Below are 57,671 nucleotides of genomic sequence, written 5' to 3'. Positions count from 1 at the left end.
ATAATTATGATGGCTGGGCTGGCAAGCCCGGCAGCGATAGCCGCCTGTCCCAGAACAATACCTGCTACCACTCCTACTGTCTGTCCCATAGGAGCTGGCAATCTCAATCCAGTTTCAATAACCAGCTGAATTATAATCTCCTGGATTATAACCTCAAGCACTACTGGAAAAGGCACTTTATCCCTTCCCTGGGCCAGGCTGATGAGCAGCTGCACCGGTACCAGTTCAGGATTAAAGCTTAAAAGGGCAATATACAAAGCCGGCAGGGATACAGCCAGAAAAAAAGCCAAATAACGATACGAGCGGTGATAAAAGCTTATAACCGGCCTTTCTACATAATCTTCCGATGCCTGCAAAAAGCTGGCAAACAGGCTGGGAATGATAAGGGCATCAGGTGAGCCATCAGCCAGGACTATTATTTTGCCTTCCAAAAGCTCCATAACGGCCTTGTCTGGCCTTTCCGTAGTCTTAAACTGTGGGAAAGGGGTATAGTGATGGTCTTCAATAAGCTGTTCAATATAGGAAGTTCCCAAAATCCCATCCATGTCAATTTTGTTTATCTTTTCACTCACATTTCTGACTATTTCCGGATCAGCAATATCTTCTACATAAAGCAAAGAGACATCGGTACGCGTTCTTTTTCCTGCCGTAAATTTTTTTACTACCAGTTTAGGGTCTTTAAGCCGCCTTCTTATAAGGGCAGTATTGACTACAATATTTTCCACAAAACCTTCTTTCGAACCGCGCAGAGCCCTTTCCAGAACAGGTTCTTCCACATTCCTCCTGTCAACTTTGCGGATATCAATACTTAAAGCCTCCATTATCCCATCAAAAAACAAAACTACAAAACCATCAAATACAGCCCTTATAAGGTCAGAAAAATTGTCTATTTTCTGAATCCGGGTCACTGTAAGGCAGTTTTTATATATATGGTCAATTACATATTCCAGGCCTTTTTCCCTTAAATCTTCTCCCCGTGCATAAAACATGAGGCTTCGCAAGATATCCTGCGAAAGGCTAATATTATCTACAACACCTTCCAGATGCACTATATAGGCCTTAAGTTCCCGCTCTCCTTTAAGAAAGAAAGGCCTGCCCACCATATCATCATTTTTGGTTATGTAAGGCTTCAGCAAATTTACCTTTTCATCCAGCCGGCAGGGTAATTTAACCTGGTCCTGTTTGTCATTCCGGTTTACAGGTTCTTTTTCTTCTTCTCGCCTGCGCTTTCTTGTGAACGGGAACATATAATCCTCCTTAAAAGGTATAAAAATCCCTGCTTTATATAGATTTACCTGTTTATGATTTTATATGTACAAAAAGCTGCTATTCTGCACCTCAACAGTACAAAAAGCAGAAACTAAAAAAGAGGGTGTCAATACACCCTCTTTATAACTATGTCAACAAAACTTTCAGGCCTTATTTCTTCTTGCAGCTTTTTTTGCCGCCTTTAGCTGCCGGCTTTTTTTCTTCCACTACCGCAACGGCATCTTTCAAGGCTTTTCCCGGTTTGAATGCAGGAACTTTGGTAGCCGGAACCACAATTTCTTCTCCAGTAGCAGGGCTTATAACCTTTCTTTCCTTGCGCTCGCGAACCTCAAAGCTTCCAAATCCAATAAGCTGTACCTTGTCTCCAGCAGCTAAAGCCTGCTGAATAACTTCGAGCATAGCATCCAGAGCTTTACCTGCATCTTTTTGAGTCATTTCTGCCTTTTCCGCCAAAGCCTTCACAAGTTCCGTTTTGTTCACGCTTAATCCTCCCTTTAATTTTATTAACCATTATTTAGATTCCTCAAAAAAAGCTTAATTCCTGCATAAAAACCATTTTTTTTAAAGAATTTTATAAAAAATTTTGTAGACAACCAGGTTAATAACATTCTGCCATATAAATAATACTTTTATACATAAAAATGCCTGTTTTCTGGGATTTTTGTTCCCTATCAGTCAATTACTTCGATAATACTTATATTAGGCTCTTCAGCCAGATTTATAAATTCATTTTCGCCCACCATCACAATAGGGCGGGTGGGATTGCACCGGTCCACATAAATAACTACTCCCCGCTTGTTGTTGGAAAGAACTACTTCATTGCCTACATAAAAATTGGTGATGCGGTCATAAAAGACCTTGGCAATCCTGGGATCCAGCTTGCCAAAAGACTCCTGCCACAGGATATCAGCAGCAGTATAGGGAGAAAGCTTGCTCGCATAGGCGCGATTGGAAGTCAAGGCATCATAAACATCAGCCACCGCCACTACTGCGGCATAAAAATTAATCTTACCTTTAGTACCCATAGGGTAGCCAGAGCCATCCAGCCGTTCATGATGCATCAAAACAGCTTTGGCGATGTTTTCATTCAGGTCTTCATTCTGGCTTACCAGATTGTAACCCAATATAGTGTGTTTTTTTACTTCCTCAAACTCTTCGGGAGTCAATTTGCCTGGCTTGTTTAAAACATCACTGCTTATATAAATTTTGCCTATATCATGCAGCATCCCTGCCATACCCAAAAGGCGGATTTCTTCTTCGGAGCATTTAAGCCACCTGCCTATAAGTATAGAAAGGAGAGCCACATTAATCGAATGGGTAAAAAGATAGTCATCTTTCTCTTTCATAAGCCGCATGTGGCGAAAAATGTCAGTTATGCTGAAAACCTGCTGCAGCAGGGTTTCCACCGAATTTTCGATCTCTCCGTAGTCAGGATTTTGCCCCAGTTTGGCTTCCAGCATAAAAGATTTCACAACATCCAGCGAATCATCAAAAGCTTCTTCAAAACTCTTGGTGGCTTTAAGCTGGGGGGTGCTCTCCATGATATATATTTCCCTTATATTGCGGGAAGCAAAGCTTCTTAAATGTTCTTCGGAAATAACGGTGCCTTTAGTTAACAGCAGCTTGCCGTCATAAGTGAATATGTCTTTTCCCAGCTTCATGCCGGGTTTCAGGCTGTCCACCCGTATTTTCAGCATATATTTTTCCCCTTTTGTGTGAAATATGGCATTTTTTATTTTTTATTCTATAAAAATTGGCTATATTCCTCTTTGTTTTTTAAAAAACTAAATATTCCAAAAAAGTTTTTCATTTTTAAGAAAAATATATTCAATTTCCAGCCCCTGCTCTCTGCTCTCTTTTATAAGCAGGTTCACTACATAAGGCAGCACTATCTCTTCAGTTTCCTGATGTCCGGCATCAATCACCGCCAGTCCCCGGCTCAAGGCTTCTTTGGCTTCATGATACTTTACATCTCCGGTTATAAGAAGGTCAATATCAAAAGGCAGTCTGGAAACAAGGCTCATACCGGCTCCCCCTACTACTGCCACCTTTTTTATCCTCTTGTCAGGGCTTCCGGCTATTTTTAACCATTTTAATTCCAGCCTGTTTTTTAGCTCCCTGGCATAATCCGCAAGGGCAGACTCTTCAGCAAGAAATCCCTGCCTTCCTATGCTGTAAATCTTTCCCTGGTTCTCAAGCCGGTACACATCATAAGCTACCTCTTCATAAGGATGTGCTTCCAGCATAGCTGCGATTACACAGGAAAGCAAACTCTCAGGCACTACCGTTTCCAGCCGGTACTCCTCTACCTCCTCCACCCTCCCTTTTTCTCCAATAAAAGGATTGGTTCCTTCACCCGGCTTAAAGGTTCCGATTCCCGGGGTGCGAAAGCTGCAGTCCGAATAATTTCCTATATATCCGGCACCAGCGCCATTTATTGCCCTTCTTACTTCTTCCACATGGCTGTGAGGCACAAAAACTGCCAGCTTATAAAGCTTTTCGCTTACTTCTGCAAAAAGGGGTTTTATATCGGAAAGGCCAAGAATTTCGGCCAGTATCTGATTTACTCCATTTTCGGCAGCATCCAGGTTGGTATGAGCTGAATAAACGCATATATCATGCTGCACCAGCTTTTTTATAAGCTGTCCCTGTGGGTTGCTGTAATCAATCCTCTTAAATTCCCGAAAAAATAAAGGATGATGGGTAATTACCAGATCTGGTCCATAAGCAATCACTTTCTCTATGTTCTCTCCATCTAAATCCAGGCACAGCAAAACCTTTTTGACTTCTTTATCCAGCGTCCCCAGCATCAGGCCGCAGTTATCCCATTTTTGCGCCAAATGCAGGGGAAAATGTTTTTCCATTATTTTTACAACATCCCTAACCCTGGCCATTTAAAACCTCCTCCAATTCTTTTACTTTTTTCTCATACTCTAGGAGCAAACCGCTTTCATATGCCTCTTTTGATTTGCTTAATTCCCTTTCTATTAGCCGGTATTTGTTAAGATAATATCGCAAAAACATAGTATACACTTTAGATCTTAAAATAACTGGCCCTATTTCCTCCTCCAGAGGAGAAAGAAAATAAGGCTTGTTATCCGGCTTGCTGCTTATTATTACAAAAAACCTGCCATTTTCCATGACTACCTTTTCATCCAGTATAGGCCAGCCTTTTTTAGCAAGCACATGCCTTAAAGCTTCCGGCTTGCTCATGGGCTGGAAAACAAAACAGGCAAAACTCTCTGCCTTTTCCCAATCATCCTCTAAAATAGAAGCTATCGTTTCTCCTCCCATACCGGCAATAACCACATTATAAACTTCCCCTTTTTCTATTACCCTAAGCCCATTTCCCTTTCTCACCTCTATCCTGTCCATAAGGCCTTCCTTTTCAATTTCCCTTACTGCCCTCAAATAAGGCCCCTGTGCCACATCTGTAGCAATAGCCCGGGGCACCATCCCGTTCTTTACCAGGTAAACCGGGAGATAGGCATGATCAGTCCCTATATCAGCCAGAGGCTGGCCTTTTACGATCATCTGGCTTATGGCAAGCAGTCTTTTATCGAACACAACTATTTTAACCCTTTCGCATATATTTATTGGTATAATATAACCCAAGAGAGATTAGTCATACAAGCCTTTATATTCATAATAATCACAAAATGAGGTGCGAAAATGCAGGAATGTCATGTGGTAACCTGTTTTTTGGAATATGAAAACAAAGTTCTTATACTAAAAAGAAGCAGCAAAGTAAGCTCCTATCAATACAAGTGGGCAGGCATAAGCGGCTATATCGAAGAAGGCAATTCTCCATCCGAGCAGGCCCGGATAGAACTGGAAGAAGAAACAGGCCTTAAAGCAGAAGACTACGAACTGGTTAAAGCCGGGGAACCCCTTAAGGTAACAGACGAAAAAATGCAGCGCATATGGGTAGTCTATCCATTTCACTTTCGCTTGACTAAACTTAAAAAACTTAAGCTGGATTGGGAACATACCGAATTCAGGTGGGTGCTTCCGGAAAAAATAAAAGACCTTCCCACGGTTCCCGGACTTTACGAAGCCTGGGAGAGGGTTAAATGAAAAACATAAGGCAGAAAATAATAGATCTGCAAAATGACCAAACCCACGGAGCCAGCTACCTGGCTCTGCAGGCTATTAACATCCTGAAAAAAGCTGCCCTGGATATAGATGCTGCCGACAGGATTTCTTTTCTCCAATCTATGAACAGCCTGGCTGAAGAACTTAAAAACATCCGCCCCAGCATGGTTTCCATCCATAATCTGGTTTCTGATTATATAGAAGAGTTAAACCAGAAAGAAAATATTGCCCTTTCTTTTTCAGATCTGAGAAAAAAAGCTGCCTGCATAGCAGACAATATCATCTGCCAGGCAATGATTAAACAAAAACAAACTATACAAAAAGGTTCCAGGCTCATAAAGGACAAATCTATCGTGGCCACCTGCAGCTACAGCTCTACGATAGCAGAAACTATCAAAGCCGCATACAGGGAAGGCAAAAAATTCGACATAATAATCGCCCGCTCCTCTCCTCCTGGCAGTTCTTATGCCTACGGGGAAATATTGGCAGAGAAACTAGGGGTGCCTTTAAACATACACATAATCCCTGATGAGAATATTCCTTCCTTCCTGCCTGAAGCTGACTATGTCTTGCTGGGAGCTGATACCGTCCTTGCTGATAAAAGGGTGATAAACGGCTATCCATCCTTCATCACAGCAGAAACAGCCTTTAAAAGCAAAAAGCCGCTCTATGTAGTTTGCGAACCGCATAAAATAGCAAGGGCAGAATTTACCCCCCACCTGGAAGACGGTTTTGAACTGATTCCTGCTCACTTTATAACCGAAATCGTTGCTGGATAACAAAAAGGGCAGCACCCTCTGTAAAGGCTGCTGCCCTTTTTATATTACCTGTACTCTTCCGGTACTTGCGGCAGATCTTTAAGGCTCTCCCTCAGCTCTTCATCCGAAAATTCTATATCTTCGGTTTCTCCGGAAAGGTACATATCATAGGAATACAAATCCAGATAACCATGTCCGCTCAAATTAAATACAATACACTTAGAAACCCCTTCTTCTTTAGCCTTTAAAGCTTCATCAATCGCTACCCTCACTGCGTGGGCAGATTCAGGAGCCGGCACAATACCCTCATGCTGGGCAAAAAGGAGGGCTGCTTCAAAAGTAGGATTCTGTTTTACAGCTACCGCTTCCAAAAGGCCGTCATGATAAAGCTGGCTTACCAGCGGTGATTCTCCATGATACCTTAACCCTCCTGCGTGAATGCCGGAAGGAGTAAAATTATGGCCCAGGGTATACATCTTGGTAACCGGTACCAGTCCAGCTGAATCACCATAATCATAGGCAAAAACGCCTTTGGTTAAGGTAGGACAGGCAGCCGGTTCTACCGCTACCAGCCGCACTTTTTTGCCTGCCAGTTTGTCAGGTATAAAAGGAAACGCAATGCCGGCAAAATTGCTTCCCCCACCGCAGCAGCCTATAACTACATCAGGATATTCATCTACCATTTCGAGCTGCATTTTGACTTCCTGCCCTATTACCGTCTGGTGCAAACATACATGATTCAATACACTGCCCAGGGAATAGTTGGTGTCATCCCTCTTTAAAGCTTCTTCTACCGCTTCACTTATAGCAATAGCCAGAGTACCAGGGCTGTCAGGATTTTTAGCCAGTACATCCCTTCCGCTCTGGGTAAGTTCACTTGGGCTCGGTACGCACCTGCCGCCATAAAGTTCCATAATAGAGCGGCGATAAGGTTTCTGATAATAGCTTACCTTTACCATATATATCATGGCTTCCAGCCCGAAAAGCCTGCAGGCCAGAGCCAGAGCAGTTCCCCACTGGCCAGCTCCCGTTTCGGTAGTTATCCTTTTAATGCCCTGCTTTTTATTGTAATAAACCTGAGCTAAAGCAGAATTAAGCTTATGGCTCCCTACCGGGCTTACCCCTTCATATTTGTAATAAATGCGGGCAGGAGTATCCAGCGCTTTTTCCAAACCCCTTGCCCTGTATAAAGGGGAAGGACGGTATTTCTTATAGTGTTCCCTTACCTCTTCCGGAATTTCAATATATCTTTCCGTAGAAACCTCCTGCATTATAAGCTCGCGGGCAAAAATAGGTTCCAAATCAGCAGGAGCAAGAGGCTTTAAAGTCTTTGGATTTAACCCGGGAGCTAAAGGATTGGGCATGTCAGCCTGTACATTGTACCAGAACTTGGGGAGCTTCTCCTCAGGCAGGATAATCTTGGTGAGCTCTTCTCTACTCATCTTACCTACTCTCCTCTCAGCAGATTAATCAAATAAGAGATAAATTAAGTTTAGCATATAAATATACAGCCTTACAATACCGCGCAAATTTTTATTGACTTTATTTTTAATAAGAGATACAATTATCCCCAAACTTAATAATAAGGGGAGCTGGACCTTTCCGGCTGAGAGTGGGTGAAATGGAGCCCTGACCCTGGAACCTGATCTGGGTAATGCCAGCGTAGGGAAAATGGCTATACAGGCTGCTTATTACCCTTTTTAGCTGGTATAAGCAGCTTACTTATTTTCAAAAGGAGGTTGTCTAAAATGGCAGAAGCCCATTTAAGCCTTAAAATTCTGCCGGTAGTCGAAGAAAGCCGCATATATGAAATGGTAGACAAGGTAATACAGCTCATAATAAACTCAGGTTTAAATTATGTAGTCGGCCCTTCCGAGACTACTGTGGAAGGGGATCTCGACACCCTGCTGGAACTGGTCAAAAAAGCCAACCAGGTATGTATAGAAAACGGGGTTCCCCGGGTAGTATCAGTAATAACTATCGACTATAAGCCAGACGGAGTGACTATTGATGAAAAAATCAGCAAATACCGCCCATAGGCTGGCTCCATTGATAACTATTGCCCTGCTGCTTTTTTTCTGGGAAACAGCCGTAAGATTATGCGATATTAAACCCTGGATCCTTCCTGGACCGCTGGCTGTCATAAATGCACTCGCAAAAGAAAAGGAACTTCTCCTCATGCATACGGCAGCCACGCTGGGAGAAGCCTTGAGCGGTTTTTTAATCTCCATACTGCTGGCATTAGTGATAGGCATCATACTCAATCACAGTAAATTTTTAAACCGTGCCGTATATCCCCTGCTTATCATATCCCAGACTATCCCTCTTATAGTCCTGGCAGTCCTTTTTACCATATGGTTTGGCTGGGGAATAACGCCCAAAATAATAATAGTAGTGCTGGTATGCTTTTTCCCTATCACCATCAATTTCATGGAAGGCATAAGCTCGGTAGACCCGGATCAGATAAACCTTTTCCGCTCCATGGGGGCAAGCGATTTCGCCATTTTCCGCATGGTAAAGTTCCCTTCAGCCCTTCCCGCTTTCTTTTCCGGCTTGCGAATCGCCGCTACTTACAGCGTAATGGCAGCCGTAATCGGGGAATGGCTGGGAGCCCAGAAAGGATTAGGGTATTTTATGACCTTGAAGCAGAAAAGCTTTGCTATCGATGAAGTGCTGGCTGCTGTAGTTATTATCTGCTTTTTAAGCTTTCTCCTGGTAAAAATAATCGACTTTATGGAATATATACTGCTCCCCTGGACTCAGATAGAAGAAATATTCTAGATCTAGAGGAGGGATAAAATGCGCTCCAAAACCGCAATGTTTTTAATTTTTCTTCTGATAGTCAGTCTGCTGCCCGGCTGCGGAAAAAAAGCAGAAGAAAATGACCTTACCCAGGTTACCGTCATACTGGACTGGTTTCCCAACACCAATCATACCGGCCTTTATGTAGCCAAAGAAAAAGGATTTTATGCAGAGGAAGGACTAGATGTAAAAATAGTAAATCCGGGCGAAGGAGGGACTGCCCAGCTTATAGCCGCAAATAAGGGGGATTTCGGCATAAGCTATCAGGAAGAAGTAACCTATGCCCGTTCCCAAAATATCCCGGTAGTAGCGCTGGCAGCTGTTATACAGCATAATACTTCCGGCTTTGCGTCGCCAGCAGACAGAAACATCAAAACCCCCAGAGACTTTGAAAACAAAACTTATGGGGGCTGGGGCTCTCCCATGGAAAGTGCCATGATAAAAGCCCTGATGGATAAATATGGGGCAGATTTCAGCAAAGTTAACATGATAAATATAGGCTCAGCCGACTTTTTTACCAGCATAGAAAAAGACATTGATTTTGCCTGGATATACTACGGATGGACAGGAATAGAAGCCGAGCTAAAGAATATCCCTCTTAATTTCATAAAACTGCGCGATGAACATGAAGCGCTTGATTTCTATACTCCGGTCATTATAACCAGTGAGGATAAAATTAAAAACCACCCGGAACTGGTAAAAAAGTTTATGCGGGCAACTTCCCGCGGTTATAAATTTGCCATAGAAAATCCACAGGAAGCAGCTGACATACTTCTTAAAGCAGCTCCCGAACTTAATCCCGAGCTGGTAAAGAAAAGCCAGCAGTATCTTGCCCGCGAATACCAGGCTGATGCTCCCCGCTGGGGAGAAATGAAACTGGAGGTATGGAAAAAATATGCCGATTTTATGTATCAAAATAAACTTATAAAGAAAAACATCAAGCCATCTGAAGCTTTCACCAATGAATTTTTGCCATAAAAGAGGAGTTTTTAACATGGCCAAACTGGAAGCTGTGAACATCTGCAAAACCCTGGATGGGCTTTATACTCTGGATAATATATCAATACACCTTGAAGAACAGGAACTGGCAGTTATTTTAGGCCCCAGCGGATGCGGCAAAAGCACCCTTTTTCACATCATATCCGGGCTCATAAGTCCGGATAAAGGCAAAATAATTATTGACGGATGTGACTTTACCGGCAAAACCGGGCGGGTAGGCTACATGCAGCAGAAAGACCTTCTGCTCCCTTTCCGCACTGTTCTTGACAATATTGCCATCCCTCTGGTGTTAAAAGGAGCAAGCTGGAAAGAAGCCAGAACGCAGGCAAAACCTTATCTATCCCAGTTTGGGCTCAAGGAATTTGAAAACTACTACCCGCGCCAGCTTTCCGGCGGTATGAAGCAGAGGGCTGCCCTGCTCAGAACTTATCTTTTTGCCAGTGATATACTGCTTCTGGATGAGCCTTTTGCCGCCCTGGATGCCATAACCAGGCACAAAATGCAAAAGTGGCTTTTAGATTTGCGAAGCCAGTATAGGCCCAGCATCCTTTTCATAACCCACGACATCGAAGAAGCCTTGCTCCTGGCTGACCGCATCTATGTATTTTCTCCCCTGCCCGCCAGGGTAGTCGGGGAGTTTGTGACAAAAAACCGATCTGATGAAGAAAAAAATAAATTCAGAAAAGTGATACTAAACATCCTTGGCATGTAAAAAGCGGGGGATTTCCCCGCTTCTACACAACTTTCAGGTTTTCCCGGTACCGCTTGTTAAGCGAATTTTCCCATTTTCGGCAGCGGTCCCCCCAGTAAGCCAGAGGGATATCATCCCTTTTTATGCATACCACTTCACAAAGATTGGGGCACCCGCTGCATTCAAAACTTTTAGAAATAAAATCTCCGCTCAAGATAAAATCATCGCCCTTAAAAAGAGTTTTCACCCCATAGCCTTCTATATATTCCCTGGCCAGTATAGCTGCCCCTATGGCCCCCATGACATTATAATGTTCAGGCACCATTACCCGGCATCCCAAAAATTTCTCAAAAGCTTTCCTTAAGCCTATATTGGCAGCAACCCCTCCCTGAAAAACGACAGGCTCTGCTATCTTTTTCCCTTTGGCTACATTGTTCATGTAGTTTCTGACCAGGGCTTCACACAGGCCCATCAAAATATCTTCTACCGGATATCCCATCTGCTGTTTGTGAATCATGTCTGATTCGGCAAATACTCCACACCGTCCAGCTATCCGCACCGGCTGGGTAGAAGCAATCGCCTTCATTCCAAATTCTTCTATAGGTATATTGAGCCTGGCTGCCTGCTGGTCAAGAAAAGAGCCAGTCCCGGCTGCACATACCGTATTCATGGCAAAATCAACAACAATACCATTTTCCAGTATAATTATCTTGGAATCCTGCCCTCCGATTTCTATTATCGTCCTCACATCAGGGTAAAGATAAGAAGAAGCTACTGCATGAGCTGTAATCTCATTTTTTACTACATCTGCCCCCAGCAGTATACTGGCCAAATACCTGCCGCTGCCAGTAGTCCCTACTCCCCTTATATCGATTCTGGCATCCAGCCCTTCCTTCACTTTTAAATACCCTTCCCTTACTGCTCTGACTGGATTCCCCTGCGTACGAAGATAAACTTTTTTCCTAACCTTGCCGTTCTGGTCTATCAGGACAAAATTGCTGCTCACTGAACCTATATCGACACCTAAATAGCAGAGCAAAATACCGCACTCCTTTACCGTTATTTTTAAACTACCTGCTTAACGCCGCTCTTCTTTCACCTATTTTCTTGCGCCTTTTCAGCATATCAACAAAAGCTTCCAGTCTGGTAGCGATGCCAGCGGTAGCCGCGTGTTCATCAAAATACAAAGTCATACATGGAATATTCTCCCTGTCTTTCACCTCACCTAAAATCGACTGGGCTACAATTTCCGGCATACAGGTAAGAGGGCCTATCTGAATCACCCCATCATAGCCCCGGCGGGCAAAATCCACAGCTGAACCTACTGATTCCAGGCCATGTCCTCCTACCCAGTATTTAAGGTAAGGATGGGCACATTCAACAATATGTTTATGATCAGATTTTAAAAGGATACCTCCCAAAAGATGGTCATTAACCCAGCTGCTTGCATATATATTGCGGGTAACTTCAACATTCAGCCTTCCCAGATGATTTATAATATTATAATTAGAAGCCGGCTCCAGAACTGTATATATTTCCCCCAAAAGCCCAACCCTCAATATTTCTTCGCCGTGCATCTCACATCTTTCCAGTTCTTCGACATGCTCTTTTAAAGCCTCATCAACTTCTTCCCTGCTATCTGCCCTGTCTATAGCTTCCAAACAGTTTTCGTAAATTATTTCTGCCCGGTCTTTTTCTCTGGTCCGGGGCAAAAAATATTCCATCTTTCTTTCCATAACCTCTACCGCTCTCAATTTATGCCAGGCAAACTTTATAGCCCGGATTGCTTCCATAAAAGAGACATTTTCCGCCAGAGACCTGAGCTGGGAAAAAAGCTCTGATAACTTGAAATCGGGAGCTTCCAGGATGACCATCCTGAAATCATAACCCAAATCCCTCAATATCTCCCTTTCCACCTGAGCATAATAACCAAAACGGCAGGGTCCCCATCCCCCTGCCATCACAATAGTATCTGCCCCCCTGGCCATAGCTTCCAGAAAATTGCCCACATTTATTTTAAGCGGCATACAGGCAAACTCTGGTGAATACTTAACCCCCAGCTCAATAGTATTTTTGGTAATTGGAGGAGGCGGCACCACCTCCAGCTTAAGCCCTTTTAAAAGCGCTTTTATGGCAATACCTGTATTACCCATAGCAGGGTAGGTTACCTTCATCCCATTTCTTCCTCCTTGCCAGCATATCGCAAAATGCTTCCAAACGCGTAACTACTCCGCCTTCTCCGGTATGTTCATCAACGGTAAGCAGCATAAAAGGCTTCCTTACCCGGCGTTCAATAATTTCCCCAACAAGCGAATCCGGACCGCATCCAAAACACGCTACATATATAATCCCGTCAATATCCGGGGATTTGTCCATATGTAGAGCACTGCCCACCATTTTACGCCCCAGAGTCCAGAAAACCCGTTTAGGGAGGCTGGCGGCCTCTTTTTCTATCTCTTCCGTTTTTATATGTTCAGACAGCCAAACTTTTACCCCCATGTCCCTCAACTTTTTTACAACCGCCATACTTATAAAATCATCATACAAAGAGTAGCCATGTCCCAAAACCCCTACATTAAGGCTATCATGCGAAGGCAGAGAAACATCCTGTCCCTCCCACACCTTTATGGCTTCAGCACGGGTATAGCCTTGCCTAAGCAAAATACGGTATGAGTAATATTCTCCAAGGGCATAATCATAGGCCTGCCTGATAGATTTTCCGTTAATATTTAAAATCTTGCCCCATCTGGAAAGTTCTGACTTAAAGCTTTTGTCATTGCGGCTTAAATCAATTGTTATGTCAATAATCGGCGGCAAATCCTTTATACCTGCCCTTATCATGTCAGGAATGCCCATAAATTTTGGGCATATGTAGCTCCTGGGCTCTATACTCACCAGACGGGGCAAAAATATATAATCTACCCCTTTATCCTTAAGCTCATTCACATGCCCGTAATAAACCTTAATGGGAAAACAGGCTTCATCGACGGCCAGAGTAACCCCCTTATCTACTGTCTTTTTGCTGGTGGGAGATGAACTTATCACTGTAAATCCCAAAAAGCTGAAAAAAGCCTTCCAGAGAGGATAATAATAGTAGTAAAACAGCCCCTGTGGAATACCTACTTTTTTCATAATCTACTTCCTCCTCTTAAAAGCCACTTCAGGCTGCCTTCTTATATCCCTGGTTTTCAAAGCCTCCGGCCTTATATCCTGCACCGAAATAGGGGAACGTATCAATATGCTCTTTAATGCCCGGTAATTAAAAGGAATTAAAGGCCATAAATACGGAACATTAAAAGATTTGGTCAAAACCAGAAGCAAAAACACCAATCCCGCTGTGACTAAAAGTCCTGGCAGTTTTAAAAACCCTACCCCCAGCAGCATAAACAAGCGAGCCAGGCGATTGGCCTGCGCCAGTTCGTAGCTGGGAGTGGAAAAGGTGCCGACAGCTACAATAGCGGTATATATAATCACTTCCGGCACCAGAAGCCCAATCTGTACCGCAATATCACCTATAAGCAGAGCCGCTATTACACCCAGAGCAGTCGCCAGAGGGGAAGGGGTATGGATAGCTGCCATACGCATGAGATCCAGAGCTACTTCCCCAATAAGAAATTGTATAAAAATAGGCACCTCCCCCACCTTCTTGGGCCCTATGAAATCAAGCGCCTCAGGCAAAAGTTCAGGGGAAAGCGCAAAAAGAAGCCATAAAGGAGTAACAACAACTGAGGCAATAATAGCCAGAAACCTTACCAGCCTCACATAAACGCCTATCGCCGGATTCTGCCGGTATTCCTCCACATGCTGTATATGGTGGAAAAAAGTAGCCGGTAAAATCATGACACTGGGTGAAGTATCTACCAGCACCAGGATATGCCCTTCAAAAAGGTGGGCCGCTGCCACATCCGGTCTTTCTGTATATCTTACCCGGGGGAACGGATTCCATACACTTCCCGGGACAATAAGCTCTTCCAGTGATTTTTCAGCCATAGGGATGGCGTCTATTTCAATCTCTTCGATTCTTTTTATAACTTCTGCCACCAGTTCGGGATTAGCCACATCCTCCAGATAGGATATGCATATATCCGTCTTCGACCTGCGTCCCACATTTACCAGCCGGTTTCTAAGCTTGGGATCCCTTACCCGTCTTCTTATAAGGGCCGTATTAAAAACAATCGTTTCCGTAAAACCATCACGGGAGCCGCGCACTACCCTTTCAATATCCGGCTCTTCCGGACTCCTTGCCGGATAGGTTCTGGCATCTATAACCAGGGCTTCTGCAAGCCCATCAATGAGAAGGATAATCGTTCCGGAGAGGAGCATCAAAAGGAGATTATCGACCTTATTCTCCTTATTCATTTCGATATACGGAATATAGGTTTCCAGCTTACTTAAAAAGTCATCCTGCCACATTTCTTCTTCGTATTCCAGAATAGACAGGCTCTGCATTATCTCAGTCAAAATATCATCTTTGACAAACCCGTCAATTGCGATAAAGGCTCCCCGGCGGTCAGCTATTTTAAAAAGGCGGACAATTACATCAAAACTTTCTTCCGCTCCCAGCTCTTTTTTGAAAAATTCCAGGTTTTTATCCAGATTTTTGTCTATATAAAGGTGTTGTTCTCTCTTAAACACTCTTCTAACTTCCTTTCTTCCCCTTTTATCCTTTAGGATTAAATATAACCGCAGCAATATAGCCAAAAATAACTGCTGCTGTTATACCGGCAGCTGCCGCTTCTATCCCCCCGCTGAAAGCCCCCAAAAGCCCCTTTTGTTCTACAGCTTTTAAAGTCCCCTGGGTTAAAAGATGTCCAAAACCGGAAAGAGGTATAGTTGCCCCGGCGCCCCCCATTTCTACCAGGGGCTGGTAAAGGCCTAAACCGCTCAAAATAGCTCCTGAAGTTATGTAGCCTACTAAAATATGTCCCGGCGTAATCTGCGCTTTGGTCAAATCCATAATAAGCTGGCCAATGACACATAAAATTCCGCCCACTATAAAAGCCATATACCAGGGTACCATTCTATAATTACCTCCTCCTAATTCATCTCAATAGCTACCGCATGAGCCACACAGGGAATACTTTCCCCCTGAAACATGGATGTGGGGCTCATTAAAGCGCCTGTCGCCACCAAAAGCAGTTTTTTTATACTTCCTTCCTGCATCTTTCTTAAGAAAGGCCCGCAGAGCATACAGGCAGCACATCCGCATCCGCTTCCCCCTGCATTGACATCCTGCTTTTCATCATAGAGCAGCACCCCGCAGTCGCTGTAAGAAGGTTTAGGGGTTATCCCTTTTGCCACAAAAAGCTCTTCCGCAATAGCTTTCCCTATCTTCCCCAAATCCCCGGTAACCACAAGGTCATAATAATCAGGACTCCTTTGCAGGTCATCAAAATGTGCCTTAATCGTATCTACAGCAGCAGGTGCCATCGCGCTCCCCATATTCGTCATATCCTTCTGCCCCATATCAACAACCCTGCCTACTGTAGCTGCTGTTACACGGGGTCCTGTCCCATCAGCCTTTAAAACTACAGCTCCCGCTGCTGTAGCTGTCCACTGCGAAGTAACCGTAGGCTGAACCCCCTGCTCGGTAGGGAAGCGGAACTGCCTTTCCGCTGTATGATGATGGCTGGAAGTAGCAGCAACTACCTTATTAAAAAACCCGCCGTCAATCAGCATAGCTCCCAAAAGCAGCGATTCTGCCATAGTCGAACAGGCTCCATAAAGGCCCAGTAAAGGCAGGTTCAAATCACGGGCTGCATAATTGGCGGAAATAGTTTGGTTTAACAAATCCCCAGCCAGTATAACTTCTATGTCATCTTCCCTCAAATTGGCCTTGTTTACTGCCATTTTAACAGCTTCCTTGAGCATCTTGCTCTCCGCTTTTTCCCAGGTCTTTTCCCCAAACATATAGTCAGGAAGCACCTGGTCAAAATAGCTGGCAAAAGGGCCTTTTCCCTCATCAGGCCCTACTATGCTGGCAAATGACGCAATAACCGGCGGATTTCCGAAGACTACCGTCTGCTTGCCTCTTTTTTTGCTCTGCATAAACTTTACCCCTTTTTCATCAGCTGTTCATAAAAACCTTGAGCAGCCCTATAAAAAGAGCCACTGCAAAACCAAAAACCAGAGTAGGCCCTGCTACACTGAAAATCCTGGCTCCTACCCCAAAGATATAACCTTCCCTCTTAAATTCCATGGCTGAAGCTACTATTGCATTGGCAAAGCCGGTAATCGGGACTATAGAACCAGCTCCTGCCCTTTTTCCCAGTTCATCATACACCCCAATCCCCGTAGCCAGAGCAGCCAGAAAAATCATGACTATCGATGTAAAGCTTGATGCATCCTGACGGCTCATGCCGATGCCCATAAAATAATTCTGGATGAGCTGTCCCAGCGTACATATAAGCCCTCCCACCACAAAAGCCCAGATGCAGTTTTTCAAAACCGGAGGTTTTGGCTTTATTCTGTTAACCAAATCCTCATATTCCTGTTCCTCTATCTTTTTCAGCTTCTGATTCTGCCCATCCATAATCTATCCATCCTCCTTACCTGAATATTATGGACACTAACAAAGGCTATTATTCTTTCCCGCCTATAAAAAATGAAACGCGTGAAACGCGGGGACGGTTCTCTGTTTCAAAATGAAACAGAGAACCGTCCCCGCGTTTCACAAACACAAAAACTTTTATAATATTAACATAAATACAGGCACCAGGAAGACAGCTGGAAGCATATTGGCCACCTTAATCCTTTTCAGCCCTACCAGATTTATTCCCAGCCCCATGATAAGCACCCCGCCAGTAGCCGTAATATTATTTATCATAGGGTCAGTAAGCAAAGGTTTTAATAGGCCAGCTGCCAGGCTTATGCTTCCCTGATACAAAAATACCGGAATAGCGGAGAACAAAACCCCTATCCCCATACTGGCAGCAAAAAGGAGAGAAAATATGCCATCCAGCATGGATTTTACAAGCAATATCTGATAATTGCCGGTAAGCCCGTCTTCCAGAGCCCCTATAATAGCCATAGCCCCCACACAAAACAAAAGGGTAGCTGATACAAAGCCTTTTACAAACCCGCTTTCCTCTTCTTTGCTGAACCTTTTTTCCAGCTTTTTTCCCAGGCCTTCCAATTTTTCTTCCCACCTGCGCCATTCACCAATTACAGCACCTGAAGCCAGGCTTACCCCAATCAGCGCATAATCTTCTCCTTTCAGGGCACACTGGATGCCGATAAGAATCACCAGTATCCCCAGGGCATCCTGCATGCTGTCTCTCATATTGTCCGGTATGCCTCTTTTCAGCAGCAATCCTGCAAATCCTGCAGCAATAATTGCTCCCGCATTAATAAAAGTCCCTGTCAACACCAGCACCTGCTTTCAATTAATTACTCCATCCCCAAAATCCTCAAAAACTCTTCTTCATTTACTACCGGAACCCCCAGTTCCAGTGCCTTTTGATATTTGCTGCCCGGATTTTCCCCTACCACCACCATATCGGTTTTGCGGCTTACACTCCCGGCAGCTTTGCCGCCTGCTCTTTCCACCAGCTCCTCGGCTTCCTTGCGGCTAAACCTGCTCAAAGTACCGGTTATAACCACCGTTTTTCCCTGTAAAACGCCGCCCGTACTTCTTTCTTCCTCTTCCCTGGTATTTACCCCCAGTTCTTTCAGACTATCAATCATGGCAATATTTTGGGGCTGGCTGAAAAAATGGATTATGCTTTCCGCCATCTTCTCCCCTACCTCAGGAATCTTGAGCAGCTCTTCTTTCGTAACCGCCGTAAACCCTTCAATATCCCTTATATAACCGGTCAAGGTTTTGGCCGTCCTGGCCCCTATATGTCTTATACCCAGAGCAGTTATCAAACGGTGCAGAGGCCTTTTTTTGCTCTCCTCAATGGCTGCTATCAGGTTGGACGCCGATTTTTTGCCCATTCTTTCCAAAGCGGCTATATCTTCAGCCTTCAGGCGGTATATATCATCTATGCTCTTTACCAATCCCCTGTCTACCAGCTGTTCAACTACTGCCGGCCCCATTCCTTCTATATCCATGGCATCCCGGGAAGCAAAAAAGATAAGGCTTTCCTTCAAACGCGCCGGACAGTTTATATTTTCACAGCGCACAGCCACTTCTTCATCTCTTTTCACTGCTTTGCTTCCACACACCGGGCAGTATTCCGGAATTTCTATTTCCTTTTCCCTGCCGGTTCTCTTTTCCTTGACCGGAGCGATGATTTCCGGAATTATATCCCCTGCCTTGTGGACAATCACCGTATCCCCAATGCGGATATCCTTTTCCCTGACCAGGTCGAAGTTGTGGAGGCTGGCCCGGCTTACCACCGTTCCCGCCAGGCTGACCGGCTCCAAAATGGCTGTTGGGGCAATAATCCCGGTTCTCCCCACATTTATCTCCACATCTTTTACCACTGTTTCCTTCTGTTCGGGAGGAAACTTAAAAGCTACTGCCCAGCGGGGGCTTTTGGCCGTAAAACCCAAAACTTCCCGGGGCGGGAAGGGATTAAGCTTTATCACCACCCCGTCTATCTCATAAGGCAGTTCATGCCTTTTTTCCTGATAAGCAAGGCAATATTCATATACCTCATCTATATCCCTGCACAGACGGCAGCAAGGATTGACCGGAAACCCCTGTTCTTTGAGAAAAGCCAGGGCTTCATCCTGAGATTTTATCTCTTTTCCTTCGATATAAAGGATGTCATAAACAAAAACAGATAAATTTCTCTTTTCCGTAATTCTGGGATCAAGCTGGCGCAAGGAACCTGCTGCCGCATTGCGGGGGTTGGCAAAAATCTTTTCCCCTTTTTCTTCTTTTTCCTGGTTAAGCCTCGCGAAAGCTTCTTTGGGCATATATATTTCCCCGCGCACTTCCAGGTTCAGCTTATCCTTGAGTTTAAGGGGAACCGCCTTTATCGTACGCACATTGGCCGTAACTTCTTCGCCGGTAAAGCCATCCCCCCGGGTGGCAGCCGCTGTCAGCAGCCCTTCTTTATAAACCAGGGCAATTGACACACCGTCAATCTTGAGTTCCGCCATATAGGAAGGATTATCTTCCACTTTCCTTACCCGGCGGTCAAACTCCCTTAAATCCTCCATGGAAAAGGCATTATCCAGACTCAAAAGGGGAATGCGATGCTGATAGGTGCCAAACTTGTCCAGAACTTCCCCACCCACCCGCTGGGTAGGGGAATCCGGGGTTACCAGTTCAGGGTATTTTTCTTCCAGTTCCTTCAATTCCTGCATCAGCCGGTCATATTCAGCATCACTAATAAGAGGGTCATCAAGCACATAATAATGGTAGTCATGTTTGCGGATTTCTTCCCGCAGTTTTTCGATATATTCTTTTACATCCACCTTATCTGCCTCCCTCTGTTTTCCTTACCCTATTTTCTCCAGAGGCGCAATATCTAAACGAAGCATTTTGGTGCCCGCCCATTCAAACTCTATAACCCCTATCTGCCCTTCCTCCATAAATCCAGTTACAATTCCCGTTCCAAACTTGGCATGACGGACCTTATCCCCTTCTTTCAGCCGGGAATTCATAAAGGCCCTCCTCTCTTCCGGTGTACACATAAGCTCTGGCGGGATTTCCTTCAAGAAACGGGAAGGCGGGTTATTCCGTTCATAGCCGTAAAGCAGCCGGCTTATGGCATTGGTAAGATAAAGCCTTTCCATAGCCCTGGTTATTCCCACATAGCAGATTCTTCTCTCTTCTTCAATCTCTTCCGGGCTCTCGCTGCGGTAGGAAGGAAACACCCCTTCTTCCATCCCGGTCATGAAAACCACCGGGAACTCCAAACCCTTGGCTCCATGGAAAGTCATAAGGAAAACTGTATCCTTATGGTCCATCTCATCCGCATCCTGCACCAGAGCCACCCTGGCCAGGAAATCTTCCAGCCTTCCGCCTTCTTCCCGCTCAAACTCAACCGCCAGGGACCTTAACTCGCGCAGGTTTTCAATCCTGGCTTCCGCCTCTTTGGGATCGCTTTTTTCCAGCTCTTCTATATATCCAGTCATGGCAAACACATTATCAATTATCTCTACCAGAGAAGCCCCGGAAAGGTTAAGATCAGCGAAAAACCTGACCATGCCGAAAAACTCTTCCAAAACCCCGGCCATTTTTTTGCCCATGCCCGGTATGGCATAAGGATCAGCCAGAACATCCAGTATCGGCAGGCTATTTTCTGCCGCGCAAGCTTCTATTTTTTCCAGCGTTTTTTCCCCGATTCCCCGGCGGGGGGCATTGATCACCCGGCGAAAACTTATAATATCACTGGGATTGCAGGCCAGTTTAAGATAAGCTATGATGTCTTTTATCTCCTTGCGCTGGTAAAACTTATAGGCGCCTATGATATGATAAGGTATACCCCTGGCCAGCAAAGCTTCTTCCAGAAGCCTTGACTGGGCATGGGTGCGGTAAAGCACCGCAAAATCACGGTAGCTTCTGTTTTCCCTGGCTACAAGCTCGGCAATAGTATCTGCCACAAAACGTGCTTCCTGGTAGCTGTCCCGGGCACAGAAGTGGATTATCTTTTCCCCTTCCTTTCTGGTCGTATAGAGGTTTTTCTCTTCCCGCTCCCGGTTATTCCTTATTACCGCATTGGCAGCTTCCAGTATATAGCTGGTGGAACGGTAATTCTGCTCCAGCTTTATCATCACCGCTTCCGGATAATCCTTCAAAAATCTCTTTATATTATAAGGCTCAGCCCCCCGCCAGCTGTATATAGACTGGTCAGGATCCCCCACCACAAATATGTTGCGGTGGGAAGAGGCCAAAAGATTAGCCCATACATACTGCGAATAATTGGTATCCTGGTATTCATCTATCATTATATAGCGGAACCAGTTCTGGTATTTTTCCAGAATCTCCGGTTTTTCCCGGAAAAGCCTTATACATAAAAGGATAAGGTCATCAAAATCCAGGGCATTAAGCTCTTTCAAGCGCGCATTATACATGCGGTAAAGCCGGTAATATTTTTCTTTTTCACTTTCTGGCAAAGCCAGATTCCTGAAATATTCTTCAGGAGAGACAAGCTTATTCTTTATCTGCTTAAAATGATAGAGGACAGCCTCCACCTTGGTTTCATAATCCCTTTCCCCTTTTAAAAGCTCTTTTAAAAGGGACTTGGCCTCTCCTTCATCCATGATGGAAAAATTCCGGTCATAGCCCAAAGCTTCTATATCCATTTTCAGTATCTTGTAGCAGGCGGCATGAAAAGTCTGAATCCACTGCCCGCTGTAATCAGGTATCATCCCGGCAATGCGGCTTCTCATCTCCTGCGCAGCCTTATTGGTAAAAGTTATAGCCAGAATAGAGTTGGGATGGGCTCCTTCATTGATCAGATTGGCTACCCGGCAGGTAAGCACCCGGGTTTTTCCGCTGCCTGCCCCTGCCAGCACCATACAGGGCCCTTCCCTGTGCATTACCGCCTTTTTCTGCTGTTCATTCAGGTTTTTTATTATATCAAGCATCTGCTTTAACCACCTTTGCCATTTTTAGTCAGCATATATTTTTCTATTCTATAATAACATAATTATTTTTCTATAAGGACAAACTTTGCCGTCAGGTAACATATTATCACTGCCAGCACTATACGGGCCAGAAGAATCGGTATCCACCTGGCACCGACGGCAGCAAAAAGCAGGGTATCCTCAAAAACAGAATGGCATATGACAAGAAACAGATTGATAATATATATTTCACGGTAAGTAAGCTTTCCTTCCTGGGCGCTGTTTATGATAAGCCCTCCCCCATAGCTTATGCCAAAAATAAGTCCGGCCATAATCGGCAGGCTGGCTTCCCGGGGAAGTCCGATAATCCTGGTTACCGGATAGGCAATAAAAGTAACCTTGTCCAGAAGCTTAAACTCCTTAAAAAGCTCAATAAACACCATGAGCGGAATGACGATAAGGGCAATCTGCCCCACACTCTTAAGGCTCCCAGCCAGAGCCTCCCCTGCTATATTTAAGGCTTCCAAGTTCCTTTCCTCCCTTATATTACCAGATTAAAAAATGCCCCCAGCATAAACGCCAGTATTATACGGGTCAAAACCAAAAAAGACGTCTTAATCCCTGTCATTCTGGAAATAGCCGTTTCCAGCGGCAAACTGTGCGCCATAAGCAAAATAGCAGCTATAACCGTTATCTCCTTTACATTCATATTAAGGGGAAGCATAGCCCCGATTGCTGCATATATGTTGATAAAAAAACCCAGAACTACAGGCAAAGAAGCTTCGCCTGGCAGCCCTACCAGCTTCATGAAGGGAGCCATAAAGTCTGAAATAAGCTTTAAAAACGGGGTATGTTTTATAAAAGTTATTATAAAATATACCGGCACCACTACTTTCGCCAGCCTGTAAGTCATGGCAATGCCGCTATTAAAGCCTCTCCTTAATGCCTCTGTCATCTTAAATCCCTGCTCCTTTTTGTTATCGGCAAAATCGACACATTCTCTAGAATAATAGTTCATCTGCCATTTAGCAAGCAAAACATTGTAACAGGGATAGATGTTTTTTCAAAAAATTATAAAAATAAAAATTTTTATATATGGCAATCATTTCTAAAGGAATTTATACAGCATAATCGAAAAAGGGGATTGGATAATTTTTCACTTTTTATCAAAAAGGAGCAAAAAAGAATGAAAATTCAATCTTTTAAAAGCATACTTTTACCTTTTATGCTGGGATTATCCGTGTTTATTTCCGCTCTCTTCGGCCTGTGGCAGGGAGTGGAGCTCAATATGTATGACAACTACTTCAAGCTGCGGGGAATAAAATCTCCCGGAGAAGATGTAGTCATAATAGCCATGGATGAAAAATCTATCGGCGAATTAGGCGCACTTCCCTGGCCGCGAAAATACCATGCAAATCTTTTGGACTATCTAGGCCAGGCCAAAGCTGTCGGTTTTGACCTGCTCTTTGATACCCCATCCCGGCTGGAAGATGATAATGCTCTAGCCCATGCCATAAAGCGACACGGCAGAGTAATTCTTGCTTCCATGTTCCGCTTTGAACAGAGGGAAAATGGAGAATGGCTGCAGCAGCTCTGCATACCCTGCGAACAGATGATTAAAAATGCCAGAGGTACTGGCTTTGTCAACCTTCCGGCTGACAAGGGCAACATAGTGCGAAAAACCACCCTGGTCGACACCAACACTTTCGGCCCTGAAAAGCCTATTCCCTCCTTCAGCCTGGCAGTAACCATGCTGGCTGAAAATATCGGCATGGATCAATTAGAAATAGAAGGAAATAATGTCAGGCTTGGCAATGTAAGTTTTCCCATAAATTCCGCCAACCAGATGTGGATAGACTTTTACGGGCCTTCCCGCACCTTTCCCACTTACAGCTATGTCGACGTTCTCAAGGGGAAAATAAGCCCGGAAAAATTCAAGGATAAAATCGTACTCATCGGCCTTTATACCCCGACAGTAAAAGAAGACTACTATGAAAACCCTTTTACGGAAGGCAACCTGGTACTGGCAGGCAAACTGCCGGTACCTGGCGTAGAAATCCATGCCTCAGCAATAAAGACCTATCTTGACCATTCCTGCTTCACCCCGGCCAGCTTTGGAGTCAACCTGGCCATAATCCTTTTGGCCGGTTTGTTAACTTTCTGGTTAACCTACCGCCGTCCGCCATGGCTGGGGCTTTTAAGCACAGTGCTCATAATCGCGGCGATATTTTCTGCTTCCTACTTATTGTGGGAGCACATGCATTACTGGATTTACTCAGCATCCCCGGCTGCCATGGCAGCAGCCTCCTATCTGGGCATTACAGTACAGGGATTTATTATGTCGGAAATAGAAAGGCAAAAAACTGTTGCCATGTTCAGCCGTTATGTTTCACCTGCCCTGGTTAAAGAAATACTCAAAATGGATGACCTGAAACTGGGAGGGGAAAAACGGGAAGTCACCATCATGTTTGCTGACATCAGGGGCTTTACGGCTTACAGCGAAAACCGGGATCCAGAAGAGGTTATCTCCCGGCTGAATGAATACCTGACAGTCATGACCCGTTCCATATTGGCTCATGGAGGAACCCTTGACAAATACCTGGGCGACGGCCTTATGGCTTTCTTCGGCGCCCCGGTTCCCATGCCTGACCATGCAGGAGAGGCTGTAAAAACAGCTATTGAAATAGAAGAAAAAATAGCTGAGCTTAATGAAAAATGGGCAAAAAAAGGAGGTGAACCGCTTCTTATCGCTATCGGCATAAACAGCGGCCAGGTTGTAGTAGGCAATGTGGGAAGCAAAGAGCGTATGGACTATACAGTCATAGGGGAAGATGTCAACCTGGCATCCCGCATGGAAGCATTAAGCAAGCTTTTTAAAACCCTTATCGTAATCTCCGAACGCTCTTACAACCTGGTTAAAGATGAAAGCCTCAAAGAAAAACTTTACTATCTGGGAGAAGAAAAAGTAAAAGGGTTCAGCAAGCCTGTTGCCTGCTACTCAGTAAAAAATCTGGATATATCATTCATCCCTGCCAGCGACCCGGGCTTTAAAAATAGCCAAAAAACAGTTTCATCATATTATCTTGGGGGGTAATAGAGAAAGTAAAAAGAAAAATCCTTTTAAGCATGGCAATGATGTTAATTTTCCTTTTTCTTTGGCCACAGCCAAGCCTGCTCTGGCCAGCTTTACCACCGACCTTAATGAAAAATCAGCCTGCTATCCTTATGTAAAATTCCTGAACAGCCGGGGGATAATAAAAGGTTATCCTGATGGTTCTTTTCATCCCCAAAACTCAATAACCAGGGCAGAAATGGCGGCCATACTCTATAAAGCAGCCAATCTCCCACCTTATATGCCGAAGCAGAACACTTTCCGGGATATAAAACCTGGCCACTGGGCCTACCAGGCCGTGGGAAGCTGTGTCAAGGCCGGGCTTATCGCCGGCTATCCGGACGGCACCTTGCGCCCTGATTCCAGAATCACCCGGGCAGAAACTGTTGTGCTGGCTTTGAGGCTCTGTGCCCATCCTGTGCCTGCCATAGACATGCCTGACAATATAAAGGATGTGCCTTCCCGCCACTGGGCTTACAAAAAGCTGGCCTTTGCCCTGGAAGCAGGGCTTCTTGACATTTCAGATACCGATAGCCTTTTGCCTGATAAGCCTGCCAGCCGTGCCCAGGCAGCCCAAAGTATAGCTGTATCCTTGACCATATCTCCCCAGTACAGCAAAACTGACCTTCTGGGAACCATAAAACCGGTCAAAGGGGAAATAATCCTCATAAACAGCCAGAACCAGGCTAAAAACATTTCAGCCCCTTCCGTTATAATGCCCGGAACCACTATAAAAACCCCTTCCGGCAGTGAGGCAGAAATCCAGTTTCCCGATGGTTCAAGCATCCTGGTAAAACCGGATACGGAACTGGCAGTTACAAAAGCCAGGGGACAGGTTTACATTAAAAAAGACGGCAGCCCGGGACAAACTGTCGACAATCTTGAACTAAAACTCAGCCGCGGTAAAATATTGGGAGCCCTGGCTACTTCTTACCTTTTCCATAAAGAAGAAAAAAGCCAGTCAAAAGGCATGACTCCCCTGGCCCAGAACATGCAAACTGAAACACCCTGGTGGAAACAGGCTTCCAGCAAGAAAACCCGGGTAAAAGTGGATATGCCCTGGGGGGTAGCAGCAGTTCGCGGCACCTTCTGGTCCAACGAAGTAACCGAAGAAGCAAATACCGCCAGCGTGGCTGACGGGGAGCTGGAACTCACTGGAGGCGGAATATCTGTAAGCATTCCGGGCGGCCAGTATGCCAGCATAACCTCGTCTGGCAGCAAACCTTCGCTTCCTTCTCCTATGACCGCTGAAATGAAAGCTGAATGGCAAAAAGCCGCTGACTGGGTGCAGAATACAGCCAGAGCAATGGAACAGAACATGCCTGCAGAAATCGCGAAAGGAAGCGCAGAAACTATAACCCAGGACTCCAGCAGCAAGCCTGAGGAAAACACCAGCCTGAAAGACCAGATAGTGCAGAATATAACCAGGAATACAGCAGGCAGCTCTTCCAGCAGCACCAGCAATACTTCCACAACTTCTTCCCGCGAATCTTCCGGCAGCAGCGGGGGCAGCTCCGGATCTTCCAGCGGCAGCAGTGGCAGCAATAGCGGCAGTACAGGAGGCAGCTCAGGCGGCAGCAATACTGGCGGCAACACCGGCGGCAGTACAGGAGGAAACAGCAACCTGAACGAGCCTGTCCATTTTGCTGACTCTAACCTGGAAGCTGCAATAAGAAGCGCACTTCACAAACCAAGCGGCGAAATAATAACCAGAGGGGATATGCTTAATCTGACTTACCTTAATGCATCATGGTGCTCTATATCAAGCTTGCAGGGGCTTGAATATGCTGTTAATCTGCAAGAATTATATTTAGGTTATAACAACATCAGCGACATCTCTCCCCTGGCTGGATTGACCGGTTTGCAAACACTATATTTAGATTGCAACAACATCAGCAACATCTATCCCCTGGCCGGATTGACCGGTTTGCAAACACTAGATTTAAGTGCCAACAACATCAGCGACATATCTCCCCTGGCCGGATTGACCGGTTTGCAAACACTAGATTTATGGGAAAACAACATCAGCGACATCTCTCCCCTGGCTGGATTGACCGGTTTGCAAACACTATATTTAGGTGTCAACAACATCAGCAACATCTATCCCCTGGCCGGATTGACCAGTTTGCAAAAACTAGATTTAAATAGCAACAACATCAGCGACATCTCTCCCCTGGCCGGCTTGACCAGTTTGCAAACACTATATTTAGGTGTCAACAACATCAGCAACATCTCTCCCTTGGCCGGATTGACCAGTTTGCAAACACTAGATTTAGATTGGAACAACATCAGCGACATCTCTCCCCTGGCTGGGTTGACTGGTTTGCAATTGCTAGGCTTAAATAACAACAACATCAGCAACATCTCTCCCCTGGCCGGATTGACCGGTTTGCAAACACTAGATTTATGGTACAACTTTATCGATACTGCTGACCCATTAACTGCAGAAGTCCTAAACACTATCCAAACAAATAATCCAGGAATTTACATTCATATATACCCTCAGAAACAAGCAATTATAAGCACCAGCACATGCACCAACTCTGCAACATTCAGCAAATCCAGCCCGGCTGACATCACAGTAACCGTACACGAAGATATAGACATAACCGCGCCGCTGCAGCTCGAAAACGAAAATGGAACTATCGGCAACACCTGTTACACAGTCGATACAGCAGCCAGAACCATAACTATATCAAAGGATTATCTCGCAGCTCTGGACAACGGCAGCGCAGTAGTAAGCTTCTGCTTCGAAAGCGGAAATATAAAAGCCAACCTGTATCTTACAATTGAAGACTAAATTTTCCTTAAAAATTTTAAGAGCTGTATCCTTTTAGCGGACACAGCTCTTTTTTTATCCTACAGCTTTTCCCATATCCGGCTCCGGCAGAAGTGTTCGTAAAGTTCCGCATCCAGCCTGCCCTCTTCCACCATAAAGCCCAGTGTTTTTACCGCCTGGCCAGGAGGCATAGATTTTTTATACGGCCTGTCCTCTGCTGTAAGGGCTTCAAATATATCAAGCAGGGCCAGAATCCTTCCTTCCAGGGGGATTTCATCCCCCTTTAGCCCCCTGGGATAGCCTTTTCCGTTTAAACATTCATGGTGGGTAGCCGCGATATGCGGAATCTTTTCCAGCCTGCGCGGAAAAGGGATTTTCTTTAAAAGCTTTTCGGTCATCTCCACATGGGATTCTATTATTTGCCTTTCTCCAGCAGTCAAAGTCCCTCTGGGTACGGTAAGCTCTTCTTTTTCCAGATCGGTAAGCCAGTTTTTTATGCTCCCATCAGGAGCTTCATAGGTCATGGACGCTATCTTCCTTATTTCATCTGCCAGCTCCTCATCAACCACAGTAGCCGGATCGTTGGCCTTCCTTATTGTCTCCCGCGCTTTTTCAACAGCATTTATGCTCGCTTCCCTTTCTTTTTTGAGTTCTTCCTCCTCTTCTTTTTTACCCGCCTGCAAAGCCGCAATTTCCCTTAAGTAAAAACCTGCTTCAGTTTTAGCCCTTATGTAGTCAAGCCTCTGCATAACCAGGTCATAATGCTCTCCCAAACGGCTCGGCTTGTTCATAACAGGCAGGGAAACCGCTATTTTCCCTATATCATGCAGCCAGGCTGCCATCACCAGCTGCTTTATCTTTTCATCGTCAAAGTACCCTTTCCCATACCCTTCAAGCTCCACTTCATTAAGGTAGCGGGCAAAAGCTTCTGCCATCTCCGCTACCCGCCGGCTTTGGGTAGCATTATAAGGGGTAAGGGCATCAACAGCGGCAGCCATTACTCTCACAAATGATACCAGCAAGTTTTCAATATCTTCTATAAACCTTATTCTGGTCAGGGTAACTGCAGCCAGGGAAGCCAGGGAAGCAACCACTTTTTCATAAAAAGGGTTAAAAGGGATTATGTCCCCTTCCCGGTTTTTGGCGTTTATAAGCTGCATAACCCCTATTATCTCATCTTCATGGTTAACCATAGGCACTACCAGCATGGAACAGGTGCGGTACCCGGTCAGGGCATCATATTTTTTAGGCCCGGAAAAATCAAACTGTTCACATTCATAAACATCAGCAATATTTATGATTTCTCCTGTGAGAGCGACATAAGAGGAAACATTGCCAAGCGTAAGCGGAACTGGAGGCAAATCTATGGCTTCCCCCTTCCCTCCCCGGTATATGCCCATGGTATCATTTTGCATAATCTTGAAAACCAGCGCCTCTTCTGTCTTTATGTATAAGGTCCCGGCATCAGCACCGGTTATGCTCCGGGCATAAGTAAGTATCGATTCCAGCAGATGATTGGCGTTTTTTTCCGCAGCAAGCGCTACTACTATATTGATAAGTTCTTCTATATCCTTTTTTTTAACCTTGAAATAATCTTTTATCATAGCCTTACTACCATCCCTTCTTTCGCAATTACCGCAAAAGGGAATTCTTCTTTGAGCTTCATCTCCAGAACATCCAGCTCTTCATCTGTCCTCTCTATGGCATGATGGGACAGTACAAGCATTCCAGCCTTTACTTCCTGAGCCAGTTTCACTCCTTCCTGCCAGGTGGAATGCCCCCAGCCCCTCCTCGGTTTTCCATCTTTTAAGCCTTCATATTCCTCATCTGTGAAAGCGGCGTCATATATCAGAACATCGGCATTCCTTATCATGTCTTTAAGCTCTTTTGAAAATGCCGGATAATGCTCATTATCCAGCAGATAACAGCAGGAAGCGCCTTTGTAATCTATGCGGTAGGAAAGGCTGCCATCCGGATGGTTGCCGGAAACAGCCCTAACCTTTATCCCCTTTTCCAGCTCCAGCACTTCCCCATTCTGTATTTCTTTTAAAAATACCGATGCCTTTACATCCTTCCAGGCAACCGGGAAATAGGGATAAGACATCTGCCGGGCCATTATTTCTTCCAGCGAAATGCCGCTTTTAGCCTCCCCATAGATGGTAAAAGTGTTTTCACTTCCAAATAGAGGAGCGAAAAAAGGCAGGCCATTAATATGATCCCAGTGGTAGTGGGATAAAAATATATGGCCGGTTATGCTGCCTCCTTTTTTTAAAAGCTGCTGCCCCAGGTGGTATATTCCCGTTCCCGCATCAAATATAAGCAGGGTTTCCTCTACCTGTACCTGGACACAGGAAGTGTTTCCCCCATATCTTAAAACTTTTCCATTTATCACCGGCAGGGAACCCCGCGTTCCCCAGAAGGTTATCTCCATACCAGTTTTCTGCAAAATTTTTCCTCCCCTGTTTGTTTGCCACAACAAAAATTACACAATAAAATTATAACCTAAAACTTTTTCAATATTAATATAATTTGTCATAAAAATAAGCCAGCTGTCCTACATAAATATAGGACACTGGCTTATGGCAAAAACCATTTAATTCTTAAGGCACCCCTTTTTCCTTAAGACAAATATAAACTCCTCCACCAGATGGGGGTCAAACTGGATGCCGGCACAGCGCCTGAGTTCTGCTATCGCCTCCTCAGAAGACAGTGCCCGGCGGTAAGGCCGATCATTGGTCATGGCATCATAAGCATCAGCAATACTTAAAATCCTGCATTCAAGCGGAATCTGGTTTCCCTCTAAACCCAGAGGATAGCCTTTTCCATTCCACCACTCGTGGTGTTTTAATATCCAGTCCGCAATAAAAACCAGTTCGGGAGCAGCCAGGGCTATGCGGTAGCCGATTTCGCTGTGCCCCTTCATAATCTGGTATTCTTCCTCACTTAAAGGCCCGGGCTTAAAAAGGATAGCATCCGGTATGCCCACCTTTCCTATATCATGAAACTGGGCAAAAAGCCGCAGGTCATTTATCGTATTTTCCGGAAGCCCCAGTTCCTCAGCCACTGCCACCACCAGTTCCTGCATCCTTTCCCCGTGCCCTTCAGTTATAAAATCCCTGGCTTCCAGCGCCTTGGTTAAAGTATGCACAATGGAACTCCTGATGCTCTGGCCGCTGTGCAGTTTTTCCCGGTACATGGCATTATCTGCCTGCCTGAAAAGTTCCTGCATGGTCATATTGCAGGACTCCCTCAAGGCATAGCCTATGGAAAGGCTTAAGAATATATCGCTGCTTTTTTCATTATATTCCTTTATGTTATTTCTAAGACGGTTTACTGTTGTTTCCAGCCCTTTGCGGTTAACCCCCGGCAAAAGGACTGCAAACTCATCTCCCCCTACCCTGGCTACCGTATCCTCCCGGCGGAAAGACTCCTTTAGGACCTGAGCCACCGATTTAAGCAGCATATCTCCCCGGCTGTGCCCCAGGGTATCATTTATCAGCTTTAAGCCGTCCACATCGCACATTATAAGGCCTACCGGCTTGCTGCTGCCATTTTCCATAAGCTGCATCTGTTCTTCAAAATAAAAACGGTTATAAAGGCCGGTCAGGGCATCATGGCAGCTCAGAAAATGCAGCCTCTCTTCCGTTTTCCTTCTTTCAGTAATATCCCGCCCTACCGACTGATAGCCAATAAGCTTGGCCCAGCGGTTAAATATAGCCCGGTGGGTCCACTGCTGCCAGCGCACCTCCCCATCCGGCATTCTAACCCGGCTTTCAATATTGCATACTGACTTCATCATATTAAGCCCTTTCAGGGAATTGGACACATATTCCCGGTCATTCTCATATACCAGGTCAGTAAATTTAAGACAGCAGATTTTGTCCCTGCTCATGCGGTAATAGCGACAAAAGGCTTCATTGACAAAATCTATGTTCCCATCCGCATCCATACGCATAATAAGCTCAGTCTGGTCTTCCACAATGGCCCGGTACTTGGCTTCGCTTATCTCCAGCTCCCGCAGGGTTTTTTTCTTTTCTGTTATATCCTCAGCCAGAACCATACCGCCCGTTATATGCCCATCTTCATCTATTATGGGGGCTGCATTCATTTTCAGGATGATTTCCCTTCCATCCTTATGTATGAGCGCTACCTCATAGCTGCTGTCTTTTCCCTGTTTCAGGCATTTATCTATTTCAACGGCTGTCCTTATGTAATCCCCCGGAGCTACCAGTTCCAGTATATAACGTCCTATCACTTCATCATAGTTATAGCCTATTACCTCCATGGACCTTTTGTTGACAAAAGTAATCCGCCCTTCTACATCATAAGTGAAGAAAAGCTCATTCATGTTATTAATCAAAGTATTAAGATATTTTACCTGTTTTTTAAGATTTCTCTCACTTCTAAGCAAAGCTTCTTCCGCCTTTTTGCGCTCCGTCACATTACGTACTATGCCGCGAAAACCGGTTATTTTTCCTCCTTCAATTATCGGCAGTACAGTACTCTCTACATAAAGAGAGCTGCCATCTTTTCTCCTCACCTCCCAGCTGAGCTCCCGCAAGCCCCTGCCGGTGCGGTAAACCTGGTTAAAAGCGCTAAAAACCTTATTCCCGTTTTCCTCATCCATCAGCCTGCGAAAATTAATGCCCTGGAATTCCATTCTGGTATAGCCTATGTTCCCTATGAGGAAATCATTAAAGTAGGTAAAATTGCCTTTTATATCCACCTCAAAATAACCGTCTTCTATATTTTCCACGATATAGCGAAATTTTTCCTCACTTTCCCTCAGTATGCGTTCTGATCTTTTCTGTTCGGTTATATCCCGGATAGTCTGGATAGCGCCTGCCACACAGTTTCTATGGTCCAAAAGCGGTGCCGCCTTGCAGGAAAGAAAGGCTCCTCCTGTTTTCAGCTGGGGGGAAAAAATTTCTTCATACATTACTTCCATATTCTGCTTGAAGGGGGAATCATCACTTACTGAATAATACCTGCCTTTATGCAAAGCCCGGTCAATCAGCATCGGCTGCCTTCTGCCATAAAAAGGCACAGCATATTCATAATCCCCTTTCCCCACCATCTCCCGGGCCTTTATGCCGGTTAAATCCTCCATGGCCCGGTTCCACATGGTAACTACCCCTTCGCTGTCTATGACAAAAGTAGGGTCAGGCAAAAAATCAAGTATCATTTCCAGTTTATAGTGGGCATTGGCCAGGGCTTCCCTGGTCCTCTCCGCTTCCTCCAGCTGTTTCCTGAGCTCCTCTTCTACCGCCATAAGCTGTTCATTGGCAGCTATAAGCTCCTGCTGTATCATATTGAAAAATATATAATCTTCCGCAAACATAAGGCCGCCTTCTGGCATCCCGTATTTTACACGAATATCTTTATCCTCATCATGACGGGACAATGTTTATTCACCTCTGCCTCTTTTCTACTTCAATCTATGCAGCAAATCCTGTTTTATGTTTTTCTATATACAATATTCAATTCCTGCAATATCTATTATTTTTGGAAAATATATCCTCAAATTATTTGTCTTGAGGATTAAATGACAGATGTTTATACTAAATTTAGACTGGAATCTGGAAAAGGAATGATAGAGGAATGAGAGTAGAAACCGTAGACCTGCACGGTTTAAGCCTTAATGAAGCGCTGGAAAAGGTGGAAAAAAACCTGAGCTGGTGCATAAAACATAATGTTGCTGTAATAGACATCATCCACGGCAAAGGGCATCACAGCAGCCGCAATTTTTCAGTCATAAAAAAGGAAATCCGCAAAAGCCTCAAGGAAAACCCGGTTATAAAAGATAACGGCTATACCGTAATATACGGGGAATCTGACCTGCCGATAGCCTTAACCTTTGATGAAGGCCATACCCTGATAGTTGCAAAAGGTTTAGAAAATGAATACATCGGGGGACGCAGGCAGGTAGAAAAAAACCTGGCCGTATTTTCCAAAGAAGGCAGACAGAAAAGAAAAATAGCCAAAGAAATAAATGCCCAAAAAAGAGGATCCCGCAGGATGCGCTAAAAACAGAAGGTTTTCCGGGAGGGGGAGTTAGACATGATGGAGCATGTGCTGGAGGGGATTTACCTTATTTCACCTGGAAAAAACGCCATATTCCCGTATTCATTCTTTTTTTATATAGACGATGAAATCAAAACCTTAATCGATACCCCGCTCATCCCCCATCTTTTGCAGAGCCTTGAGGGGAAAAAGGTGGACCGCATAATAAACACCCACTTTCACCGCGACCACTGCGGTTCCAATTATCTTTTCCCGGAAGTGGAAGTTTATGCCCACGAAGCTGACATCCCGGCCATGCAGTCAGTGGAAAATTTCTGCCTTTATTACGGATTTGACAGGCACGGGGGAAGTGAGATAGCGAGAAAATTGCTGCCTTCGCTAAACTATCAGCCTTCCCGTATCGATGGAAGGCTGATCCCGGGAGATACAGTAAAGCTGGGCAAAATAGAGCTGGAAGTAATCCACACCCCCGGACACACCCCGGGGCACTGCGTCCTTTTCTGGAGGGAAAAGGGGCTGCTCCTTTCCGGGGATATTGACCTTACGAGCTTTGGCCCCTGGTATGGAAATGAGGTAAGCGATGTTGACCAGACCATAGAGTCCATTGAAAAAATAATCGATTTAAATCCGGAAATAATCCTTTCCGGACACCGGGGACTCATCAAAAAAGATACAGTAAGGGAACTTAAAAAATATCTGGATAAGCTCTACGCCAAAGAAGAAAAAATAATCAAGGCCCTGAAAACTCCCAGAACCATTGAAGAACTGGTAAACCTCAAAATAGTTTACGGGCTTTTCAAAAAACCGGAAGAGCTCTATGCCTTTTTTGAAAAGGTATCCCTCCTGAAACATCTGCAAAGGCTTATGCGCCTTGGCCTTGTGGAATACGACGGCAGCCGCTACTATAAAAAATAAAGGAGGCTCTTTTATGGCTCACCGCTGCGCAAACTGCCCCATAAGAAAAAAAGCAGAGAAAAACCAGCGTTCTCTGCTCTACCGTTTGTGGAAATGGCACACTTCCTGGTGCCCAGGCTACCGTGCCTATCAGGCAGAACTTAAGAAGAACCAGCTCGCTTAAGCTTTCGTACAGTCTCTTCCAGCCTGCGGGGAAGTTTTCCCTCCTGGCCTTTATGTTCTTCAATAATAAAAGCCAGAAGGCTTCCCACCACCACTGCATCAGCATAGCCCCTGAACCTGTTTACCTGTTCCGGGGAGGAAATGCCAAAACCCAGCGCCAGAGGAGAAGAGGCATGATTTCTGGCCCGGGCCAGATAATCTTTTATCTCTCCTTCCGGCAGGTTCTGCATGCCGGTAGTTCCCCGCACCGACACACAGTATATAAAAGGGGGGTTAAAACTGTCCGCTTTTTTAATCCTTTCCTGCGGGGTGCTGGGAGCTATCAGGGGAACAACTTCCATTCCCCTGTTCTTAAGCCGGGAAAGCTCCTCCAGAGGCAGGTCGGGTACTATTACCGCTTCAGCTCCAATCTTTTCAGCCTGTTCCTTAAAATTTTCCATCCCCAGCTGGTAAACCGGATTAAAATAGGTAAATATGATAAGCGGCATGCGCACCGCTTCCTTCACTTTAAAGGCAAACTCCAAACCCTTCTCAAGATTAAGCCCTTTTTCCACTCCCCGGTGGTGGAACCTTTCAATTACCTCTCCATCTGCCAGAGGGTCTGAAAAGGGAATCCCCAGTTCCAGCACATCACATCCCCCCTGTTCCAGGGCTTTTATGCAGTCCAGACAAATCTTTTCATCCGGCAGAAGGGACATGATAAAAGCAACTATCCCCATTTCGCCGCTTTTTCTAAAATAAGCAAACTTCTCCCGCAATTCCGTCATACTGCCTTAACCTCCTTAAGCCTTGCTGCCTGTTCCACATCTTTGTCGCCCCGTCCGGAAAGATTCACGACTATCGACTGTTCAGGCCCCAGGTGAGGAGCCAGTTTAAGCGCGTAAGCCAGGGCATGGGCACTTTCCAGGGCCGGTATTATCCCTTCCAGCCTGCTCAATTTATAAAAGGCATCAAGGGCCTCCTCATCTGTTACATAAACATACTCTGCCTGCTTCGTCTCCTTTAAAAAGGCATGTTCCGGCCCTACCCCGGGATAGTCAAGCCCGGCAGAAACCGAATGGGTGGGGGCCACCTGCCCGTGTTCATCCTGCAGAAGAAGGCTCAAAGCCCCGTGTAAAACCCCTTCCTTTCCCCGGGATAAAGTGGCACAGTGTTTGCCAAAATCAATCCCCTGTCCTCCCGCCTCTACCCCGACCAGCTTAACCCCTTTTTCATTCAAAAAAGGGTAGAATATCCCCATGGCATTGCTGCCTCCACCCACACAGGCCACTATATAATCCGGCAGCCTTCCTTCCCGCTTAAAAAACTGCTCTTTAAGCTCCCTTCCTATTACGGCCTGAAAATCCCTTACCATTACCGGATAGGGATGGGGACCTACCACTGAACCTATTACCATATGGGAGTATTCAAAACTCCTTATAAAGTCGCGGAAGGCTTCGTTGGAAGCATCTTTCAGGGTTCTGCTCCCTTTGTCCACCTTCACCACTTCTGCCCCCAGCATCTCCATGCGGAAAACATTGAGCCTCTGCCTTTCCGCATCCCTGGCTCCCATATAGACAGTGCAGGAAAGCCCCAGGACCGCTGCTGCCGTCGCCGTTGCTACCCCATGCTGGCCAGCCCCCGTTTCAGCTATAAGCCTCTTTTTTCCCATATACCTGGCCAAAAGCGCCTGCCCCAGCGTGTTATTTATCTTGTGGGAGCCGGTGTGGTTCAAATCTTCCCGCTTCAGATATATCCTGGCTCCCCCCATTTTTTCGCTCAAGCGCTCCGCCAGATAAAGGGGGGACGGCCGGCCGGCATAATCGTCAAGGAGCTTACACAGTTCAGATTTAAAACGCTCATCATCCTTAAGCCTGAAATAATTTTTCTCTATCTCTTCCAGAGCCGGAATCAGGGTTTCCGGCACAAACCTTCCTCCATACCTTCCGAAATATCCCTTCTCATCAGGATACATCCCTATCGGCCTCCTTTACCTTTTCCATAAAAGCCTTTATCTTTTCCGGATCTTTACCACCATCTGGAAACTCCACCCCGCTTGACACATCAACCGCCATCGGCCTTACTCTCAAAATCGCCTCTTTTACATTATCTTGTGACAGGCCTCCTGCCAGGATAATATTTCCCCGTCCCCTAAAACCGGCAATAAGCTCCCAGTCAAAAACCTGCCCGCTTCCTCCCCTCTTATCCGGTGCTGGAGTGTCAAAAAGATAGGCATATGCTTTAAAACCCTTCACATCTTCCCAGGTCATCATTTTCTCTACCTGGAAAGCCTTGATAACCGGATACTTTACTTCCGCAGCATATTCCGGGCTTTCATCCCCGTGCAGCTGTACCATATCAAGGAAACAGCTCCTTGCTATATAGTGGAGCTCTTTTATGTCTTCATTTACAAAAACCCCTATTTTGATTATCCGCCCCTGCAGGCTGTAATTTATGGCAGCTGCATTTTCCACCCCTATCCTGCGCCGGGAAGGGGCAAAAACCTCCCCGATAGCCCAGGCTCCATATTTAATGGCAGCCAGCGCCTCTTTTTCCTCCCTTATGCCGCATATCTTAACCAGAGTCATACTGCTGCCTCCCGGTAAGATAAAAGTTCCTTAAGCTTATCTCCCGGGCTGGAGGCTGTTACCAGGCTTTCCCCCACCAGCACGGCATGATATCCGTACCTCTCAAGCAGCTTCAGGTCTTCCCTGCTTTTTATCCCGCTGGCACTTATGCGCACCAGGGAAGGAGGCAAACAGTCTGCAAGGCGCAGGCTGTTCTTAATATCTACCTCAAGAGTCCTTAAATTCCGGTTATTTACGGCTGCTATCCTTGCCGGCAGGTCATCAAGCAGCCCGGCTTCTTCCTCACTGTATACCTCTACCACCGGCTCTATCCCCAAATCCAGGGCTTTTTCCACCAGATAGAGAAGTTCTTCATAACTTAAAGCGGCTGCTATAAGAAGGACCAAATCAGCCCCCAGAACTTTTGTCTCAAAAAGCTGCACTTCATGGATAATAAAATCCTTGCGCAGGATTGGAAGTTTCACCTTTTTCTTTATCTCCGGGATAAAATTTTTATCCCCCTTGAAAAAGACTTCTTCCGTAAGCACTGAAATACAGGATGCCCCGTTAACTTCATATTCAAGTGCCGTATCTGCCGGTTCAAGGTTTATATTCAAATCCCCCCTGGCCAGGGAGGCTTTTTTTATCTCCGCTATTACCCGCATACTGCCGTCCGGGCTTTTTAAAAAAGGAAGGGGATTTCTCACTTCTTCCTGCGGACAATTAAAAATTCCCGGGCCATATTGCTCTATAAGCTTTTCTATCTCTTTTTTCTTCACCTCTATTATCTTCTCAAGCATACCTTCACCTCATCCCGGCTGTAGCTTATCATCTGCTTCAGCTTATCCCGTGCCCTGCCGCTGTCTAGCGCTTCATAAGCCATCTTAATCCCTTCATTGATATCCTTGGCCTTCCCAGCCACCTTAAGAGCAGCCGCAGCATTGAGGACTACCGCCTGCCTGGCCGGTATCATCCCTCCATTAAGTACCTGAAGGAAAATATCCATATTCCGTTTCAAATCCCCTCCCCGGAGCATATCCAGGGTAATCCGGTGAAAACCCAATTCTACAGCATCCAGTTTATAGGCATAGATTAAATCTCCTTCGATTTCCAGAATACGGGTTTTCCCCTGGGGACTTATCTCATCCATGCCGTTTTCCCCACGCACTACCATTGCCCGCTTTAAACCTAGTTCCTTCAAAGTTTCCGCTATTTTAGTCTGCATAGAGGCATCAGCTACCCCCATCACCTGATAAGTAAGGGAACAGGGGTTAAGAAGTGGACCCAGGAAATTAAATATTGTGGGAAAACCTAATGTTTTCCGTAAAGGAGCCACCTCTTTCAAAATCGGATGATAGCGGGGGGCAAACAGGAAAGTGATTCCGATCTCCTCCAGCATAAAAGCTGCCTTATCCGGTGCAATATCTATGTTTACCCCCAGGTTTTCCAGTATATCAGCACTGCCTACTTTCCCGGTAACCGCCCGGTTGCCGTGTTTGGCCACCGGCACCCCGCAGGCAGCGACTACCAGAGCGGCAAGGGTAGATATATTAAAAGTATTAAGCCCATCGCCGCCTGTTCCGCAGGTATCCATAACTTCCAAGTTTACCTCTACCTTTCGAGCTTCTTCATAAATAGCATCCACAAACCCTAAAATCTCAGCACTGCTTTCCTTGCGTGCCCGCATGGCAGCTAAAAAAGCGGCTGCTTTAATCTCCGGAATTTCTCCCCTGAGAAGCATCTTCGCTACTTCATAAGCTTCACTACGGGTTAAAAATTCCCCTCCCGTTACTCTTTTTAAATAACTTTCCAGCATCATACTCATCTCCTCCATTCTCATCTCATCTCTTCTCAGCCAGTATTTTTTATACAAAAACCAGCTTCTGCCGGCTAAGTTTTACAAAATTGCGGATAAGCTTCTTCCCTTCCTCCGTCATTATCGATTCCGGATGAAACTGCACCCCTTCCACCGGGAAACTTCGGTGCCTTATCCCCATTATTTCACCTTCCTTAGTATACGCTGTAACCAAAAGTTCAGAAGGCAAACTGTCCTTTTTCACCACCAGCGAATGATAGCGGGTTGCCCGGAAAGGATTTTTCATCCCCTCATATATTACCTTTCCATCATGGTAAACCGGGGAAACCTTGCCGTGCATAAGCCGCCAGTTTATTCCTACCTTTCCCCCATAGGCACAGGCAATAGCCTGATGCCCCAGGCAGACGCCCAGAATAGGGATTTTAGCCCCCAGCTTTCTTATAACTTCTATACATATGCCAGCTTCATAAGGATTACCGGGACCGGGAGAAATTATTATTCCCTGCGGGGAAATCTCCTCTATTTCATCAACACTTATTCCATCATTCGAATATACCAGCACCTCTTCCCCCGCTTCTTCTACATACTGTACCAGGTTATAGGTAAAAGAATCATAATTGTCTATAAAAAGAATCATCTACCTCTCCTCCTCCGCCTTTTTTATAGCCAGAATCAGGGCTTTAGCCTTATTTACCGTCTCTTCAAACTCCCTCTCCGGTACCGAATCAGCCACAATACCAGCTCCACTTTGCAAATAATAAACCCCGTCCTTTTTCCATATCGCCCTTATGGTTATGCAGGAATCAAGGCAGCCGTCAAAATTTATATAGCCTACTGCCCCGCCGTAAAAGCCGCGCTCCCTTTTTTCCAGTTCGCTTATTATCTCCATCGCTCTCTTCTTGGGAGCCCCGGTCAGGGTTCCCGCCGGAAAACATGCTGCAAAGCCGTCCAGCGCGTCTTTACCCTCTTTAAGAACTCCCCTTACCGTGGAAACTATATGCATAACATGCGAATAAAGCTCCGGAACAAAAAATTCCTCCACTTCCACGGTTCCAGCCTTGCTTACCCGGCCTATGTCGTTGCGCCCCAGGTCTACCAGCATAAGGTGTTCAGCCCTCTCCTTTTCATCATGCAAAAGGGATTTAAGGTCTTCATCGGTAAGGCTTAAAGGGGAAACCTTGCGCGTTCCGGCAATCGGCCGGGTTTTTATTATCCCCCTGTCTACTTTTGCCATCATCTCCGGGGAAGCCCCCAGCAGTACCTCATCCTCCAGAGCCATAAAAAACATGTAAGGGGAAGGATTTATACCCCGCAGATAGCGGTAAACCTTCTTTTCGTCTGCCTGGCTCTCTTTCCACAAGCGCCGGGACAGCACCACCTGAAATATATCCCCGCATCTTATATATTCCCTGGCCTTATCCACCATAGAGCAGAATTCAGCTTTATCAACACTCTGACAGAAAGAATTAAGATACTCATCATGCCAGGCTTCTTTTAAATCAGCTTCTCCCACTTCTTCCCTTTTGCTCTCCAGGGCCTGCTTTAAAAGAACGTCCAGTTCCCCGCAGGCCCTTAAAATATCCGGATAACTGTCTTTTTCTTTTCTAAGCCATACAAAGCCATAAAGATTTTTTTCCTGCCGGTCATAAACCAGCACCCTGCCGGGCAGGAAAAAATAATAGCTTTTTACGCCGGGATTTAAAGGCTTTAATCCATGAAAAACCAGCCCCGCCTCATAGTTAAAATACCCTATAAGCCCGCCGTAGAAAAAAGGCAGGTTTAAGCGGTATGCCTTAACCTGGCTCAAAAACTCCTTAAGCTTATCAACATTTCCATCCTGCAAAGGGGAAGCCAGAACCTTCAAGGGATGAAAGGCCAATATAGAATAGCGGTTATTTTCCCGGCCGCTCAAGCTTTCCAGCACACAGGCCGGGGAAAGGGGATTTATCTTTTCATAGCAGGCAAAAAGGTCTAGATCATAGGCCTCAAGACAGGCACAAAGAGGCACATAGTCATAAACACAAAGCAGGTTATTCACTTCTTCCGGAGTAAAAAACATCCTTCCTCCGGATAAAGGCAAACAAAAACCAGCATGAGAGGACATGCTGGCAGGAAAATACCCATACCGGCTCATCTCTCCTAACTCCCCTCTTCTCAACTCATCTCAGCTCATCTAAAAACAGGCTATTCAATTTATACTTATTTAAAAATAAAAATATGCTTCTGTCAAGTATTTTTTTAAATAAATCCACCTCACAGTTTTTCAAAACCCAACATCCATAAAAACCTGCATCCTATCGCTCATCTTTATTGATTACGGATAATAAATCCATCTTTATTAAAATATTTTTGTGCAAACCGCAAACAGCCAGCTCTCCCTTCGTTTTTCTTTTTCTTATGACACTTTGGTTTACCTGTTAGCTCGAAAAAAGTTATGCATTCCTGCATTTATGCCGCAAAAGGGACTCAATTCGCTCCCGTGTCTCGCTCATGGCAAGCTTTACACTTCCTGATTCCACTCCCAACAAAAGGGTAAACAAAAAAGCAAAAAGCAATTTCCTGCCCGCAATTTCTGGTTGCTTTTTAATCTACATCATTGTTTTTTAAAATATCCAATTCCCTAATTAAGCTCTTTCTTCAGTTTTTCTATCCTTTCAACAGAAAGACCGGTAAGTTCAGCTATGGTCTCTATGGGTAATCCTTTCTTTAACGCGTTTATAGCTGTTTTCTCTATGCCTTTTTCTATACCTTTCTCTATGCCTTTCTCCATCCCTTCCCTTATACCTTCCATTCTCCCCTTCTCCATGCCTTCCTTTATAAGCTGCTCAGCTATCGTCATTATCTCACCCCTCCTCTCCGGGATCAGCTCTTCCACATAGTCAAACAGCACTTCTTTTTCCAGCTTCTCCGCTGTCTTTATTATATACAAAATTACGCTCTTTAATAAATAGCCGTACTCTCCTCCTATCTCCCTTACCTCTTTTAAGGTCTCCCTCAACAAAATCTTTACCTCTTCTTCCCCTTTTACCTTTTTTAAAAACAGGCTCCTCAAGAATACCCTTATGACAGCGTCCCCCGCTTTTTCCACTGCCTCTTTTTCCCCCAGCTCATATAATATATGCCTGAAGCGGGGAAGGTATTCTTCTAGCTCCCCTTTTTCCCTTTCCCCTTCTATAAGCTCTGTGAATTCGCAAGAGGACCTCCACTTCTCTTCCCCGTGGTAGAAGACTACCGGGATTATGGGGGTCAGTTTTTTCTTTTTCTCTTTGTTTATCTCCCTTTCCCAGATGTTTACCATGTATTTTAAGAGCTGGAAGGGGGTCAGTTCATACAGGTAGCTTTTGTGTTCTATCAGGAAGTATATGTATATATCTCTCCCGCTCTTTAGCCTGCCTTTGAAAAGGAGGTCGGAATAGGCTTCTTTCAGTTCCTGGCTTATGAAGCTTTCTTTCTGGAAGGTAAGGGTTTTCAGGTCAGCTATGTTTTTTATCCTCTCGGGAAGGATTTCATTAAGGAATTTTTCCGCTATCCCGGGGTTTTCCAGGTATTCTTTGAAGTATCTGTCGTGGAGGTTTGCTATGTCGCTCATTAAGGTTTTCTCCTTTTTTGTTTAGATTATATGGAATTAAATGGCTTTAGACAAGGAGTTTTATGTTTAATCCTCAAACATCTGTTCTTTCTCAATTGGATTTTAAATGTAATTTAAATTTTTAATAAAAATTAAATTTTAAAACCTAAAATCATTTTTTGTTCTTAGAAAATTAAGTTTTAAAATCTATTTTTTAATTTTCAGGATAAAGATTTAAAGAGTTTTTTGTTATTTTTTATTCCTTACGAAAGGATTTTCTTTTTTTATGAGGAATTTTTTCTCTGGCTGCTTTAATATTTTTTAGGAAAGGATGGTTTTTTATGGCTTTTTCTCCTTTTTCGTTTTTTAGAAGGTTTTTGTTTTCTTTAGCTGTTTTTTCTCTGGTTTTTTCTCCTCCTGCTACAGCTGGTTATGAGTATATAGGGGATGATTTTTCCCGGGATGAGGTTTTATATGCTGGGTATAATAAGGTGATTGTTTTCAGGATGGGGGATTATAATTATTATGTGAAGGATGTGGACAGTGGGTATATTGAAGCGACAAGGATGGACGCAGCCCCCAAGGTAGTAAGCAATAGAAGCTTTGTTCCTGTCAGATTTTTAGCCAATGCTCTTGGAGTAGACAACGACAATATCAACTGGAACGCGCAACAGCAAACCGCAACCCTCAAGGGCAAAAACACCCTCAAACTCAAAATCGGCAGTAAGACAATGCAGGTAACCAAGCCAGACTCCCAGCAGGAAGGTTTAACTATGGATGTAGCCCCCTTTATCGAAAAGCCAGGTCGCACCATGCTGCCTGCAAGGTATGTAGCAGAAGGTCTTGGGTTCAAGGTTGACTGGGACAGCAATCACAAACTTGTCATCGCATACCCTGAAGGAATGGAAAAACCCGACATCAACGACATCATCGACCTAATCAACAAAAAGAACAACCCCGCTCCCTCAACCCTCACCCCACAGGAGATAGCATATGTGAAAAGTGAACTAGACAGGCTGAAACGGGTAGCACCGGCGAATGAGTATGTTCAGTTTACTCCTAATCCTTCGGTATTAGATGACGAAGACTACAATGAACTGACAGAATTTATAAAGAAAGAATACCCTTATGTCAAGTTTGATAGAAGCTTGCTAGGAACTAAACCAGGAGTATTTGAGGGAGAACAAGAAGTAATAATGGGCATTGACACAAGAGACAACCATGTGGTTGCATTAGATGTTTATTTCCCATCTAGCGGGCAGGGATATGTAGTGGAGGCTCAGCTTGTTCATGATTTAACCCATTTAGTAGATTTAGCTGAAGGAAAAATATAAAGATTGGAGGTATTGAAATTGAGGGCACAAAAATTTGGGATGGTTTGTGGTTTAGTTACTTTGTTTGTATTTATTATTACATTTGTGATACCAGTTTTTGAAGTTGAAGCGTCAAATTTTTCTAAATTAGCAGATGAAATTATTAGAATAAATAATAATAGTTATGAATATTACTACACAACTGACACTAGAGTTAAAGAAGTAATAGTTGAACCCTCCAAATTAAATGACTATAGATCACAGTTTACAAATCCAAAAGACAAATGTAACTCTTCATTAGACTATATCTACTGGACATGGAAATCAACCTACAACAAAGTAGTAAGACCATCAAATGCCAATATAAGCACACCAATATCATCATACACTGGAGGAGATTTGACATACAGAACATCAACTTTAATTTTGTTACAGAATATTTTAAACATTTTCATCATAAAATAAGCTACCTGAAATTATAAATTTTCTGCCACCTGCCCTTTTAAAAAAAACAACACCTTAAAAGGTGCTGTTTTTTCTTTGCCTTACTCTACATAGGCTATGCCTATATTGGCCTTGTACTCAATAATCTTGTTGTCCCTGCAGTCAGCCGTCATGTTGTAAACTTCTACCCCGGTTATGTTTTTATAGGTTTTGGAAGCTTCTGCCACAGCTGTTTCTATGGCATCCTGCCAGCTTTTTTTGGATTCAGCCACCAGTTCAGCAACTTTTACATGCAAGATTGACTCCTCCTTTACTTTTTTGTATCTATTTTTTCTAAAAGAGAGGAGTTTTATTCAAGTATCCCTTTAAGTTTGTTTATAGCCGCTTTTTCGATACGCGAAACCTGCACCTGGGAAACCCCAAGGTTTTGAGCAATAGCAGCCTGGGTCTCGTCCCTGAAAAAACGTCTTATGATGACTTCCCGCTCCCGCGGGTCCAGCTTATCCATGGCTTCCCTCAGGGCTATATGTTCCAGCAAAACCGTATTGCTTTCATCTACCGGAATTTTATCTATAAGAGACAGCTGTTCTTTTTCATCTGAAGGCATGACATCATGGATGTAGGCAGGAGCCTGACAGGCTTCCATAGCCAGGACTATATCTTCCTTGCTTATCTCCAGAAAATCTGCCAGTTCATTAACGGTCGGCTCCCTGCCCAGGTCAGATCTCAGCTTGTCCTCCGCCCATCTGACCTTGGCATATATTTCTTTTACCCCCCGCTGTACCTTGACTATGCCGTCATCACGCAAAAATTTTTTAATTTCCCCTATTATCATGGGAACAGCATATGTAGAAAAGCGCACATTAAAATTGAAGTCAAACTTGTCAATAGCCTTCAGCAAACCTATAGATCCTACCTGAAACAGGTCTTCATAGTCATAGGAAGTATTTTTAAACCTTTCCAGCACCATATAAATAAGTCCTTTATTTGCCTCATATAAACGGGTTTTGGCTTCTATATCCCCTTTCTGGGCCTTTAATATCAGTTCTTCATTTTCATCATAGGGACCTGGAGATGACACCTTGATCCCCCCTTTTTAAGCGTATGCTTCCTTATTGGCTACGGCAAAATTTCTTTTCAGCTTTACCGTCGTCCCTTTGCCTACCTGGCTCACTACTTCCAGTTCATCCATAAATGATTTCATAAAAGTAAAGCCCAGTCCCATACGGGAAGGATCAGTGGAATAAGTAGGCTCCATGGCCTTTTCAATATCCTCGATGCCTTTGCCATAGTCTTCCACAATGATTTCCAGGGTATCATCATCCATTATAGATACCGCAATAACCACCTTGCCGTGGGGATTATTTTCATATCCGTGTATAATCGAATTGGATACGGCTTCTGATACTACCAGCTTTATCTCTTCAATATCATCCAGGGTACAGTCAAGCTGGGCAGCAAAGGCTGCCACACAAGAACGGGCAAAAGAGATATTTTCCGGAAGGCTCTGAAATTCAAAACGCACGTAGTTCTTCACATTCATAACCACCCCAGCAGTCAAAGCTGGTATTCACCTCCTTTATAAGTTAATCACATCCTGCTCGCTTGCGCATACAGGTATAAGCTTGCTTACACCGGAAAGTATGAGTATCCTTTTTACATTGGGACGGGCTCCCACTATATACATACGCCCGTTAAACCCTGACGCTTTTTTATAAATGGCAATAATTACCCCCAGTCCTGAACTATCAATAAAAGTAACTTTTTCCAGATTGATAATAATATTTTTTACCTCACCTTCCTCTAACTTATCTTCCACTTCCTTTTTCACTTTTTCTGCCACTACCATATCCAGCTCGCCATTTACGCGTACCACTAAAGTATTGCGTACCATTTTAAGTTCTACATCCACTTTCATATCCCCTCCTTCAGCAGTTGCTATTAGTAATTTTCTGTAAAAAACCCTTAAATCCTTCCACAAAATTCCAATTACAATAGATAAGTTTCGGCAAACATCTTCATAATCTGTTTCAGCCAGCCTGCCCGCGGCACTTCATAAGCAGCCACCAGATTGACGGTTTTTACCAGCTCCCCGTTCCTGTAAACCTTCATTTCTCCCAGTTTTTGCCCTTTGGCAACCGGTGCGTTTACATAATCAAGCAGGGTTTTTTCAGCGGTTACTGTCTTCTCCTGTCCTTTTTCCACAATAGTCCCCACATTTTCTTCTGCTATCACTTCCACCACATCACTGGTTCCTTTGCCTACCCTGACGCTTCCACATACACTGCCTTTTGAGAAAAATGTCTTAAATGAATATCTGGCAAAGCCATAATTTAAAAGCTGCATAGAATCCCGGAAATTGTCATGCTTTTTGGGAGAAGCCATTACCACCGCAATAAGTCGCAAACCGTTCCTCTTGGCAGTAGAAGTCAAACAGAATTTGGCCTCATCTGTATAGCCGGTTTTGAAGCCATCAGCCCCTTCATACCACCACAGAAGCTTGTTGGTATTAAAAAGCTTGAATTCTCCCTGCCGCAGGTTGTATTCCTTGATTGAAGAATACTCCAGGAGTTTGGGGTATTTTAAGGCATGACGCGCAATAACTGCCATATCATAGGCAGTTGTATAATGCCCTTCGGCAGTAAGGCCGTGTGAATTTACAAAATTGGTATTTTTAAGCCCCATCTTTTCAGCTTCTTCATTCATGCGGGCCACAAAGTTTTTTTCACTTCCCTCCAGATGTTCGGCTACTGCTACACAGGCATCATTGGCTGAACCTACAGCTATAGCAATCAGCATATCCTCAAAAGTCATCTCTTCGCCCGGTTCCAGATATATCTGGGAACCGCCCATCTTCCAGGCGTTTTCACCCGCTACCACTTTATCCTTGAGCCCTACCTTGCCCGCCTCCAGATCCTGAAAAGCCAGTATAAGAGTCATAAGCTTGGTCATGCTTGCTGGTGCCATCTTTTTGTGCTCGTTTTTAGCCAGCAAAACTTTTCCCGAATCAGCATCCATCAAAACATAAGATTCTGCCTTTACATCCACCACTTCTCCCAGGCTGTAAGCGGGAAAAGCCAGATTTATAAGCATACACAGTGCCAGAAGCCAGGCTATCCTTTTAGCTTTATTTTTCATTCCCTTTCCCCCTTTATAGTTACCTTGTTAGATTATATTTAACAAAAAAGCCTATTATGATAACTAAACGGAGGCTATCTTCACAAAAAGAGCCCCCGCATTTTAATAATCTTTCAGGTTTTAAAAACTTCATCTTCGTGAAAAATTATTCTAATTTTCTTACAGGCAAATCATCCTGATATTTATCTTCCAGCTCCTCAGAGTAGAACCAGTAAATCCCTCGTCCTCTTTCTTTTGCCTCATATAAAGCTGCATCCGCCTTCCTTACCAGCCCTTCTACAGTAGTATCGTCTTTCGGATAAACTGCAATCCCGATACTCAAACCCACCCTTATCTGGATGCTGTCTATGACAAAAGGTTTTGTTATCCCATCTATCAACTTGTCAGCAATAAAAGCTATCTCTCTTTCATCCCTTATCCCCTCCAGGATAAGGGTAAATTCGTCCCCTCCCCAGCGGCATACAATATCTGAACTCCTGACCAGATTCTTGAGCCTTTTTCCTATATTAACCAGAAGTCTGTCTCCCATCTCATGCCCCAGGGTATCGTTTACTATCTTGAATCTATCAACATCCATAAACAATACCGCCATCATGGCCTGCCTGCAGGAAGCACTTTCCAGGGCCTGCTTCAGTTTTTCATAAAACATGGCCCGGTTGGGCAGGGAAGTCAAAGTATCATAATAAGCCATCCTCTCCAGCTTTTCTTCCGCTTCCTTGAGTTCAGAAATATTGGCCAGCATAATTATAAAGTTAGCCTTATCATCATTCTGCAGACTAAACAGGGAGGCCAAAAAAGGCATCCTTCTCCCCTCTTTATCCCGGGCACATATTTCGCCCTGCCAGCTCCCTTTTTCCTCAACCATAAGCCATATAAAAGAAAAATCTTCATCATCTTCCCGTTCAAAACCTAATATCTCCACAGGCTGCCCCCAGAGTTCCCAGGGTTCATACCCCAGCATCCTGCCCAGATAATTGTTAGTTTTTGCTATCCTCCTGTACTCATCTGCAACCACTATGCCTTCCAGGGCATGGGCAAATATCATCTCCGAAAGCAAAAGCTCCCGGTTTTTCTTTTCCAGCTCGGCAGTCCTTTCCTTCACCCGTTCTTCCAGCTCGGCATTTAACCTTTTAAGCTCCTCATGCCTTTTCAAAATCTCCTGTTTTAAATCATCAATACTTCTGGCCAGGGATGCCAGTTCGTCATTCCTGCCATAAAAACCGGCAAGCACTCTATTTTCCATCCGGTCTTTAAAAATTTTTACATTTTCTTCGATTGCTCTTACAGGCTTTAATATAAAAAGGTTCAGGTTCCAATCCAGGAAAACAAAGGTAAAAAATCCCAGCAAAATAAGGGTTAAAGTCAGGCTTTTCCCTATATATTCGCCAAAATTGGCTATCTTTCTGTCAAATTCCCCTCTTATATAAGCCGCTGCATGCCCTCTTATATCCTTTACCGGCATATAGCAGGCAAGCAAGGTTCTGGACTCTTTATGCAGTACAAAAACTATCCCCCGGTAATTTAATCTCCTGACATCTGAAGCTGCAAACACTTTTTCCATTCTCTCTATTTCCTTTTTGTCAGCTTCATTTTCTGCATAAAATAACCCGCATATGTTCTCACACAATCTCATATCCTTCATCTTCTTGCCAAATATAAACAAGCCCCTGGGCTCACCTGTTCCATCACTTCTTAATATAGCTTCTCCGGCTATAAAAAGCAGCTCATTTCTCACTATGAAAAATCCTGCCCAGCTTTTTTCCTGGCTTTTTTCTTTCACAAGCTGCAAAAATTGGGCATCATCAAGTCTTGCCCATTTGTCTCTGCCTCTCACTATTCCATAGAGCAAATTTCCCTTTTTATCAAAGATAGCTACCAGGGATAAGCCTAAATTATCCAGCGTTCCTTTGGTAAAGTTTTCCTTTATATAATCTTCATCCCTTCTAACAGCATATTCATAAGTACGATCCCACCTGGCATAGTCCCTGGCAACCATAATCAGGCTCTGCTCTTCCTTCAGCATCAAATCTATGCCTTTTTTTATTTGGCTTATCGCCATCTGTTCAGTAAAATCCACAAACTGCGGTTTAAATATAATATGGTGTGAAAAAGCTATGACAAGAAAATACATAAAAAGTCCCGTCAAAATTATGAATGCCATGCGCATCCTTATGCTCATACCCACCATCCCGGCCAGTTTTTTTAAAGCAAACGCTAACTGCCGTCTCCCTTTTACCAGTATATGTAACAGGACTGTATATGGTTTTAGATGGCAGAAAAACAAAAAGAGGGCTCTTCGCCCCCTTTTAAAGCGGTTTTAGCCCGCTATCTCGCCAGCCTGCACATCTCTTGCTATCTTTTCTTTTTTATTTCTGTCCTTTAAGGTAAAAGCCAGGAAAAAAGCCAGCAGACAGAGAAGAGAAGATATAATAAAACAGTCATTTATAGCCCTTACCATCGATTCCTGAAAAATCTGCCTCCCCAGGAGGGACATGCTTATCCCCTGCATGACATCAGGAGCAAACCCGAAATGGGTCAATAAACCCGACATCCCCTGCTGCACTCCTGATATATCCGCAGGGGACAAATTTATCCCCTGAGTTATATTGGCATAATGGAAAACCTGCCTTTTCTGCATGACAGTAGTGAACATGGCAATCCCAAAAGCTGAAGATACCTGTCTTATTACATTGTTAAGCGCAGAAGCCCTTCCTACCAGATGAGGGGGAACCGTATTCATGCCTGCAGTAGTAACCGGCATAAAACAAAATCCCATGCCAAACCCCCGCAAGGTAAGCCACAGAGTCATAACGGCAAAAGGAGTTAAGGCGTTAAACCTTGCCATCATAAAAGTGGTGAAGGTTACTACCAGCAGGCCTCCTGCTACAATGCCCCTGGCCCCATAGCGGTCAAAAAGCCGCCCGCTTACCGGCATCACTATACCGGAAGCCAGAGCTGCCGGAAACATGATAAGCCCGGTTTGCATGGCAGTCTGTCCCAGCACACTCTGCATAAACAGGGGGAAAAGAAATATTACCCCGAACATTCCGATAGAAATAATCGAACCTATCACTACCGAAATGGTAAAAATATAATTTTTAAAAAGGGAAAAATCTAAAATCGGATCCGGATGTTCCAGTTCAGATAAAACCAGTATAAGAAGCGAAGTAAAAGCTATAAAAAGCAAAGTCACTATATAGGGAGAATTCCAGCCTTTGCTCCCCGCTTCTGAAAGAGCCAGCAGAAGGCAAAAAAACCCGACCGTTGAACTTATCAGACCCTTAAAATCAAATGATTTACCCTTGATAAGCCTGGTTTCCTTCAAAATCATCAGCGCCAGAAAAACATTAAGAATCCCTAAAGGAACATTTATATAAAATATAAGCCGCCAGCTTATATAATCAACCAGATAGCCTCCCAGCGTAGGCCCTACTGCAGGTGCTGCCATGGCCGCTATTCCCCACACTCCCAGAACCATACCTATACGGGAGCGGGGATAGGTGCCATAAAGGATAGCCATACCTACAGGCTGCATAAGCCCTCCGCCTAAAGCCTGAATTATGCGGGCAGCTATCATGGCTTCCAGATTCCAGGCCATACCGCATAAGGCAGAGCCTGCCACAAACAAAACCAGGGCCAAAATATAAATCCGCTTGTATCCATAACGGTCGCCCAGATAACCGCTTATCGGCATAATTATCCCCAGGGTAAGCATGTAGGCAGTAGCTATCCACTGCCCCTTTTCGGCATTAGTATTAAAAACAGCTATCATCTTGGGAAGGGCCACATTTACTATAGTGCCATCAAGAATAGCCATAAAAGTGCCTATTATAAGGACAATTACCGGTGCCCAGTCTATACGCTCTTCTAATTTTTCTACCTGTTCCACACAAAAGCCCCCTCTACCTGGAGGTTTTAATCCTGACAACTGCCGACATTCCCGGTTTTAAAACATAACCCTGTTTATTAACCTCGATTTTTACCGGCAGCAGCTGAGCTACCTTGGTAAAATTGCCGGAGGTATTTTCAACCGGCATGATGGAAAATACCGATCTGGCAGCTCCGCCCACTTCTGCCACTTTTCCTTTAAAAACCCGCCCTGGATAGGCATCAATGCGCACCTCTACATCCTGTCCCGGTTTTATCCGGCCTATTTTCTTTTCCTCAACATTGGCTGTTATCCAGGTTTTGTCCAAATCGGCAATCACAGCTATCGTCTGTCCAGCACTTATGTTTTCTCCCGGTACAAAATTAACCTTAAGCACCGTTCCTGAACAGGGAGCCTTTATAACTGTATTGTCACAATTGAACCTGGCTATCTCATAAGCAGCTCTGGCCTGCTTAAATTGAGCTTCCATAGCGGAAGCAGAAGCGGTTTGAATCGCTTTGAGCTTAGCCTCAGCATCCCGCATAGCAGCCTCTGCTGACTTGACATTGGCTTCCTGCACCTTAAGCGCCGATAAAGCCATCTCATACTTGGATTTGCTCTGCAGCCAGGTTTCTTTGGAAACAGCTCCTGCTTCATACAATTTCTCATTTTCTTCCATAAGCCTTCTGGCATCCTCCAGCGCTACCCTGGCTGATTCCAGCTGAGCCTTAGCCAGTAAAACCCCCTCTTCTGCCCTGTCTACCCCGGCCTGTGCAGACTCCAAATTCATGGGCAGCTGAAGCTGATTGGCCCTGGCTGCTTCCAGCCCGGCCTCCGCCTGCTTCAAAGCCAGCTTATACTGGTCGCTGTTCAGAGTCGCGATTATCTGCCCTTTTTCTACTGTATCCCCTTCCTTTATTTTTATCTCTTCTATTTGACCGGCAATCCTGGAGCTTATGTCGGCCATGTCAGCCGTCACTTTCGCATTTTCTGTTTCTACATAGGTGGAAGAATACTTGAACCACCAGAAACCTCCCGCAGCTGCAATGATCAAGGCTACAACCAGCACCATGAGCGCTTTTTTGCCTTTTCCATTTTTTACATTATCCTCTTCAAGTTTAAATTCCCCATTACTCACCTTTCTTCTCCTCCCTTATAAAGCCGTATAATATAACTTCATTTATCGCCTTTTTGTCATCCAGAACCGGTATTCCGCTTTTCTTTCTTCCCAAAGCCATTCCCCGCAGCATATGCTCAAGAAGAACTACCAGTTCTTCAGGCTTTCTGTTTAAAACTACCCCCTCCCCTTCAGCAGCAGTGAAAACCTGCAGTAAAACCTGGTTTTTTTCTTCACTGCATTCCCTTATGCGCCGCAAAAATTCGCCGCCCAGATCACCGTCCCATATCCTGCGCACCATGGAAAGAAAAAGCGAATTATAGGTATAGTAAAAATCATACTGAAGCTCAATAGCCTTCTCTATAGCCTTTTTCCCCTGCAAACCGGTGCATTCTGCCCGCAAGGCAGAGCACAAATCTCTTAAAGCCTGGCACAACACCTCCACCAGAATTTCCTCTTTGCTGTTAAAAATCTGATACAAGCTTGCTTTTCCCAGCTGGCTTTTCCTGGCAATGTCTTCTACAGTGACCTTTTCAAAAGACTCCTCTTTAAAAAGCTCACCTGCCACTTTAACAATAAGTTCCTTCCTGAATTCCCGCTCCAGCTCTCTGCGGTTTATCATGTCATCTCACCTTCAATACCATTTTTATACCTATCGGTTCTATTTTAGACTAACTAGTTCTGAAATGTCAACAAATGAAACAGGGGACGCTGAAACAGGGGACGCTGAAACAGGGGACGGTTCTCTGTTTCACTTTAGTGAAACAGAGAACCGTCCCCTGTTTCAGCGCCGTCCCCTGTTTCAGCCTGTTAAAACCTTGCAAACTGGGAATTTAAGACAACTGTGCCTGGAATATTCTGGCCCTTGCTTTTGCCTCCTACCCAGGGACGTACACTGGTCGAACTTGCACTTATCTGTACCTCCCAGCGTTCCAAATTGCTGGCTGGAATGTCAATGGTAGCTGCGCTTCTGGCCTGCAGGCTTATTTGCTGGGAAATCAAAAGCCTTTTGGGAGCAAAAGAAAGGTCGTAAAGCCTTACCCTGGCTGTCTGCCGGCTGGATGAATTATTAAGTATTTCGATCCTGATTTGGTCCATATCGTCACTGCTGCTTATAGGCCCGGTAGTATAATTTACGGCTGCCAATTTCATCATTCCTCTCCTAGATTTTAAGATCCTTGCTGTTTTATTTTATGTCCCAATGAAGAATAAAGTTAATTGCTGTATATTGCCATTATTTTAAATTCACTATTGTTTTGCTATCACAAAATAAGATAAAATATAATTTGTATAAAATATTTAAATATTAATTATAACTTTTATTTATTAAAATCAGTTTTTATGCTTCATAACAAGCACATGAAAGGAGAGGGTGATGGATGCAGGTTACCAGAAGACAGTTCCTGAAGGTAACCGGAGCCACTGCAGCAACTTTGGCTATTGCTGATCTTGGATTTGACACCAAAAAAGCCAAGGCTGCAGTAAAAGAACTCCGCATCAAAGATGTCACACCAGTTCCAACCGTATGCCCGTTTTGCGGTTCTGGCTGTGGTCTGGTAGTTTATGCGGAGAACAAAGAAGGCAGTGAAACCAAATTGTTAAGCGTACAGGGAGATCCTGACAATCCCGTCAACCAGGGTTGTGCCTGCCCCAAGGGTGCAGCTATGTTCAACCTGCGGGAAATCTATGATCCGCACACAGGTGAACAGATCATTAACCCCAAACGGGTCAAAAAACCCTTATACCGCGCTCCTTACAGTGAAAAGTGGGAAGAAAAAGATTGGGATTGGATGCTGGATACTATTGCCCAGAGAATTAAAGAGACCCGGGATAATAGCTTTATCCACAAGGAAAATGGCATCATAGTCAACCGCACTGAAAAGATAGCCTCTATCGGCGGTTCAGCTCTGGACAATGAAGAGTGTTATCTTTTATCGAAACTCATGCGCTCCCTGGGGGTAGTATATCTGGAAACCCAGGCCCGTCTCTGTCATTCCTCAACTGTTACCGGACTTGCTCCTTCATTTGGTCGTGGTGCCATGACCAACCATATGATTGACCTCAAGAATTCAGATGTAGTTCTGGTCATGGGCAGCAACATTGCGGAAAACCATCCTATCGGCATGAAATGGATAATGAAAGGTAAAGAAGAACGGGGAACCAAGCTGATCCATGTTGATCCTCGCTTTACCAGAACTTCTGCGGTTGCTGATATTTACTGCCCCATCCGTCCGGGTACTGACATTGCATTTATCGGCGGAATGATAAAATACATCCTGGATAACGAACTTTATCATAAAGATTACGTAGTAAATTACACCAATGCTTCTTTCCTGGTAAGAGAAGACTTTGACTTTAATGATGGCTTATTCTCTGGTTATGACCCTGCTAACCGCAAATACGACTTCACCACCTGGGACTACCAGTACGATGCCAATGGCAAAATCATAAAAGATGAAACTTTAAGCCATCCTCGCTGTGTATTCCAGCTCTTGAAGAAACATTATTCCCGCTACGACATCGATACGGTATGTAAAATAACCGGTGCCCCCAAAAACAAATACATGCAGGTTCTGGAAACCTTCTGCGCAACCGGAGCTCCTGACAAAGTAGGCACTATCTGTTATGCCATGGGTATAACCCAGCATACTGTAGGGAGCCAGAATATAAGAGCTTTTTCAATATTACAGTTTTTGCTTGGTAACATTGGCCGTCCGGGTGGCGGAATAAACGCCCTGCGCGGGGAAAACAACGTACAGGGTGCAACTGATATGGCACTCCTATTCCATGTTCTTCCATCCTATATTGATTCTCCAACTAATTCTGAAGATTATAAAGACCTGCTCTCCTATATTCGCAAAATTACTCCCGGGGCAGCCAAGCTAAAATTTAACAGCCTGGAAGAATTCCGTGAACTGGTAAAAGCAGGTATTCCTTATTCCGGCTGGAGAGTTCATACCTCCAAGTGGATTGTAAGCCTTTTGAAGGCATGGTATGGCGATGCGGCCACTCCGGAAAACGATTTTGCTTATCACTATCTGCCCAAACGGGATGACAAGAAGAACTATTCCCACATAGCTTTGTTTGAGGCCATGTACAATGGTGAAATCGAAGGCCTCATTATAAACGGCTCCAATCCGGTAGTAGGCGGACCTAATGCCAACAAAGAACAGGAAGCCTTAACCAAACTTAAATGGATGGTAGCTATTGACCTGTGGCTGACAGAAACTGCTGAATTCTGGACCTATAAAGCCTGGGATCGCCCGGTAAATAACCCGAATGTTCCCAAATACACTCCCAAAGATATTGCGACAGAAGTATTCTTCCTCCCGGCAGCTGCGGTTTATGAAAAAGAAGGAACTGCATCACAGACTGGAAGATGGGTACAGTTCCGGTGGAAAGCTGTAGAGCCGGTAGGAGAATCCAAGGCTGACCTCTGGATCTACAATGAGCTTGGCAAGAGGTTAAAGAAACTCTACGCCGGCAGCAAACGTCCGGAAGATGAGCCTATAGTAAACATGACCTGGAATTATGACAGCGAAAACGGCCATGATGAGCCCGACATCTTTAAAGTAGCCAAAGAAATCTGCGGTTATAATGTAAAAGACGGCACGCCGGTAGAAGGATTTGCCAAACTGGCCGATGACGGCAGCACCGCCTGCGGAAGCTGGATTTATTGCGGTTGTACTACATTAAAAGATGGTAAGCTGTTTTATAAATCACAAATGCGTGAAAAAGAAGACCCCTCCGGCCTCGGTTTATATCCCAAGTGGGGATGGGCCTGGCCTATGAACCGCAGGATTCTTTACAACCGCTGCTCCGTACAGCCGGACGGCATAACCCCATGGCCGGGAGATGAAAATAGACGCTTGGTATGGTGGGATGGCACTAAAGGTGAATGGACAGGTGTAGATGTTCCCGACTTCATAAAAACAGTCGGCCCCGACAATCCGGCTTTCAAAGATCCGTTCATCATGCGCCCGGAAGGAAAAGGCTGCATATTTGCCGCAAAAGGCAGCATAAAAGACGGTCCTTTCCCTGAACATTATGAGCCATGGGAAAGCCCGGTAGCCAATATGCTCAACAGTCAGCCTTTAAACCCGGCAGCCAAGGTTTGGGAACCGGATAAACAAGGCAGTGCCGATAAATATCCTATTGTTGCAACTACCTACCGCGTAGTTGAACACTGGCAGGCTGGAGCTTTAACCCGCAATCTGCCCTGGCTGGCAGAGCTTATGCCCAATATGTTTGTAGAAATAAGTGAAGAACTGGCCAAAGCAAAAGGTATAAGAAACGGTGATGAAGTCATCATATCTACTGCCCGCGGCGATGTTAAGGCTATTGCCTGCGTAACCAAACGTATTAAACCCCTGTCATTAGCAGGTAAAAAAGTACATCAAATAGCTATGCCCTGGCATTTTGGATTTAACGGCTACGCAACAGGTGACCCGGCTAACCGCTTGACTCCGCATATAGGCGATGCTAATGCTGTCTGTCCTGAATACAAGGCATGGCTGTGCGATATAAGGAGGGCTTAGGTATGGCAAACATGACTAACCTTTATGATACAAGCAAATGTACTGCCTGCCGCGCTTGTCAGGTAGCCTGCAAAAACTGGAACCAGCTGCCGGCAGTAATCGAACCTTTCAAAGGCAATTACCAGACCCATGAAGATACTAATGGTGACACCTATACTATAGTCCGCATGATGGAATATGAAGACCCGGTAGACGGCGTACAGTGGAAATTCCTTAAATATCAATGTATGCACTGTTCAGACCCGGCA

At 44.8% G+C, this 57,671-nt stretch carries 55 protein-coding genes and 1 riboswitch (2 of these 56 running past the window's edge); of the genes, 16 read left to right on the top strand and 39 right to left on the bottom strand.

Annotated elements, in window-relative coordinates; translation table 11 throughout:
- The 5 genes from ACZ42E_RS03080 to ACZ42E_RS03060 all read right to left on the bottom strand — a co-directional run.
- On the bottom strand, positions 1–1,247 hold the 5' portion of the coding sequence (locus ACZ42E_RS03080) for a spore germination protein (RefSeq protein WP_464892992.1). 316 nt of this gene lie to the left of the window's left edge; 1,247 of the gene's 1,563 nt are visible here — the first part of the coding sequence; its start codon is at positions 1,245–1,247; the stop codon falls past the left edge of the window.
- Between the two features lie 172 nt (positions 1,248–1,419).
- Entirely contained in the window at positions 1,420–1,749 is a 330-nt protein-coding gene (locus ACZ42E_RS03075; RefSeq protein WP_073091636.1) for an HU family DNA-binding protein, read from the bottom strand.
- 191 nt (positions 1,750–1,940) lie between these two features.
- Positions 1,941–2,966, bottom strand: a complete 1,026-nt coding sequence (locus ACZ42E_RS03070) for an HD-GYP domain-containing protein (RefSeq protein WP_464892991.1) — start codon at positions 2,964–2,966, stop codon at positions 1,941–1,943.
- 87 nt (positions 2,967–3,053) lie between these two features.
- Complete coding sequence (locus ACZ42E_RS03065; protein ID WP_464892990.1) at positions 3,054–4,163, bottom strand: Nif3-like dinuclear metal center hexameric protein; 1,110 nt, start codon at positions 4,161–4,163, stop codon at positions 3,054–3,056.
- Positions 4,150–4,836 (bottom strand): tRNA (adenine(22)-N(1))-methyltransferase, encoded by a 687-nt coding sequence (locus ACZ42E_RS03060; protein WP_464892989.1) that lies wholly within the window; start codon positions 4,834–4,836, stop codon positions 4,150–4,152. The genes ACZ42E_RS03065 and ACZ42E_RS03060 overlap by 14 nt, the downstream gene beginning before the upstream one ends.
- A 105-nt stretch (positions 4,837–4,941) precedes the next feature.
- On the opposite strand from ACZ42E_RS03060, the gene ACZ42E_RS03055 reads away from it, so the two are divergent.
- Positions 4,942–5,346, top strand: coding sequence for an NUDIX domain-containing protein (locus ACZ42E_RS03055; protein WP_464892988.1), 405 nt, complete (start codon positions 4,942–4,944; stop codon positions 5,344–5,346).
- Positions 5,343–6,143 (top strand): eIF2B alpha/beta/delta subunit family protein, encoded by an 801-nt coding sequence (locus ACZ42E_RS03050; protein ID WP_464892987.1) that lies wholly within the window; start codon positions 5,343–5,345, stop codon positions 6,141–6,143. Before ACZ42E_RS03055 ends, ACZ42E_RS03050 begins: the two co-directional genes overlap by 4 nt.
- A 44-nt stretch (positions 6,144–6,187) precedes the next feature.
- On the opposite strand, the gene ACZ42E_RS03045 is transcribed toward ACZ42E_RS03050, so the two are convergent.
- Positions 6,188–7,564, bottom strand: coding sequence for a TrpB-like pyridoxal phosphate-dependent enzyme (locus ACZ42E_RS03045; RefSeq protein WP_464892986.1), 1,377 nt, complete (start codon positions 7,562–7,564; stop codon positions 6,188–6,190).
- Between the two features lie 133 nt (positions 7,565–7,697).
- Positions 7,698–7,808, top strand: a riboswitch (TPP riboswitch).
- 62 nt (positions 7,809–7,870) lie between these two features.
- Between ACZ42E_RS03045 and ACZ42E_RS03040 the strand changes: the two genes are divergently transcribed.
- The 4 genes from ACZ42E_RS03040 to ACZ42E_RS03025 are packed head-to-tail and all read left to right on the top strand — an operon-like array spanning position 7,871 to position 10,635.
- Positions 7,871–8,161 carry a thiamine-binding protein gene (locus ACZ42E_RS03040; RefSeq protein WP_464892985.1) on the top strand — a complete coding sequence of 97 codons (291 nt, stop codon included), beginning with the start codon at positions 7,871–7,873 and terminating at the stop codon, positions 8,159–8,161.
- Entirely contained in the window at positions 8,133–8,903 is a 771-nt protein-coding gene (locus ACZ42E_RS03035) for an ABC transporter permease (protein WP_464892984.1), read from the top strand. The genes ACZ42E_RS03040 and ACZ42E_RS03035 overlap by 29 nt, the downstream gene beginning before the upstream one ends.
- A gap of 36 nt (positions 8,904–8,939) precedes the next feature.
- On the top strand, positions 8,940–9,902 hold the full coding sequence (locus ACZ42E_RS03030) for an ABC transporter substrate-binding protein (protein WP_464892983.1): 963 nt from the start codon (positions 8,940–8,942) through the stop codon (positions 9,900–9,902).
- A gap of 16 nt (positions 9,903–9,918) precedes the next feature.
- Positions 9,919–10,635, top strand: a complete 717-nt coding sequence (locus tag ACZ42E_RS03025) for an ABC transporter ATP-binding protein (protein ID WP_464892982.1) — start codon at positions 9,919–9,921, stop codon at positions 10,633–10,635.
- 22 nt (positions 10,636–10,657) lie between these two features.
- On the opposite strand, the gene ACZ42E_RS03020 is transcribed toward ACZ42E_RS03025, so the two are convergent.
- The 12 genes from ACZ42E_RS03020 to ACZ42E_RS02965 all read right to left on the bottom strand — a co-directional run bounded on the left by ACZ42E_RS03020 (position 10,658) and on the right by ACZ42E_RS02965 (position 23,101).
- On the bottom strand, positions 10,658–11,653 hold the full coding sequence (locus tag ACZ42E_RS03020) for an acyl-CoA dehydratase activase (RefSeq protein ID WP_464892981.1): 996 nt from the start codon (positions 11,651–11,653) through the stop codon (positions 10,658–10,660).
- Positions 11,654–11,684: 31 nt separating this feature from the next.
- Positions 11,685–12,788, bottom strand: coding sequence for a 2-hydroxyacyl-CoA dehydratase (locus ACZ42E_RS03015; protein ID WP_464892980.1), 1,104 nt, complete (start codon positions 12,786–12,788; stop codon positions 11,685–11,687).
- Positions 12,760–13,746 (bottom strand): acyl-CoA dehydratase activase-related protein, encoded by a 987-nt coding sequence (locus tag ACZ42E_RS03010; RefSeq protein WP_464892979.1) that lies wholly within the window; start codon positions 13,744–13,746, stop codon positions 12,760–12,762. Before ACZ42E_RS03010 ends, ACZ42E_RS03015 begins: the two co-directional genes overlap by 29 nt.
- A 3-nt stretch (positions 13,747–13,749) precedes the next feature.
- On the bottom strand, positions 13,750–15,249 hold the full coding sequence (locus tag ACZ42E_RS03005) for a spore germination protein (protein ID WP_464892978.1): 1,500 nt from the start codon (positions 15,247–15,249) through the stop codon (positions 13,750–13,752).
- A gap of 25 nt (positions 15,250–15,274) precedes the next feature.
- Positions 15,275–15,634 (bottom strand): stage V sporulation protein AE, encoded by a 360-nt coding sequence (gene spoVAE / locus ACZ42E_RS03000; protein ID WP_464892977.1) that lies wholly within the window; start codon positions 15,632–15,634, stop codon positions 15,275–15,277.
- A gap of 17 nt (positions 15,635–15,651) precedes the next feature.
- Positions 15,652–16,662, bottom strand: a complete 1,011-nt coding sequence (gene spoVAD, locus ACZ42E_RS02995) for a stage V sporulation protein AD (RefSeq protein ID WP_464892976.1) — start codon at positions 16,660–16,662, stop codon at positions 15,652–15,654.
- A 19-nt stretch (positions 16,663–16,681) separates the two neighbouring features.
- Positions 16,682–17,146 carry a stage V sporulation protein AC gene (gene spoVAC / locus ACZ42E_RS02990; RefSeq protein WP_464892975.1) on the bottom strand — a complete coding sequence of 155 codons (465 nt, stop codon included), beginning with the start codon at positions 17,144–17,146 and terminating at the stop codon, positions 16,682–16,684.
- A 156-nt stretch (positions 17,147–17,302) separates the two neighbouring features.
- On the bottom strand, positions 17,303–17,989 hold the full coding sequence (locus ACZ42E_RS02985; RefSeq protein ID WP_464892974.1) for a DUF554 domain-containing protein: 687 nt from the start codon (positions 17,987–17,989) through the stop codon (positions 17,303–17,305).
- A 14-nt stretch (positions 17,990–18,003) separates the two neighbouring features.
- The gene (gene ligA, locus ACZ42E_RS02980) at positions 18,004–19,986 is read right to left on the bottom strand and encodes an NAD-dependent DNA ligase LigA (protein WP_464892973.1); all 1,983 of its coding nucleotides are present in this window, start codon (positions 19,984–19,986) and stop codon (positions 18,004–18,006) included.
- A gap of 24 nt (positions 19,987–20,010) precedes the next feature.
- The gene (locus ACZ42E_RS02975) at positions 20,011–22,104 is read right to left on the bottom strand and encodes an ATP-dependent helicase (protein ID WP_464892972.1); all 2,094 of its coding nucleotides are present in this window, start codon (positions 22,102–22,104) and stop codon (positions 20,011–20,013) included.
- A 62-nt stretch (positions 22,105–22,166) separates the two neighbouring features.
- Complete coding sequence (locus tag ACZ42E_RS02970; protein WP_464892971.1) at positions 22,167–22,610, bottom strand: nucleoside recognition domain-containing protein; 444 nt, start codon at positions 22,608–22,610, stop codon at positions 22,167–22,169.
- 14 nt (positions 22,611–22,624) lie between these two features.
- Positions 22,625–23,101: a nucleoside recognition domain-containing protein gene (locus tag ACZ42E_RS02965; RefSeq protein ID WP_464892970.1), complete on the bottom strand. Its 477-nt coding sequence runs from the start codon at positions 23,099–23,101 to the stop codon at positions 22,625–22,627.
- A gap of 168 nt (positions 23,102–23,269) precedes the next feature.
- Between ACZ42E_RS02965 and ACZ42E_RS02960 the strand changes: the two genes are divergently transcribed.
- The gene (locus ACZ42E_RS02960; RefSeq protein WP_464892969.1) at positions 23,270–25,177 is read left to right on the top strand and encodes a CHASE2 domain-containing protein; all 1,908 of its coding nucleotides are present in this window, start codon (positions 23,270–23,272) and stop codon (positions 25,175–25,177) included.
- Positions 25,178–25,238: 61 nt separating this feature from the next.
- Positions 25,239–27,995 carry a leucine-rich repeat domain-containing protein gene (locus ACZ42E_RS02955; RefSeq protein ID WP_464892968.1) on the top strand — a complete coding sequence of 919 codons (2,757 nt, stop codon included), beginning with the start codon at positions 25,239–25,241 and terminating at the stop codon, positions 27,993–27,995.
- Between the two features lie 59 nt (positions 27,996–28,054).
- On the opposite strand, the gene ACZ42E_RS02950 is transcribed toward ACZ42E_RS02955, so the two are convergent.
- The 3 genes from ACZ42E_RS02950 to ACZ42E_RS02940 all read right to left on the bottom strand — a co-directional run bounded on the left by ACZ42E_RS02950 (position 28,055) and on the right by ACZ42E_RS02940 (position 33,378).
- On the bottom strand, positions 28,055–29,578 hold the full coding sequence (locus ACZ42E_RS02950; protein ID WP_464892967.1) for a GAF and HD-GYP domain-containing protein: 1,524 nt from the start codon (positions 29,576–29,578) through the stop codon (positions 28,055–28,057).
- On the bottom strand, positions 29,575–30,420 hold the full coding sequence (locus ACZ42E_RS02945; RefSeq protein WP_464892966.1) for an MBL fold metallo-hydrolase: 846 nt from the start codon (positions 30,418–30,420) through the stop codon (positions 29,575–29,577). Before ACZ42E_RS02945 ends, ACZ42E_RS02950 begins: the two co-directional genes overlap by 4 nt.
- 147 nt (positions 30,421–30,567) lie before the next feature.
- Positions 30,568–33,378: a PAS domain S-box protein gene (locus ACZ42E_RS02940; protein ID WP_464892965.1), complete on the bottom strand. Its 2,811-nt coding sequence runs from the start codon at positions 33,376–33,378 to the stop codon at positions 30,568–30,570.
- 197 nt (positions 33,379–33,575) lie between these two features.
- Between ACZ42E_RS02940 and ACZ42E_RS02935 the strand changes: the two genes are divergently transcribed.
- From ACZ42E_RS02935 to ACZ42E_RS02925, 3 genes are read left to right on the top strand one after another with little or no spacing between them, the layout of a single operon-like run.
- On the top strand, positions 33,576–34,001 hold the full coding sequence (locus ACZ42E_RS02935; RefSeq protein ID WP_464892964.1) for a Smr/MutS family protein: 426 nt from the start codon (positions 33,576–33,578) through the stop codon (positions 33,999–34,001).
- A gap of 33 nt (positions 34,002–34,034) precedes the next feature.
- Positions 34,035–34,913, top strand: a complete 879-nt coding sequence (locus ACZ42E_RS02930; protein ID WP_464892963.1) for an MBL fold metallo-hydrolase — start codon at positions 34,035–34,037, stop codon at positions 34,911–34,913.
- 13 nt (positions 34,914–34,926) lie between these two features.
- Positions 34,927–35,076, top strand: coding sequence for a hypothetical protein (locus ACZ42E_RS02925; RefSeq protein WP_464892962.1), 150 nt, complete (start codon positions 34,927–34,929; stop codon positions 35,074–35,076).
- Here the strand turns inward: ACZ42E_RS02925 and trpA are convergent.
- The 8 genes from trpA to ACZ42E_RS02885 all read right to left on the bottom strand — a co-directional run bounded on the left by trpA (position 35,054) and on the right by ACZ42E_RS02885 (position 43,026).
- A complete protein-coding gene (trpA, locus tag ACZ42E_RS02920) occupies positions 35,054–35,842 on the bottom strand; it encodes a tryptophan synthase subunit alpha (RefSeq protein WP_464892961.1) in 789 nt (262 codons plus the stop codon). The two genes, ACZ42E_RS02925 and trpA, sit on opposite strands and share 23 nt — an antisense overlap.
- Positions 35,839–37,029 carry a tryptophan synthase subunit beta gene (gene trpB / locus ACZ42E_RS02915; RefSeq protein ID WP_464892960.1) on the bottom strand — a complete coding sequence of 397 codons (1,191 nt, stop codon included), beginning with the start codon at positions 37,027–37,029 and terminating at the stop codon, positions 35,839–35,841. Before trpB ends, trpA begins: the two co-directional genes overlap by 4 nt.
- A complete protein-coding gene (locus ACZ42E_RS02910; RefSeq protein ID WP_464892959.1) occupies positions 37,019–37,642 on the bottom strand; it encodes a phosphoribosylanthranilate isomerase in 624 nt (207 codons plus the stop codon). The genes trpB and ACZ42E_RS02910 overlap by 11 nt, the downstream gene beginning before the upstream one ends.
- Positions 37,639–38,421: an indole-3-glycerol phosphate synthase TrpC gene (locus tag ACZ42E_RS02905; protein WP_464892958.1), complete on the bottom strand. Its 783-nt coding sequence runs from the start codon at positions 38,419–38,421 to the stop codon at positions 37,639–37,641. Before ACZ42E_RS02905 ends, ACZ42E_RS02910 begins: the two co-directional genes overlap by 4 nt.
- The gene (trpD, locus tag ACZ42E_RS02900; RefSeq protein ID WP_464892957.1) at positions 38,406–39,494 is read right to left on the bottom strand and encodes an anthranilate phosphoribosyltransferase; all 1,089 of its coding nucleotides are present in this window, start codon (positions 39,492–39,494) and stop codon (positions 38,406–38,408) included. The genes ACZ42E_RS02905 and trpD overlap by 16 nt, the downstream gene beginning before the upstream one ends.
- Complete coding sequence (locus ACZ42E_RS02895) at positions 39,487–40,074, bottom strand: anthranilate synthase component II (RefSeq protein WP_464892956.1); 588 nt, start codon at positions 40,072–40,074, stop codon at positions 39,487–39,489. The genes trpD and ACZ42E_RS02895 overlap by 8 nt, the downstream gene beginning before the upstream one ends.
- Positions 40,075–41,571 carry an anthranilate synthase component I family protein gene (locus ACZ42E_RS02890; RefSeq protein ID WP_464892955.1) on the bottom strand — a complete coding sequence of 499 codons (1,497 nt, stop codon included), beginning with the start codon at positions 41,569–41,571 and terminating at the stop codon, positions 40,075–40,077.
- Positions 41,572–42,057: 486 nt separating this feature from the next.
- Entirely contained in the window at positions 42,058–43,026 is a 969-nt protein-coding gene (locus ACZ42E_RS02885) for an Rpn family recombination-promoting nuclease/putative transposase (RefSeq protein WP_464892954.1), read from the bottom strand.
- 320 nt (positions 43,027–43,346) lie between these two features.
- Between ACZ42E_RS02885 and ACZ42E_RS02880 the strand changes: the two genes are divergently transcribed.
- Both ACZ42E_RS02880 and ACZ42E_RS02875 read left to right on the top strand, forming a co-directional pair.
- Positions 43,347–44,339 carry a copper amine oxidase N-terminal domain-containing protein gene (locus ACZ42E_RS02880; protein WP_464892953.1) on the top strand — a complete coding sequence of 331 codons (993 nt, stop codon included), beginning with the start codon at positions 43,347–43,349 and terminating at the stop codon, positions 44,337–44,339.
- An 18-nt stretch (positions 44,340–44,357) separates the two neighbouring features.
- A complete protein-coding gene (locus ACZ42E_RS02875; protein WP_464892952.1) occupies positions 44,358–44,783 on the top strand; it encodes a hypothetical protein in 426 nt (141 codons plus the stop codon).
- Positions 44,784–44,863: 80 nt separating this feature from the next.
- On the opposite strand, the gene ACZ42E_RS02870 is transcribed toward ACZ42E_RS02875, so the two are convergent.
- The 3 genes from ACZ42E_RS02870 to spoIIAB are packed head-to-tail and all read right to left on the bottom strand — an operon-like array spanning position 44,864 to position 46,305.
- Complete coding sequence (locus ACZ42E_RS02870) at positions 44,864–45,058, bottom strand: dodecin family protein (RefSeq protein ID WP_464892951.1); 195 nt, start codon at positions 45,056–45,058, stop codon at positions 44,864–44,866.
- Positions 45,059–45,111: 53 nt separating this feature from the next.
- A complete protein-coding gene (locus ACZ42E_RS02865; protein ID WP_464892950.1) occupies positions 45,112–45,843 on the bottom strand; it encodes a SigB/SigF/SigG family RNA polymerase sigma factor in 732 nt (243 codons plus the stop codon).
- A gap of 15 nt (positions 45,844–45,858) precedes the next feature.
- Positions 45,859–46,305, bottom strand: coding sequence for an anti-sigma F factor (gene spoIIAB / locus ACZ42E_RS02860; protein ID WP_464893467.1), 447 nt, complete (start codon positions 46,303–46,305; stop codon positions 45,859–45,861).
- Between spoIIAB and ACZ42E_RS02855 the strand changes: the two genes are divergently transcribed.
- Positions 46,270–46,347 carry a hypothetical protein gene (locus ACZ42E_RS02855; RefSeq protein WP_464893466.1) on the top strand — a complete coding sequence of 26 codons (78 nt, stop codon included), beginning with the start codon at positions 46,270–46,272 and terminating at the stop codon, positions 46,345–46,347. The two genes, spoIIAB and ACZ42E_RS02855, sit on opposite strands and share 36 nt — an antisense overlap.
- On the opposite strand, the gene ACZ42E_RS02850 is transcribed toward ACZ42E_RS02855, so the two are convergent.
- The 7 genes from ACZ42E_RS02850 to ACZ42E_RS02820 all read right to left on the bottom strand — a co-directional run bounded on the left by ACZ42E_RS02850 (position 46,342) and on the right by ACZ42E_RS02820 (position 54,040).
- Positions 46,342–46,680 (bottom strand): STAS domain-containing protein, encoded by a 339-nt coding sequence (locus ACZ42E_RS02850; protein WP_464892949.1) that lies wholly within the window; start codon positions 46,678–46,680, stop codon positions 46,342–46,344. The genes ACZ42E_RS02855 and ACZ42E_RS02850 overlap by 6 nt on opposite strands.
- A 71-nt stretch (positions 46,681–46,751) precedes the next feature.
- Positions 46,752–47,900, bottom strand: coding sequence for a D-alanyl-D-alanine carboxypeptidase family protein (locus ACZ42E_RS02845; RefSeq protein ID WP_464892948.1), 1,149 nt, complete (start codon positions 47,898–47,900; stop codon positions 46,752–46,754).
- Between the two features lie 145 nt (positions 47,901–48,045).
- The gene (locus ACZ42E_RS02840) at positions 48,046–50,079 is read right to left on the bottom strand and encodes a sensor domain-containing diguanylate cyclase (protein ID WP_464892947.1); all 2,034 of its coding nucleotides are present in this window, start codon (positions 50,077–50,079) and stop codon (positions 48,046–48,048) included.
- A gap of 138 nt (positions 50,080–50,217) precedes the next feature.
- Positions 50,218–51,789, bottom strand: a complete 1,572-nt coding sequence (locus ACZ42E_RS02835) for a DHA2 family efflux MFS transporter permease subunit (RefSeq protein ID WP_464892946.1) — start codon at positions 51,787–51,789, stop codon at positions 50,218–50,220.
- A 13-nt stretch (positions 51,790–51,802) separates the two neighbouring features.
- Positions 51,803–52,906, bottom strand: coding sequence for an HlyD family secretion protein (locus tag ACZ42E_RS02830; protein WP_464892945.1), 1,104 nt, complete (start codon positions 52,904–52,906; stop codon positions 51,803–51,805).
- Positions 52,899–53,507: a TetR/AcrR family transcriptional regulator gene (locus ACZ42E_RS02825; RefSeq protein ID WP_464892944.1), complete on the bottom strand. Its 609-nt coding sequence runs from the start codon at positions 53,505–53,507 to the stop codon at positions 52,899–52,901. The genes ACZ42E_RS02830 and ACZ42E_RS02825 overlap by 8 nt, the downstream gene beginning before the upstream one ends.
- A 188-nt stretch (positions 53,508–53,695) precedes the next feature.
- On the bottom strand, positions 53,696–54,040 hold the full coding sequence (locus ACZ42E_RS02820) for a hypothetical protein (RefSeq protein WP_464892943.1): 345 nt from the start codon (positions 54,038–54,040) through the stop codon (positions 53,696–53,698).
- Between the two features lie 224 nt (positions 54,041–54,264).
- On the opposite strand from ACZ42E_RS02820, the gene fdnG reads away from it, so the two are divergent.
- Together fdnG and ACZ42E_RS02810 are read left to right on the top strand one after the other, a co-directional pair.
- The gene (gene fdnG, locus ACZ42E_RS02815; RefSeq protein ID WP_464892942.1) at positions 54,265–57,423 is read left to right on the top strand and encodes a formate dehydrogenase-N subunit alpha; all 3,159 of its coding nucleotides are present in this window, start codon (positions 54,265–54,267) and stop codon (positions 57,421–57,423) included.
- 2 nt (positions 57,424–57,425) lie between these two features.
- Positions 57,426–57,671, top strand: the start of a protein-coding gene (locus ACZ42E_RS02810; protein ID WP_464892941.1) for a 4Fe-4S dicluster domain-containing protein. Its footprint extends 549 nt past the window's final position; only the first 246 of its 795 coding nucleotides appear in the window; the start codon lies at positions 57,426–57,428; its stop codon lies beyond the right edge, outside the window.

This window comes from Thermosyntropha tengcongensis, assembly GCF_055381335.1.
This window is presented reverse-complemented; position numbering and strand designations above follow the sequence as displayed.

Excerpts from the sequence above, each read along its gene's own strand:
- ACZ42E_RS02925 (WP_464892962.1), top strand. The coding sequence starts at position 34,927 with ATGGCTCACCGCTGCGCAAACTGCCCCATAAGAAAAAAAGCAGAGAAA.
- ACZ42E_RS02950 (WP_464892967.1), bottom strand. The coding sequence starts at position 29,578 with ATGATAAAAGATTATTTCAAGGTTAAAAAAAAGGATATAGAAGAACTT.
- ACZ42E_RS03070 (WP_464892991.1), bottom strand. The coding sequence starts at position 2,966 with ATGCTGAAAATACGGGTGGACAGCCTGAAACCCGGCATGAAGCTGGGA.
- spoVAD (WP_464892976.1), bottom strand. The coding sequence starts at position 16,662 with ATGCAGAGCAAAAAAAGAGGCAAGCAGACGGTAGTCTTCGGAAATCCG.
- ACZ42E_RS02960 (WP_464892969.1), top strand. The coding sequence starts at position 23,270 with ATGAAAATTCAATCTTTTAAAAGCATACTTTTACCTTTTATGCTGGGA.
- spoVAC (WP_464892975.1), bottom strand. The coding sequence starts at position 17,146 with ATGGATGGGCAGAATCAGAAGCTGAAAAAGATAGAGGAACAGGAATAT.
- spoVAE (WP_464892977.1), bottom strand. The coding sequence starts at position 15,634 with ATGGTACCCTGGTATATGGCTTTTATAGTGGGCGGAATTTTATGTGTC.
- trpA (WP_464892961.1), bottom strand. The coding sequence starts at position 35,842 with ATGACGGAATTGCGGGAGAAGTTTGCTTATTTTAGAAAAAGCGGCGAA.
- ACZ42E_RS02885 (WP_464892954.1), bottom strand. The coding sequence starts at position 43,026 with ATGAGCGACATAGCAAACCTCCACGACAGATACTTCAAAGAATACCTG.
- ACZ42E_RS03035 (WP_464892984.1), top strand. The coding sequence starts at position 8,133 with ATGAAAAAATCAGCAAATACCGCCCATAGGCTGGCTCCATTGATAACT.
- ACZ42E_RS02930 (WP_464892963.1), top strand. The coding sequence starts at position 34,035 with ATGATGGAGCATGTGCTGGAGGGGATTTACCTTATTTCACCTGGAAAA.
- ACZ42E_RS02965 (WP_464892970.1), bottom strand. The coding sequence starts at position 23,101 with ATGAACTATTATTCTAGAGAATGTGTCGATTTTGCCGATAACAAAAAG.
- ACZ42E_RS02975 (WP_464892972.1), bottom strand. The coding sequence starts at position 22,104 with ATGCTTGATATAATAAAAAACCTGAATGAACAGCAGAAAAAGGCGGTA.
- ACZ42E_RS03065 (WP_464892990.1), bottom strand. The coding sequence starts at position 4,163 with ATGGCCAGGGTTAGGGATGTTGTAAAAATAATGGAAAAACATTTTCCC.
- ACZ42E_RS02840 (WP_464892947.1), bottom strand. The coding sequence starts at position 50,079 with ATGAGCATAAGGATGCGCATGGCATTCATAATTTTGACGGGACTTTTT.
- ACZ42E_RS02825 (WP_464892944.1), bottom strand. The coding sequence starts at position 53,507 with ATGATAAACCGCAGAGAGCTGGAGCGGGAATTCAGGAAGGAACTTATT.
- ACZ42E_RS02845 (WP_464892948.1), bottom strand. The coding sequence starts at position 47,900 with ATGAAAAATAAAGCTAAAAGGATAGCCTGGCTTCTGGCACTGTGTATG.
- ACZ42E_RS02880 (WP_464892953.1), top strand. The coding sequence starts at position 43,347 with ATGGCTTTTTCTCCTTTTTCGTTTTTTAGAAGGTTTTTGTTTTCTTTA.
- ACZ42E_RS03045 (WP_464892986.1), bottom strand. The coding sequence starts at position 7,564 with ATGAGTAGAGAAGAGCTCACCAAGATTATCCTGCCTGAGGAGAAGCTC.
- ACZ42E_RS03055 (WP_464892988.1), top strand. The coding sequence starts at position 4,942 with ATGCAGGAATGTCATGTGGTAACCTGTTTTTTGGAATATGAAAACAAA.
- ACZ42E_RS03030 (WP_464892983.1), top strand. The coding sequence starts at position 8,940 with ATGTTTTTAATTTTTCTTCTGATAGTCAGTCTGCTGCCCGGCTGCGGA.
- ACZ42E_RS02895 (WP_464892956.1), bottom strand. The coding sequence starts at position 40,074 with ATGATTCTTTTTATAGACAATTATGATTCTTTTACCTATAACCTGGTA.
- ACZ42E_RS02905 (WP_464892958.1), bottom strand. The coding sequence starts at position 38,421 with ATGCTTGAGAAGATAATAGAGGTGAAGAAAAAAGAGATAGAAAAGCTT.
- ACZ42E_RS03025 (WP_464892982.1), top strand. The coding sequence starts at position 9,919 with ATGGCCAAACTGGAAGCTGTGAACATCTGCAAAACCCTGGATGGGCTT.
- ACZ42E_RS02890 (WP_464892955.1), bottom strand. The coding sequence starts at position 41,571 with ATGAGCCGGTATGGGTATTTTCCTGCCAGCATGTCCTCTCATGCTGGT.
- ACZ42E_RS02935 (WP_464892964.1), top strand. The coding sequence starts at position 33,576 with ATGAGAGTAGAAACCGTAGACCTGCACGGTTTAAGCCTTAATGAAGCG.
- ACZ42E_RS03010 (WP_464892979.1), bottom strand. The coding sequence starts at position 13,746 with ATGAAAAAAGTAGGTATTCCACAGGGGCTGTTTTACTACTATTATTAT.
- ACZ42E_RS02910 (WP_464892959.1), bottom strand. The coding sequence starts at position 37,642 with ATGACTCTGGTTAAGATATGCGGCATAAGGGAGGAAAAAGAGGCGCTG.
- fdnG (WP_464892942.1), top strand. The coding sequence starts at position 54,265 with ATGCAGGTTACCAGAAGACAGTTCCTGAAGGTAACCGGAGCCACTGCA.
- ACZ42E_RS03050 (WP_464892987.1), top strand. The coding sequence starts at position 5,343 with ATGAAAAACATAAGGCAGAAAATAATAGATCTGCAAAATGACCAAACC.
- ACZ42E_RS02850 (WP_464892949.1), bottom strand. The coding sequence starts at position 46,680 with ATGAAAGTGGATGTAGAACTTAAAATGGTACGCAATACTTTAGTGGTA.
- spoIIAB (WP_464893467.1), bottom strand. The coding sequence starts at position 46,305 with ATGAATGTGAAGAACTACGTGCGTTTTGAATTTCAGAGCCTTCCGGAA.
- trpB (WP_464892960.1), bottom strand. The coding sequence starts at position 37,029 with ATGTATCCTGATGAGAAGGGATATTTCGGAAGGTATGGAGGAAGGTTT.
- ACZ42E_RS02820 (WP_464892943.1), bottom strand. The coding sequence starts at position 54,040 with ATGATGAAATTGGCAGCCGTAAATTATACTACCGGGCCTATAAGCAGC.
- ACZ42E_RS03040 (WP_464892985.1), top strand. The coding sequence starts at position 7,871 with ATGGCAGAAGCCCATTTAAGCCTTAAAATTCTGCCGGTAGTCGAAGAA.
- ACZ42E_RS03015 (WP_464892980.1), bottom strand. The coding sequence starts at position 12,788 with ATGAAGGTAACCTACCCTGCTATGGGTAATACAGGTATTGCCATAAAA.